This window comes from Calothrix sp. NIES-2100 (assembly GCF_963875285.1).
In the GTDB taxonomy this organism is placed as follows: domain Bacteria; phylum Cyanobacteriota; class Cyanobacteriia; order Cyanobacteriales; family Nostocaceae; genus Aulosira.
Genome location: NZ_CAWNLA010000001.1, coordinates 1,372,238 through 1,429,908, shown reverse-complemented (window position 1 = coordinate 1,429,908; position 57,671 = coordinate 1,372,238). Strand labels below are relative to the sequence as shown.

Below are 57,671 nucleotides of genomic sequence, written 5' to 3'. Positions count from 1 at the left end.
CAAAAAAATCAGTATTGGGACACAAACGTACTGCACCAATAATTTTGTTCTCTAATTGAGCAATAAATATCAAATCTTCTTCACTTATAGGCCCGCCTCCATAACCACATTCGCCATAAAAAACCTTAACGGCTTCAATATAATTTGGTTTTGCTTGGCTAATTTCTATCATTTTGTTAATGGAGATAAATAATTACCCGAAATATAGCAATCCGTTTAGGAGTTACAAACACATATCTTCCTTGTCCCCCTTGTCCTCCTTGTCTTCCTTCTGGGGTACTTCATGGCGTAACTTGAAAACTGAAGCAGCCGCAGACGCACACAGAATTAGCGCCGCAAACCGAAAGGTTCCTTGGAATCCTGTAACGATCGCTTCCGGAGGAGCCACGGATACATCTGCACCAGCAGCTACACTGGCGATTAAACCACCAAATACTGCACCGATCAGGGAAACGCCGACAGTATTACCGCAGGTACGCGATAAAGACAGCAAGCCAGAAGCAATCCCCAGGCGATCGCGAGATACTGCACCCATCGCAGTAGTATTATTGGGCGATTGAAATAAACCTAAGCCAATACCGTAAATAAAATAACGCAATATATACCCTATCTCAGTAATTCCCGCATCAAAAGTACTGATACCCAAACAACCCCCAATCATCAATCCCAGACCAATTGAACTAATTAATCTTGTACCAAAGCGGTCTGCAAGTATACCAGCGAGTGGGGCAACTAATCCGCTAAGTATTGGCGAAAAAGCTAATAGTAACCCGACTTTGGCTGTGGGATAGTTCTTGACTCGCTCTAAAAAGAAAGGAGTAATCAGTAAAGAACCACCAATTACAGTGAATGTTAGCCAACCACTGAGCAAACTGGTACTCAGCTGAAGATTGCGAAATAGATGCAGTTCTAGTAATGGCTGATCGAGGATGGCTTCTACTACCAGAAAAGTTACAAAACTGAGGGCGGCGATCGCGAGTAAGACGAAGCTGTTAATGCTGCTAAAGCCTTCGCTTTGCCCTATCGTCATACCTAAGCCAAAACTACCCAAAGTCCATAAAGCTAACAAGGCTCCTAATGGGTCAAATTTTTGTTTGCGATCGCTAGGTATAGACGGTGGTACTAACCGCGCCACAAGGAAACTAGCTATGATGCCCAAGGGCACATTGATCAGGAATATACTCTGCCAACCTGACAAGTTTAACAACAACCCACCAGCAGAGGGCCCAGAAGCAATCCCCAGTGACACTACACTACCAATGATCCCAACCGCCCGACCTCGTTCGGAAGCGGGGAAGACTTCTGTAACAATCGCTAAACCCAGTCCGGAGATAAATACCGAACCAAGTCCCTGAAGTGCGCGAAAACCAATCAACCACTCAATAGTAGGCGCGAAACTACACAACAGTGAACTTAAGGTAAATATAATCAGCCCTGCTTGATATAGGGGTTTTTTGCCCCACATATCTCCTAGACGAGTTGCACCTAAAACTAGACCAGAACTGACTAACTGATAACTCAAAACAGCCCACTGGGCCATAGGAAAGCTAGTGTGAAAGCTTTGCACCAAAGTGGGTAAAGCCACATTGATAATGCCCACATCTAGGGTAGACATAAACACCCCTAATCCCACACCTAACAAAACCCAAGATTTTTGAGAGGGGGATAAAGTCAGAGATTGTATTGGCAGTTGGGACAATATTTCGTCTCCTTATTTAGATTTTAGATTGATCGCGAGAGGTGGGGGATGAGGGGGATGAGGGAGAAATAACTAATTACCACTTACCCATTTTCCTATACAGGCTGTAAATGCTGGACACGAGGCATAATTTCTTCGGCAAAGCGGGTCATTTCCCTGACAAAAGGATTGAATTGCAGCATAAATGTATCGATACCTGCATCAGAAAAAGCGGCAATTCTTGTAGCAACTGTGTCGTAGCTGCCAACTAAGCCTGCGGCTGTCCCACCATTACCACCAACGGCGGGATTTTTAGCGAAGAGTCGAAACATGACTGCGTCTGGATCGACACCTTTAGCCACGCTTAATTTCAAATGTTCTTCTCTTTGCTGAAGTTCTGTGAGTCGCTGTAGTTCCTCTTGCGCTTCTGTGTCGGTAGGTCTTGCAATGACAAAGGCTGATAAACCAAAACGCACTGGTTGAGGTAGCGATCGCGGACGGTTCAATACTTGTTTAATTACCTGACGCACATCTTCGATTGGCTGACCGTTGATAAAGTAAATATCTGCTTGTTCAGCCGCTAAAATCTGGGCGGGATCGGATGCGCCACCAAGGTAAATCCGGGGATAGGGTTTGGCGATGGAAGTAGGACGTAAGCTCAAATCTGTGATTTTGAAATATTCTCCCTCGAAGTTAACCCTTTCCCCACTCCACAAAGCTCTGACAACCCGTAACCATTCCCCAGAATAGCGATAACGTTCATCATGGGGAGGAAAGGGAATATTAGTGCGTTCCATTTCTGGACGGAACCAAGCACTAATTAAGTTGATGGCGAAACGTCCCCGACTAATAGCGTCAATTCCTAAGGCCATTTTCGCGAGAACAGCAGGATGGAATAGTAAAGGCTTAATAGCGGCGATAATCTCAATTTTTTCTGTAGCCTCAGCCAACGCCGCAGAAGCAGTCCAAGTTTCTAACTGCTCTAACTCTAAACTGCGTGGATTGGCGATGTGCTGTGCCACCAAAGTTGTCACATACCCCAAACGTTCAGCTGCTAAAATTAGTGATCGCGATCGCTCATAACTCGCATCAATCGGTTCTTCTTGAGTATCTAAAGGGCCAAAGTTGCCACCAACAGGTGCCCAAATACCATAACGTGGTTTTGACATGGTGAACTCCAAATTAATTGGGGAATGAGGAGATGAGGAAGGGGAAGTACTGTGTTGGATGATTTTATAATACGGTAAATTTATCGATTTAGTGTATTATATTGAAAGTTGCGATCGCTTCCTTTGATCTCGTGCACTTGATAGCAACACCAAAGAAGTAAACAAGTGCCAACACCGCCCAGGTAAACCTCTGGAGAATTTATTAAATGAGTAACAAGCATATTGAAGTCAAACCAGTAGCTGGTTTTATCGGTGCTGAAATTGGTGGCGTAGACCTTTCCCGGACTCTATCCGATGAAGCCATAGCCGAAATTCGCCAAACACTGTTGAAGTGGAAAGTCATATTCTTTCGCAATCAGAACATCGACCATGCAGCACAAATTGCTTTTACATCTCGTTTTGGCGAAGTGACTTATGCACATCCCCACGAGGATGAACCAATCGAAGGTTTTGCTGAAATCCTGCCAATCGATCGCAGTCGCTACGAACGGAAGAATGGCCTCCGTCGTTCCAGCTACGAGAGCCGTTGGCACACTGATGTCACAGCAGTTGTTAACCCACCAGCAGGTTCTATTTTGCGCGCCGTTAACGTCCCTAGCTTTGGTGGTGACACACAGTGGACTAATTTAGTTGCTGCTTATGAGGGACTATCAGCACCCGTGAAGGCGCTAGCAGACACATTAAAAGCACAACATCACTTCAATGCACGCTTGCGTTTATCCAGCAATAGCAAACTTGCACAACGCATCGCCGCCAATCCCCAAGTTTCCATTCACCCAGTCGTGCGGGTGCATCCCGAGACAGGCGAACGTGCATTATTCGTGAACCCTGGCTTTACCTCCCACATTCTAGACGTATCGCCACAAGAAAGCGATTTACTACTAGAGTTGTTCTTTAATCAGATCACCAAACCTGCTTATACCACCCGCTTTCATTGGAACAACGGTGACATTGCCTTCTGGGATAACCGCGCCACTGCACATTTAGCACCCCAGGATCTAGATCATATAGAAGTTGAGCGCGTACTTTATCGCACCACCATTACTGGTGATATCCCCGTCGGCCCTGATGGCTTCCGATCGCAAATAGTAGAAGGTGAGCCTTTAACTAGCGAATTACCAACCGTATTGAAAAACAAAACCGAACAGCGAGAACCCGTGCTTTCGTAAGCCATATACTTTTGAACTAGGCTGTGAAATATATCAGCAGCCTAGTTGATCTGACAGCAAATAACAAATGACAAATGACAAATGACAAGTGACAAATGACAAATGACAAATGACCAATGACCAATGACAAAACTAATTTTACCTATAGAGCTAACTGCTGAAATTGAGCCAAATTTACCATCAGATACAAAATTTGTCCGGGTAGATAGTGATGGTAATTTTGATGGCGATCCCAGTGATGCTGAAGTTTATCTGAATGGGTTTAAATTGAAGCCTACAACTCTACACAAAGTCCTAGAAACTGCGCCTAAAATACGTTGGCAACAAACTCCTAGTGCGGGTGTAAATCATATTCTCACGCCCACTTTTCTGGAACACGATATTCTCTTGACTAATGGCGCAGGAGTTCATGCAATTCCCATTTCCGAATTTGTCTTGAGTTTGATTCTCCATCACGCCAAGCAGTTACGACAATTGCAAGCGGCTCACGATCAGCACCATTGGCGCAAAAGCTGGTTAGTACTGCCAGAGTTAGCAAATTCCACTGTGTTAATTCTCGGTACTGGAAATATAGGACAGGCGATCGCATCTCGTCTTAAACCTTTTGGAACGCGAGTTTGGGGTGGTCGTCGTCGTCCGGAAGCACTACCAAATTTTGATAAAATCGTCGGTCAAAATGAATGGCACGCCTTATTACCAGAAGTTGACTATCTAGTTGTCGCCACACCTCTGACACCAGAAACCAAAGCTTTAATTGATGAAAAAGTACTGCGATCGCTCCCCAGTCATGGTTATTTAATTAATGTTGGTCGTGGTGCGGTTGTGGATGAATCAGCATTAACTAAAGCCCTCACTGAAGGCTGGATTGGAGGTGCAGCATTAGACACAGTTTCTATTGAACCCCTACCACCAGAAAGCCCTCTGTGGTCGTTACCGAATCTCTTCATTACACCGCATACTTCCGCAATTTCCCCAGCATTAAAAGAGCGCATTGCCGCCTTATTTCTGGATAATTTAGAGCGTTTCCGAAATGGTCAACCTTTACGGAATATAGTCAATAAACAAGCAGGATACTAATACCAATTTCAAAAAAGAATGCACCAAATTATAGGGGTACAGCAATGCTGTACTCTCTAATTTACTTATAGACCTTTACTATTTAACCAATTGATAAATAAGTTAGCAATAGCTAAATTACCCTGTTCCAGCATGGGTAAATGACCGTGACCAGGAAATCCAACTTCCGGAAGCCAAATAAAATCACCCCGAAAGTATTTTGCTGTTTCTGCGTCTACTTCATAAGGATGGCGCTTGTCTTGGTCGCCTGTAATTACACAGATGGGTATATTAAATAGTATCTGCGGGTCGCCAATATAAAGCCCTTGTCCTTCAACATTTCTGCGTTCGTTACTCATCCGCGCACTCTCAGCGACCAAACTGCGAAAATAATCTTCAAATGTTTCTTTGGGAAAAGTATCTGAGTTGGTGAAGTACTTTTTAGTATCTTCACATGATTGGATACGTGGACGATCTTCAGGACAAGCCTCGTCAGAGTCTTTGGCGATCGCGGGTAATAAATCGGCTGGTGGTACTGGTGCAATGCCTATGATAGCTTTAACTAGTTGGGGATGAGTTTTTCCTATCTGCCAACCAATCACACCAGACATACTGTGAGTCAGAATGACAGATGGGCCAATCTGTTTCAAGAGTGCAACGGTAGCATTGATTATCCTCTGATATGGCATCACGGAAAAGTTTGGTACAAAACCCGACCGACCATGACCTGGTAAGTCAACAATATAGGTTTTCCAGCCTTGTTCTGCTAGATACAATCCCCAACCTGGTCGGCGATCGGGTGTTTGGACAAAGCAAGCACCTGTATGAAAGCCTCCATGTAAAAGCACAATAGGAACCGGATTTTGGTTATGTGTTGGGTCGTAATACTGAACGTACATTTGGTACGGAATATCGCCAATAAAAAATTCAGTTTTGCTGTATATATTTATTCTTCTTATATCCTTTTGATGAGGGTAGATATGATTTAACTGCCTACTTAAATCTTCTTCTTACAAAGAATGTTATACGGAGCTTACTTTCTCAAAAGAGTAATACCATTTCTCTAAATTCAGGCTACAGATAATTCTCCCCCTGCTCCCTACCCCCTGCCCCTCTGCTGCCTATAGTGTAGCCATATTTTGGAGAATTGATATAAGTTTTGCAGGTATATCTGATAGTGAAACTACTGAGCTTGACCAACTTTTGTGGCTTCAGGCACTTCAATTAATTGCCCAGTTTTCACATCATAAATATAACCATAAATAGGAATTTCTGGGGGAACTAACGGATGCAAACGAATCCTTTGCACATCTGCGTAAACACTTTGAGCTAGATCATCAATAGTCAACCAATTGATAAACTTACCTTCGTTTGCTCCTGGCCCAGACCCAATATTAGACCAACCATTTTCATCTAGTTGGGCTGTTTTGAGGCTACTAGCAAGTAAATTACCCATGATGTCATTCGTAAAGGTTTCCATCCCACAATTAGTATGATGAATAACAAACCATTCACGAGTCCCAAGTAGTTTGTAAGAAATCACTAAAGAGCGAATTGCATCATCGCTAGCACGTCCACCTGCATTGCGAATTACATGAGCATCTCCTTCAGCTAATCCAGCAAATTTAGCTGGGTCAAGTCTCGCATCCATGCAAGTGAGAATTGCAAACCGACGAGCTGGGGGTATGGTGAGATTACCCTTATCACCGAAATTTTGAGTGTAAGTAAGATTAGCCGCCAGAACTTCTTCTACAATTTGGCTCATTTTTAATTTGTATAAGTCAGCATTTGATTCGCAAAAAAAGCTTGATTACCATCTATTAACCCTAGTTTTGATAAAATCATTCATTAAACTACAGTAACTTGATAGGTATTAGCCATTTTATCAAGAGTAATTTGCCACAAATTCGTATAAAAAGCAAGTTAGAGGACTCGAAAAAATAAATTATTCTGCTGAACGTTGTTGACGGTTGACTGTTCAATGTACAAGGTCAACCGTCAACAATAGTGATGGAATATTTTTTTACTTCAGAAAAGCTTTACCATTTCTGGTCAGGAACCCAGTTGTAGTTTTTATCTTTGACATCAATTTTCTTGGGAATAACTTTGAGTTCGTAGAAGCTATCTGCCATATTTTGTAAGCCTGAGAGAACTTCATCAGTTACAGGTAATACTTTGCGATCGCCTCCACGCTCCTCTACGATTTCCATTGTGGCTAAATCAACTTTGTAGAGTTTGGAAAGTAATTTAGCTGAATCTTTGTAGTTACTTTTCGCCCAACTACCTGCTTTTTCCAATTCTTGCAAAATTATTTTCACAATATCTGGATGATCGCGGACAAAATCTGGCGCAGCATAATAAAATCCTGGGCTTTCTACAGCAGCTTTTTCGCCAAATACTGTAGTATTATCTGCCAAAAGACGAGTCCGCAGCTTACGTTCAGCTTCTGCAGTGTAAGGGTCCCAAATTACCCATGCGTCAAAATCACCACGTTCAAAGGCTGGTAAAGCTTCAGCTGGCGTGAGATAGACAGGTTGAATATCTGTGTATTTCAAACCGACTTTTTCTAAAGCACGCACGATCATATATTGCGAACTTGCACCTTTAGCAAAAGCGACTTTCTTACCTTTTAAATCAGCAAGAGTTTTCAGCGGTGAATTTTCTTTCACCAGGATGGCGGAACTTCTAGTACTACTGGTACTTGCAGCTACTCGCACAAAAGGTTTGTCAGCCGCTTGAGCAAAGACGCTTCCCGTACCACCACCACGACCAAAAACGATCGCCCCTACACCCATCCCTTCAAGTAAAGGTGCAGTCGAAGAAAATTCATTCCAGGTTACAGAAATACCTTGAGGTTGTAAGCGCTTCTCTAGGCTACCTTGGGCTTTGAGGATATTCAGCAGCGCCATCCCTTTTTGATGCCCCATTTTCAGCACTGTTAGCTTGCTGGCTTGGGGTTTTTCTGTAGGTGCATTAGCTGAATTAGTAGGAGCGCAAGATGCGATCGCAGCTTCTTTACGAATATCGTCAATCGGATCGCGTCCAGTTAGAGCAATGACTCTTTCACGAAAAGCGATCGCATGTGCGCCGTCATCACCAATTTGTCTACTCAAAATTAAATGCAAATCTGGGTCGGGAATCAATAAGATTGCCTTACTCGCAGCTTGCACAATAGACAGATCGTGACCACCAGTAGCAGCCCAATATTGATAGAAATGATCTTTTTCTGCTTCTGTAATTGGCGGACGGCTGGGATGTTCGCGAGTTAATGGTACGTGTGGCGCGTGCTGACTAAAGAGTTTTTCCAGGTTTTCTTTTTCAAACTCTACACTCCAGCTTCGAGTTAAAGTTACAGCCATAATAGGTTCCTTGAGATATTTTAGATTGCGTCCTAATCGTTAATGCTGACGAGTTTAGGTAACTGAGAAACTGGAATATCTAAGAAGTAAGACAATACCTCTTGTCGCCAAGTATCGTAAATTACACCTGTTCCCTCAACTTCAATACCCAGCGCGCGACGGCTAACTTTTTCATGCTCTTTTAAATAGGGATTGCGACGGCGTTGTACTTCTTCGTCTGCTTTTATAACCTGGGCGGCTAACTCAGCTTTTTCTGTTGGCGAAGCTTTATCAAATTTACGTAACCACCACTCTGCAACACCTGCACGGTGAAATGTTTCATCTGGGATAATTCTCGCTGTCGCAAAGCTGGAGGATTCTGGATCGTACAGCCGTGATAAACGGCGATTTAATGAACCAATGGCAACAATATGATGTTCATAATGCAGCTCAAAAGCTAAAAAGCCTAACCACCCATGTCGGGGTATATCTCCCATAAAATCCCAATGCTTTTGTACTTGCTTTTGGATATCGTCAATGGGATCTTGACCAAATAAAGCTTCTACACGGCGACGAGTATTTTCTGCATGTGCGCCATCATCACCTAATTGGCGACTTAAAAATAACTGCAATTCTGGATCGGGAATTTTATCGATAACGTTGGCGACAACTTGCACAATAAATAAATCATGGGCTGCACCACCAACACGGAAATGGTAGAAATTTTCTAGTTCTTCGGCTGTAGCGATCGCTTTTGGCTCTTGCAAGCGCTTTTTCGGAATATGGGGCGCGTGTTTATCAATTAACCTATCAATAGTTTCATTTTCAAATTCAATTGTCCAAGCTGGACGAGTGATAATAGCAGTCATATTTTGCTCCTGTGTGTGAGTTGTTCACTGATTTGGAACAGAGCCGAGTTAATCTGCCAATCTTGAATTTTTGTAACGCGAATTTATATGTCGTAATCTCGAGTCTGTTCTTTGTCTGTTTGTAAAATTTAATGATGTGTTGCACTATCTAAAATTTGTTGTCATCCACACATTTTTTGCAACTGTGGGATAGTCTTTGGCTCATAATTAGCTAGGGTTTAAGAAAAAAGTGAGCCTAGTTGCTGGAATTTGAAATCTTACTCCCTTCTCTAGGCTCAGGCGGCATAACTGTTCAGAACCTTGGCAATCAGCGTTTGAAAGTTAATGTTTAATTTCTCAAACCATAAACTACGGTAATTCGACCAATAAACCGTATTTTATAAATATGAGATTTGCATATATGGCGATAAAAAACAAGGGGTGAGATTTTCAAGCTTGCTTCTTGAGGTGAACTGTGGTAGGTTCATATTGCAGAAAATACAGTAGCTCGACTGATTTACCGTAGTTTAATAAAAAATGTTACTAACCTACTCCAAAGAGTTGCTGTGCTAGATAATTTCCTACCTAACTTTGGGTAAATAGTAATGAGCCGAAAGATTTTATTAATTCAGTGCGATCGCGTCTGTTAAAAAATTTCATCAAATAATTCTGCTAATAGTCTGACGGTGCAGTCATCCAAATCGTCACGCCTAATATATCAGGCTGTATTTACTAATGCTGCTTGGGCAATCTCTACAGGACAATGGGCAGGAGAAGGTGCAACCGCCTTTGCGAAAAGTCTGGGCACTCATGCTCATGAAAGAGTTGTGCATCCTGCTGGAAAAACGGGAATGCGATCGCATTCTCCCACATCTGAAACATTCGATAGTCAGGCGATCGTGCGTGGTGTCCAAGCCGAGGTGTTCCCCTTGGAGAAGAATTACTTGCGCTCTGAGCAGAAACTTCTAGATTCCCTCGCCAAATTAGAAACTTTGTGGCAGCAAGTACAAGGGAATCCCAAACAAGATACTGTGCGCGATGTAGAATTTTCTCGACGAGCAGCAGCTCTGACGGCTGTAGCACGATGGGGATATTTTAGCGCTTTACATCGCACAGAAACCCGCAGCGAACATATTCGCATAGATTATCCCGAAACCGATCCCAATCAGCGTTATTACCAAGCTACAGGCGGCTTAGATAAGCTTTGGGTAAGACGGGATTGGATTACAGATGAGACTACTAAACCACCAGTATTCACAACTCAAACTATAGCTTCAGTATCATGATCGAGCTTGTCAGCCATCAACTGTGCATTAATTGCAATGTCTGCGTTCAAGTATGCCCTACCAATGTCTTTGACGCAGTTCCCAACCAACCACCTGCGATCGCGCGCCAGGAAGACTGTCAAACTTGTTTCATGTGTGAGGCATACTGTCCAGCAGATGCGCTCTATGTTGCACCCCAGTCTCATACTAATATTGCAGTCAACGAGGATGATTTAATTGAAACTGGCATTATGGGTGAATATCGCCGCATCTTAGGTTGGGGATATGGCAGAAAAAACAATAGTGAATTAGATACTGCTCATAAACTGCGCCAACTACCGCGACCTTATCAAAGTTAGTTTATTGTTGACGGTTGACGGTTGACTGTTAACTGTTAACCGTCAACGATATGAAACGGAATAATTTATTTTGTCGTTTTTCATAAATGAAGCATCTTTGTGTCATTTTTGATTTAGATGGAACATTAGTTGATAGTGAGAGGCTTTGTAACCAAGCATTTATCGATTTGCTACCTTTTATCAATGAATCAATTGATAGTCTGATTTGTCGATATCGTGGCAGAAAGTTAGCTTTAATTTTAGCGGATATAGAAATAAGATATGGCGTAAAGTTAGCTATTGATTTTGAGGCAACATATCGTCAAAGGGTGAATGAATTATTTGAATTTTCCTTGCAACCAATAACAGGTGTTCCAGAGATGTTAAAAACATTAGAATATCCTGTTTGTGTTGCCTCAAGTGCGCCGATAGCAAAAATTCGCAAGGCTTTAAATGTAACTGATCTGTCGCATTATTTTGGCGTAGACGCGGAGCGGCTTGTCGTCAGACATCGCTTGTTTAGTTCTTATGAGATAGGCTCGTGGAAACCTGACCCAGGTTTATTCTTATATGCAGCTAAGAAGATGGGCTTCCCGCCCGAATCTTGTGTTGTTATAGAGGATAGCGATGTAGGAATTCAAGCCGCACATTCAGCAGGAATTTATGCTTTGAAATATTCAACAGAGGAAGAAGCAGAGGCACAGAACAATGTATTTTCTAATATGAAATTTCTTGCAAAACGGCTTGATAATATTTATGCGCTGAAATGCGATCGCTCATAAATAGCAAAGACTATGTCATAAGTTGATAACTTTTGGTGACAGGGCATATCGCTAAGCCTTTTTACAATCTGTAACATCACTTAAAGGCGCTGCTTTTAAGAGAAAGCTTTGCTGAAGTTACAATCTTTATCACAATAGTTGAGAAGTTGTCAACAATAACAACATAACTAGTATTAATGATCATTTTTTACGAATAAGAGCACAATACCAAGCTATATCAATGCTAGCAAACTAGGTTCTTGACTTATTTTTGCTTAAGAGGTAGGTTATCAATATTGTCCTAATTACGGTAAATCTATCGACATAAAGTATGATACGGCTTTAAAACAATATAAAGTTTTTTAAATTAGTGCAAATTCATGATAATTTTTGATGAATGAAAAATTGCTAATTTTTTGCATATTAATAGACTGATGAATATTTATCAGCAATATTGAGTCATTTTGATTTCTTCATGTTAGCAGTCAACACCACTGTGTTAAGTAAAAGTTTTTTAGCACTGTTATTGGTTACAGGAGTAGCGATTGCACTCATCATTTCTCCTGCCTTTGCCACTTCCCTAAATCCCTGTCCTTCAGAAATGGTAATGATTCCAGGCGGGACATTTACGATGGGATCGGATAATTCAGGTTATATAGAAGAACTCTCAGCACAAGAGGTAAGAGTTAGTTCCTTTTGTATCGATAAATATGAGATAACAAATTCACAATTTGCAGAGTTTGTCAAAGCGACGGGTTATGTCACAGTTGCAGAGCGTCCTTTATCAAAAGAACAGTTTCCCGACTTGCCAGATGAGCAGAGATTACCCGGTTCTTTAGTGTTTGCAATAGTACAACCAGGAGCAAAACAACTAAGTTGGTGGCATTGGCAGACTGGGGCGAATTGGCGACATCCCTTGGGAAAAGAAAGCGCTATCGCCCATCAAGATAAGTATCCAGTCGTTCATATAGCCTACGAAGACGCTGTAGCTTACGCCCAATGGGCAGGAAAATCACTACCCACTGAAGCCCAGTGGGAATATGCTGCTCGTGGTGGGTTAAATGGTGCCACTTATGCTTGGGGTGATCAATACTCGGAGAAAAAAGCCAACACCTGGCAAGGAATCTTTCCCTTTTTCAATACCAAAAAAGATGGTTACGCAAGTATTGCCCCCGTTGGTTCCTTTCTACCCAACGGTTATGGTCTTTATGACATGACCGGTAATGTCTGGGAATTAACATCCGATTGGTTTATGCCAGGACATAACCACAAAACCCACAGTGTTAATCCTACAGGCCCAGAACAAAGTTTTGACCCCAATAAACCCAGCGAACAAGCCCTACATGTAATTAAAGGTGGTTCTTATTTATGTGCGCCTAACTATTGCAGTCGCTTCCGTCCAGCAGCGAGAGAATCTCAAGCCCCGGATACGGGAACAACTCATATCGGATTTCGCTTAGTGAAGAACTTGACTACAGAAAGGATCAAGAATGAAGTTTGAATCCAAGCACTGGAATTTATTTTCAGAAATTGCCAAGGCGATCGCTTTATCATTGCTGATCGTTTTGTTAACGATCAATAGCCCCGCCCTAGCAGCTACATCTGAAGTATTGCCTCTGCCCTTACCAGAGTTTAAGGGTAAAATCGGCCTCACCTACAAAGATTCACAACCAGACTTTCCCCAAACCATCAGCGCCCCAAGCAACGCCCCCAACGTCTTGCTAGTAATTCTAGATGATGTGGGCTTTGGACAAGCCAGTACCTTTGGCGGCCCGGTGGACACACCCAACTTAACCCGCCTAGCCGAAACAGGATTACGCTACAACCAATTTCACACCACCGCCCTGTGTTCTCCTACCAGAGCAGCTTTGTTAACTGGACGCAATCACCATTCCGTGAATACAGGGGTAGTTGAAGAATTAGCTACAGGTTATCCTGGCTACACAACAGTTTTACCTAAGAGTGCTGCTACCGTTGCCGAAATCCTGCGACAAAATGGTTATAATACAGCGGCTTTCGGGAAATGGCATAACACCCCAGACTTTGAAACCAGCGCCGCCGGGCCTTTTGATCGCTGGCCTACAGGGTTAGGATTTGAGTATTTTTACGGCTTCCTTGGTGGTGATACTAACCAGTGGAGTCCGGCTTTAGTGGAAAATACTAAACGGATAGATAAACCCAACAAGCCAGATTATCACCTGACACCTGACTTAGTAGACCATGCGATCGCCTGGATTCGCAACCAACAATCCATTGCGCCAGAAAAACCGTTTTTCGCCTATCTCGCCACAGGCGCTACCCACGCACCCCACCACGCCCCCAAAGAGTGGATTGAGAAATATAAAGGTAAATTTGACCAAGGCTGGGATAAATTACGCGAAGAAACCTTTGCCCGACAAAAGCAACTAGGTGTAATTCCTGCTAATGCCCAACTCACCCCCCGCCCTCAAGAACTGCCAGCCTGGGATTCCCTCTCAGCAGAACAGCAAAAACTCTATGCTCACATGGCCGAGGTATTTGCTGGATTTTTAGGTCATACAGATTATGAAGTAGGTAGGTTAATTAATGCTGTTGACCAACTGGGAGAACTGGATAACACATTAGTCATATATGTTGTGGGAGATAACGGTGCTAGTGCCGAAGGCGGATTAACAGGTAGCGTCAACGAACTGCAAGTTTTCAATGGTGTACCCGAAAATCTGCAACAACTGCTAGCTGCATATAATGACTTAGGTAGCCCCAAAACATTCAACCATTTTCCTGCTGCTTGGGCATGGGCAGTTAGCAGCCCCTTCCAGTGGACAAAGCAAATCGCCTCTCACTTTGGCGGTACTCGCAACCCCTTGGTGATTTCCTGGGGCGCAAATATTAAAGACCAAGGTGGCATCCGTAGCCAATTTCATCATGTCATTGATATTACCCCTACTATCTTAGAAGTAGCGGGAATTACTGTCCCTAAAGAAGTAAATGGTGTCAAGCAACAACCAATTGAAGGTACTAGCCTTGCATATACCTTTGACAATCCTGATGCGCCTTCCCATCGGGAAACTCAATATTTCGAGATGCTAGGTAACCGAGCTATTTACCATGAAGGTTGGATAGCGGCGGCGCGTCATGGTCGCTTACCTTGGGAACGAACTGCAAAAGGCAACTTTGATACAGATAAGTGGGAACTGTACAACATTAGCGAAGATTTTAGCGAGGCGAATAATCTAGCCAAGGCAAACCCCAAAAAGCTAGAAAAACTGCAAAAATTGTTTTTAAAAGAAGCCCAGAAGCATAACGTATTACCACTAGACGATCGCCTTGCTGAAAGATTTGATGTTAAAATTCGTCCCAACCTCACCAGAGGACGCACAACATTCACCTACTATCCAGGTACAGTTGGCATTCCAGAAGGTAGCGCCCCAAATTTGAAAAATCGCTCCTTCACTATTACAGCCAATGTAGAAATTCCCGAAAATGGGGCAGAAGGTGTAATTCTAACCCAAGGCGGTCGCTTTGCTGGCTGGAGTTTTTTCCTTGAGGATGGCAAGCCTACATATATCTACAACTATGCCAATACCGCCCGCTACACTATCCAATCACCAGAAAAATTACCCGTCGGTAAATCAACAATCCGGTTCAACTTTGATTATGACGGTGGTGTAGGTGCAGGTGGAATCGGCAAATTATTCATCAATGACCAACTCTTAGCCGAAGGTCGAGTTGATAAAACCATCGCTTACCGTTTAGCCCTAGACGAAACCTTTGATGTAGGCAGAGATACAGGTACTCCCGTTGTTGACACCTACCAAGTACCCTTTGCTTTCACTGGTAACTTACAACAAGTCAGCCTGGACTTGAAGTAATCCAGATTTGATATGGGGCATGGAAATTAGGAAGCAAAGAAGAAATAACTATGCCCCATGCCCCATTCCCAATGCCCCATGCCCTATAAATCATGAATGAAATATTAGTAATAATCGACAAACTTGCACTCTTCACATTCATTGTGTTCACTATGTTAGGTGCAGGTTTAGGTCTCACCATCAAACAAATTTGGGAACCACTCCGCAGCCCTAGACTTGTCATATTGTCTTTGGTGACAAATTTTATATTGGTGCCAAGTTTTGTTTATATACTAGTACAAATAGTACCTCTGAGTGAAGCACTCAAAGATGGTTTACTCATCATGGCATTAGCATCAGGCCCGCCAGCTTTGCCTAAACTTGCTCAAATAGTTAAGGGTAATATAGCCTTTTCTGTGGGATTAATGATGTTGCTGATGTCTGGCACTATTTTTTATATGCCAATGGTACTTCCTTTAGTGGTGCAAGGATTGCAAATCAATTCTTGGGATATTGGCAAACCTTTGTTATTGATGATGATTAGCCCCTTAGTAATTGGACTATTTATCAAAGCAAAATTTGCGGTGATCGCTCCTGTTATTCAGCCTATTTTATTCAAATTATCTAGTACTGGATTATTGTTAGGGTTAGTAGTCAGATTAATAATTCACACCAACGATATTATCGGTTTATTACAAACAGGTGCAATATTTGTTTGTGCAGTATTTATTATCTTTTGCTTTAGCGTTGGTTATCTTTTAGGCGGGCCTGGTATTGATACTCAAAGAGTGTTAGGAGTAGGAACAGCCCAACGCAATTTTGCCGCAGCATTATTAGTAGGTACAAGTAATTTTGACGACCCCAACGTGGTGAGCATCATCATGGTGACAAGTTTATTAATGATGGTAACAGTTCTGATTGTCGGGCCAAAGTTTATAGAGTTAGACCTGCCTAAAGATGAAGATATCAAACAGTTAGAGATATCACGATAAATGTATTTTATTTAACAATCAAAAATCCAGAATATGTAAATAAAATAATATTACTTTTAAATTAATTTAATTAAAAAATTAATATAAATAATCTTATATATAGAAAAATCCTTGGAAAATGCTCCTAAAAACTAAAGGATAAATAATTATCAATCTTATGATAAAATCCTAAATTTGAGGCAAAAAAATGGGCAAAAATCGATTCGAGCTTGTGATTTTTGATTGTGATGGAGTTTTGGTTGATAGCGAACCAATTCTTAATCGTATTTTTGCAGAAACGCTCACTGAAGCTGGCTTTCCTATCACTTATACAGAAGTAACTCAAAAATTTATTGGCAAGTCCTTAAAAACCTGTTTAGAGATTATCGAGGCATCTTATAACAAACCATTGCCCAAAAACTTTATGGAACTTTGTAAAGAACGAGAAATGGCTCTCTTGCAGCAAGAATTACAGGCAGTTTCAGGAATTAAAGAAGTATTGGAGCAAATTACATTACCCAAATGTGTAGCATCAAATAGTAGCCACCGCCATATTCAAATGGTATTGAAATTAACGGGGCTTCTACATAAATTTGATGGCAAAATATATAGCGCTAATGATGTTTCACGCCCCAAACCTTTTCCCGATGTGTATCTCTATGCAGCCGAGCAAATGAATACCAATCCAGAATATTGTGCTGTAATTGAAGACTCTGTACCGGGCGTACAAGCAGCATCCGCAGATGGAATGACTGTTTTTGGCTATGCCCATCACAGCGATGTCTCAAGACAAGCCTCTGCGCGTCTACGCACTGCTTTAGCTGAGGCTGGAGCTAAAATAGTTTTTAATGATATGCGACAGCTTTGTCAATTATTATAGCTGGGGCATGGGGCATTTATCATTGGTGATTTGTCATTATTTATTTCTCCCTACATTCCCTCCTCTTCCCATACTCCCCATACTCCCTCATCTCCCTCATCCCCTTCCCTCTGCCCTATTTACACATTAAAAGAATCCTCGTGTGGGCAGTGGTTTGTTGTTGATTTCGTAGTCGCCAATGGCACGGGCTTTAAAATGACTTGGGTTGTGTGATGCCAAAGTGCGGGCGTTGCGCCAATGACGATCTAAATTAGAGCTTTTTTTGGTTGTGGAAGCCCCACCAACTTCAAATAATAAGGTGGCTGAACGTAGTGCCAAGTCATCGACAATCAATTTGGCTTTGGATGCACTTAAAGAAGCTGCTAGTGCTGCCTCTGTCTCAGCCTCTTCTCCCTGGGCTTTGGCAGCAGCAAGGCGATCGAGAGTATCGGCTGCGGCGAGAACGATCGCTTCGGCGGCAAAGGCATTAGCAGAAATTTGACCGACAGTTTGCTGCAATAGGGGGTCATCTGTTGCTTGCTCGGCTACCGCATGGTAGAAGGTTCTGGGGCGTTTGTGAATCAGCGCCTTTGCATCCCGCAACACACTGCGAATAATACCAGCGTTAATCGCAGTTAGGAATAATTGCGGCACAATGTTGTAAGGCAGGTTATCTTTGTCTATGTCTGTATCAAGAATTACTTCGTCTGCCTCAACGCGGACGTTAGTGAACGTAGTCGTTCCCGTACCTGTTAGCCTTTGCCCGAAGCCATCCCAGTCGTCTACAAGTTCAATTCCCTCACGGTTGGTAGGAATGAGTATGAACGCTGTAGTGTCATCTGGCGCTAACACACGCACGAAGATTAAGTCTGCATAAATGCTACCAGTGCTATAATACTTCGTACCATTCAGACGATAACTGTTGCCATCAGGTGTTAATTTTGTATTCACGACTTGACCACCACCAGAGCGTTTGGCTTCCAGTTCGGTTGTAGCAAGTCCAATAATTGCGCCATCAACGACGGCTTTTAACCATCGACGATTCCTTTCGCTGCGTTCAGAACGCAAAATTCTCTCTGTAACTGAGAAATGATTTCGCACGATGTGAGCGACGTTGGGATCGGCATCACCCAGGCGAATCACAACCTCGAACAGTTCGCGTGCAGTGCTACCAGCGCCACCTTCAGCAACGGGGATGCGCAATGCACCCAACCGGGAACGCCGGATCAGGTCGATGATATTAAAAGGAAGGATGCGATCACGATCGCGCTCAGTTGCTCCCAGAGCGATAAAATCCAACAGAGTTTGCAATTCGGGAGAGTTGACTGCGATAGGAGCAGCGAACTTAAAGGCGGAATCTAAAGCTTTTTCTTCAATTTGAGTCATTGTTTTTCTCTGTGATAATTTTTTTAATAGCTGCATCTAGCTAACAGATGCGGTTGTGGTTTGAAAGAAGCGATTAGCGGGGCGAGTAAGTCCCAGATTTTCCCGCAGTGTCTTACCTTCATACTCTTGGCGAAAAATCCCACGTCGTTGCAGTTCTGGCACAACCTTATCTACGAAATCATTCAGCCCCTCCGGTAGATAAGGGAACATGACATTGAATCCATCAGACCCTTCCTCGGTGAGCCATTGCTCCATTTCATCGGCGATCGTTTGCGGCGCGCTGCATCTAGGGCGAGGTCAGGCTGGACAAACAAGTCGGTGATATAGCGATCAACCGCAGCCCAATGTTCTTGGGTCATATAACAATCCTAAATTATTCGTAAAATTCTTCCTTGTTAATTTCCTTCGTATTCTCCTTTGGAGTATGTTTCAGTCTGTATCTTTAGTCTTTCAATAAGGGTAAGGTATGCCCCCACTGTCCAGTAAAGACAAATTCTTTCAACAGCTTGCGGACACGGGGAGCCAGTTCGCGATCGCGTAGTCCATCGGGGAGGCTTTCGGAATCGCCAGGATAGCCAACTGTCACCACAGTTGCAGGCTCATAGTCTTCTGGAATTTGGTATGTTTCCCTGGCTGTGTCTGCATTAAATCCCGCTATTTGATGGGCGAATAAACCAAGAGTTGTCGCCTGAAGGATCAGGTTTTCTAACGCCAGTCCCACATCATGAAATGCGTGTCTGTTTGTTTTCCCATCATCAGTACGGATTTTCGCAACCGCGAGTATCAGTACCGGAGCATTTTTCGCCCATCCTTGATTAAACTCTACCAAGGTACTAAGTAGACGATTGTATTCCGTTGGATCATCTTTGGTGGCAACAATAAAGCTCCAAGGCTGATGATTATAGGAAGAGGGTGCCCAACGAGCTGCTTCTAGCAATGAGAGTAGTTTATCCTGCTCAACTGAGCGATCGGCAAAAGCTCTCGGACTCCAACGACTCCGAATGAAGTCATGAACAGGGTATTGCGTTTGGGCAAGTTTCTGCGTCATTTTAATGAATTTCCTTGTTTATACTCTATTTGGATTGGCAGTAATAAACTTTCTCTACCTGCATCACTGATTAATAATTAATTGCGGTTTTTCGGGACTTGTAGCAGTTAAGAAAACTTTTTCTTAGACAACAAATTTTATACTACTATTAATCTATAGAATAACAGTACTTTTATCATGATACTGCATCAATGAGAGGATAATCAAGCATCAGCTACGAAAGATTGGCATAAATTGCTAAAACAAAATATTTATGTTGAGATGTTGATAACACACTCGGTTAACGTGAAGTAATGTAGAATGTAAATTTACATTCTGTATTAGAAACTAGAGGTTTTAGGCAGGGGCAAAATGGATCGAATTGCCCATGAACTACCCAGTTAGATTGACAACCTAATGTCCAAGGAGCGAATAAACCAAGTAGTCCGAAATAATGCTGTATGGTGCGATACCATTTGCCAAATCCACGGCAAACCGGGTAAATTCATGGACACAATATGGGTCAATCAACATGAAACCCCCCGCTTTTATCCCAACGCTGTAACTTTATCGAGAACTGAAGAATCTACTGAACAGATGGAGTGGATTCAATATCTTGCCAAGTCTGGGTTATCTGGGGAATGGGGAGTCAAGGATAGTTTCTGTAAGCTCGATTTAGCTCCATTGGGATTTCGGTTATTGTTTCAAGCAGAATGGATCTATAGATCGGCATCGCAGCCTCGACCAGATGTAAATATCGTTGGGGTGCGTTGGGTCAAACTCGATCGACAGTCCGATCTGGCTGATTGGGAAGCTGCGTGGAATGGTGATTCAGCAAAAAAGACGCGCCAAAAGCAACCGCCCATCTTCTTACCTTCTCTGCTGGCGAATGAGGATATTGCTGTCATCGCTGCATATCAAGAGTATCAGATTGTTGCTGGGGCAATTGCAAATCGTGCTGTAGATTCCGTGGGACTGACGAATATCTTTACACCTACCGCTAATGCAGAGAATTTTTTGTGTAGTTGCATTGCTAAGGTAATTGACATCTTTCCCGATCTACCGATTGTCGGCTATGAAACCGGACAGGAAGTTACCAAATTGCAGACTTTCAATTTTGAGCCACTAGGTTCTTTGAGAATCTGGGTAAGAGAGATTTAAGGCAAAGAAAAAACTTGACTGTGATTCTGCGATCGCACAAGTTAGCATCAACATTAATCAATTTGCTAGCCGTTCTGCTTCACCTGGTTCTCTTTATTCGTACATCGTCAAAGGTCTGGACTATTACTCCTTGTGGCTACCCCCATCCTGCGGATAGTAATTTCCTTTTTCGCTTTCCTCAAAATGCGTAACTGGAGATTTGTTACGATCACCTTGCTAGTACTCAGCAGCTTGATTTATAGCCTTGCAGGGTGTGCTTAAATATCTGACAACCATTTTATTGTAATTGTTTTAAATTTGTTTTAAAGAAGTAATGTGTGAGTAAAATTCGACTTTTACCAAAAGCCGATTAAATCTCTTTGCCCCCACAGTATCCATAAACCGCTGATTGCCATTGTTGTTAATACTAATTGGCGAAACTGTTGAGTGTTAATCTGGTTAAGAATATGCTTGCCTACAAAATTAGCTGGTATAGCGACTAAACCAATTACTAAACCAATACCAATTATCTGCGGTGATAATGCTCCAAAAGCAGCATATGTGACTATTTTAATTAAGTGAATATTGAATGTCTAACAAACATTAGTCAATGAGTTGTGGGCTAGGAACCTGTGCGTTATTTTTGGTTTATTGGCGTAGATGCCCAAAGTTCCACCAGTTTGATTAAAGCATTGCGCCCGTTTTCTAGCTGTTTCCATTACATACTTTTGAGACTGTAATTGTGATAGTTGGTATTGGCCAATTACAATATGCCGATGACGGAAAGTGGCATTTGCTTGAGAAAATAACAGTGTGAGGATGAATAAATCATCTAAGTTAGTAGCTACAAAAGCTGTGATTCCGGTAGGTATAGCTGTAATGTTATATAATTACGAATTATGTCCTTAAATTAAAATACTATTATTCAATATGACAAAAGCATGAAATCGTAGGTTCACAATATATTGTAAACCTACAAATTTTTCATTCAGCATTATTAATCTATGCAGGGTAAAAAACGAAAGTCCGTAATTCTATACTTTCTCTTGGAGGTGCATTTGCTGGGCTAGTTGGATCTTCAAATGCAGTGTGACCAGCAAAACGTGCGCGTCCATCTTCTGCGGAATCGAAACACTTGATGAATAGCGCTTCGTTTCTTTGCATTTGCGGAAAGTAGTACCATTTATGTTGTGGGTTGTAGGTAATGGCGTAAGTTTCACCAACGCGATCGCGGTACACTAAGTCACTAGCTACTAAGTCTGTTCGTGCAATACTTTGAGCATCACACACTGCTAATGGTGATTCTTGAATTGTCTCGCCAATTCCTCGCCAAACATTGATGATGGCAAACCGTTGTTGTAACAGACTATCAATATTATCTATACCCCGTGCTGCTAATTCTAGACGGGCGCGTGTATAGCCAGATTTAGCTGTGAAGTCGTTATGTACGCGCTTCACAGGTTCCTTAATGCCGTTGTTGATATCTTGCTTCATCAATTCGGCATTACGCAAGGTATGGTCGAATATTACTACCTGAGTTGCACCAGTTACCTCTTTTAATAACTGTTCTGCTTCTGGGTAATAAACCTGGCGAATTTCGTCTTCATCGTAAAAGTTACGGACGCTGGTATTATGCTCAGTAAAACCAAAACCGTCTCGATCTAGTGAAATATTGTTGGAGATAGAACGAGCATTGTAGATTGGCAACTTGTGTGATTGATATATGCCATTAGTGCGGGGAATACCTGATGGTGGTTCATAAGTATAGTTGACAAGTCTATCTGTCATCGGCATCAGGTATGTGAGGTTAGCCTCTACGTATGGCAAATCAAAAGAAGTTGGTCTATCTAGTACTTGGCTATTTAAGCTCATAAGTCATACCTTGTTTGATGATAAATTGAAAAATCTGCGTGTTTGCCTAGTCTGGTTCGATTATGGGGAAAAGGTGAGAGAAAAAAGCTTTGAAGTCATCTTTTTTTACACCTATGCCCCATGCCCAAAAATCACACTGTGACTAATTCCCGACTGACAACTGCTGACTCAGGTTTAACCCAAATCTTATCTAATCCACCACTGAGTATTCTGTATTGCTGATTGGGGTCTTGTTTGGGATAATCTTCCCGTTTATGCATTCCTCTGGTTTCTTGGCGTTGTAAACCACTGTTGTACATCCAACGGGCGGTAGCAACCATCGCCGCCGCTTCGCGCGATCGCACAATTTGGCTATCATCTGGAGTTTGACTGTTGCGAATCTCTTTCCACAGGTGATTGAGTCTGTCTAAGGATTCACTCAAACCAGTTGCACTGCGGAAGAGATTGCGATCGTAGGGGAAGACTTCGGCTTGAGTAGCGGCGATCGCATCTTCTGGCGATACGCGATGATTCCCTGCACCTTGCAATCCCGCTTCACCAACACTGCGAACACTCCGCAATGCTGCTTTCTCACCCAAACTCAAAGCATAGGTAGCCGCCGATTGTCCAGACCAATAACCTGAAGACATAGCCCAAGCTGCATTGTGGCTACCTCCACCTGTGAAGCCACCACAAATCAACTCCCTAGTCGCCGCATCTCCCGCCGCATAAAGTCCGCTAACGGAAGTAGCACAGGTGTAATCTGCAATCCTAATCCCACCTGTACCGCGCACAGTTCCCTCTAAACGTAGAGTTATCGGGAAACGTTGGGTAAAGGGGTCAATTCCAGCGCGATCGAAGACTACAAAGAAATTCGGCTGAGAAGACCGCATCCAAGCTTTAGTTTCCTCATCCATATTTTGGTCAAGGCGGGCATAAACTGGCTGAGTCAGCAAAGTTTTGGCGATCACTGAACGACCACGTTTAGAACCTGCGCCCTCAATTACCGTACCATCTTCATAGGTAAAAGATGCCCAGTCATAATAACGAGTCTTGGTAACTGAAGAAAACGCGGGAGAAATTGCATAAGCATTAGAAAATTCCATCCCAGAGAAGTCTGCACCAGCTTCAGCCGCCATTAACAAACCATCTCCAGTTAGCACATTACAACCCAGGGCTTTACTTAAGAAAGCACAGCCACCAGTAGCAATTACAACTGCCCCTGCTCGGACTGTCCAGCGTTCCCCAGATTGGCGATTGATGCCAGAAGCCCCAGCCACAGCGCCTTCTGCATCCACCAACAATTCTAAAGCTGGACTATGGTCTAAAATTTTGACACCTGCTTGCTTAATTTTTTTCCGCATAAACCGCATATAATCCGGCCCCTGTAAAGAGCGACGGATGACTGTACCATCAGCATCAACGCGGAAAGGATAACCCCAATCTGCAAGCGAATTAATGTTGTCATAGGTGCGATCCAACACACGAGTCATCCAATTGCGATCGCACAAAAATCCCCCCATCGCCTCCCGACTTGCCATAGCTGCTTCTCGCTGTTCTGCATCTGGTGGTACATACCACACACCATTACCTGATGCTGCGGCTGCGCCACTTGTACCGCAGTAACCCTTATCAGCCAAAATCACATTTGCGCCATTAATAGCTGCACTCCAAGCAGCCCAAGTTCCTGCTGGCCCACCTCCGATTACTAAGACATCTGCTATCAAATTAAGCTGAGAAATATTCTCTGAAGAATCTTGACGAATATAATTATTCACAAACTTTACTCCTTATATATGTATTCTTTTATGCGTGAGACAAAACCAAAATTAGGGAAAGGGATAAAGAGTCAGGATAAATTACCCTTTTCCCTTTATCCACATAAAGCGAGAGTAGCTTTTAGCAGAGATTTAAGGATTCGGAACCTGCCAATCTTTAATATCAAAATCTGACTTCAACAATTTTTGGTCTGCGAGAAACTGCTTTGTTGAATTCAAAAGTTTTAACCCTTCTGGTGTAAAAGGCTCATTAGGATAAAGATTGAGTGGATAAGATTCCTTCACCACGGCCAATGGTGCATCACCACTAGCTTTAGCTGCAAACTGATAAAATGCTTCGGGATTTCCCTTAATTTCTTGCAACGCTTGCTGGCGAGTTTGATTCCACTTTTGTGGTAAGTCTGGATGCTTGGCGAGAAACTCTTCGGTAACAATACTCACACCTGTTCCTACCAATCCTTCATGATCTTTGGCTTGATCAATTGAGGCAAATCCTTGAGAAATTACTGTAGGCCCGGTTCCCATCGCAAACGGATAGGCGGCTATATCTCCTCTTTCTAGTGCGGCTTTGGCATCAGCAGAGGGAATTTGTACCACTTTCACATTCTTGGCTATGCCTTCTTTTTCTAGCAAACCTAGTAAATACCGATGAGGATAAGTACCTTTAGCCACCCCTACTTTCTCACCCTTGAGTTGTGACACTGAAAGCGGGCCATTTTTCTTGGTGACTAACCAAGCATTCTGACCCACTCGTGTCTGATTGATCAATCGGGTTTTGAGTCCGGCGGATCTGCCAACTAAGGCGGGAGTATCGCCATACAAACCCATATCTAATTGACCACTCGAAAGGGCTTCATTAAGTGCTGGGCCGCCATTAAAAGGAATAAATTTCACTTCTGTTACACCCAAGCTTTTGAGCGCTGGAGTTAATGTCCCTTTTTCAATCGCCCAGCCTTCAGGCCCGATAGGTAGTTTACTTTCAGTGCTAATGAAACCGACTCTGAGAACTAGATTTTTTGCTGCTGGTGAATTTGCGTCAGTTGCAGTAGAAGCGTCGGTTTTTGGCTCTGAAGCACAACTTGTCAGGCTGAGTAACAGAACAACAGATGTAACTGAAGCTAAAAGGCGATCGCAAAAATTGCGCTCAAGTACATGGGAACTCATAAACAGTGATACTGTAAAAGTTGATTTTCAAGGACTATTGCTAACCTTTTCTGCCTTCTCTGTAGAAGCCTGGGTTCCCCAAGGTAAAATTCTGCCTTGGGCATCGGTAGCGAGATTGCTATTGTTCAGCATGGCTGGGTAATAGTAAGCTGACTTCTCATTTTTAGCGGCGGGTGTTCGTCCTTTTCCCCAACCTACTTTTTGCCGATAGCTACCAAGTAACCCAGATGCAATCAAAGTCTCTTCATCCACTGATACTGATTCCTCAGCGTTGGGATCGACATATAATGCGTCTGCTGGACAGTAGAGTTCGCACATATAGCAGGTTTGACAGTCACTTTGGCGGGCAATTCTTGGCGCACCACCTGGAACGATATCAAAAACGTTGGTAGGACAGGCGTTAACACAAAGATTACATTGGATGCAGCGAGATTCACTTACTAGTTCAATCACAGTGCTACTAACTCCCTGTTGACTACTTCTTGTTCAGGCTTTACCCAGACTGTATCTAAGCCACCACTAATCAGGCGATATTGTTGTTTGGGATCTTCCTGAAGATAATCTTGGTGCTTATGCATACCGCGAGTTTCTTTCCTTGCTAAAGCTGAGGTATACATCCAACGGGCTGTGGCTACCATTGCAGCGGCTTCTCGCGCTTGTAATGTTTGGGTTTCTGTTGGGGCGGCACTATCACGAACTTCTCGCCAGGCACTATGCAAGCGTTCCAAAGAATCGTTTAAACCACGTTCAGTCCGGAAGAGATTGCGATCGTAGGGTATGACTTCTGCTTGCACAGCACTAATCACTTCTTGCGGTTCAAATGTTTGAGCGTTGTTTGATACTCCAGCCTGTCCAAGGGAATGCACTTGTCTTTGATGTGCTGTGGTTCCTAATTGCTTTGCATAATCTGCTGCTGCTTCCCCTGCCCAATAGCCAGAAGACATTGCCCAAGCAGCATTGTAGCTACCACCACCTGTAAAGCCTCCACAAATTAATTCTCTGGTTGCCGCATCTCCCGCCGCATAAAGTCCTGGTACGGAGGTAGCGCAAGAATTATCTATAATCCGAATTCCGCCAGTACCTCTAACTGTGCCTTCTAGACGGAGGGTAACCGGGAAACGTTGGCTAAAGGGATCGATACCACTGCGATCAAAGGGTAAGAAGAAATTATGCTGAATGGTTCTCATCCAAGCTCGTACTTCCTCTGGGGTTTCGTGTAAGCTACAGTACACTGGTTGAGTTAGTAATGTCTTGGCTATTATAGAGCGTCCTCTTTGGGAACCAGCACCCTCAATCACTGTGCCGTCTTCGTAGGTGAAGGTTGCCCAACGATAAAAAGCGCCTTTTGTAACAGAGGCAAAGGCAGGAGTTAGAGCATAGGCGTTAGAAAATTCCATCCCTGAAAGTTGCGCCCCGGCTTCTGCTGCCATTAAATAACCGTCTCCCGTCAATACGTTACAGCCGAGGGCTTTACTCAAGAACGCACAACCACCAGTGGCAATTACCACCGCTCCAGCTCGCACTTGCCAGCGCCCACCAGCTTGGCGGCGAATTCCCCGCGCCCCAGCAACCGCGCCTTCTACATCCACAAGCAATTCCAAAGCAGGACTATGATCGAGAATTTGCACGCCAGCTTTCTTGATTTGCTTTCGCATCAAGCGCATATATTCTGCACCTTGTTGGAGCGATCGATAATAGGGTTGCCCTTGTTGATCGCAAGGAAAAGGATAACCCCAGTTTCCTAACTGATGAAGATTATCCTGACTCCGATCCAAAACTCGCCGCATCCAAGAACGCTCTGATAAAAATCCTCCTAGCGCTTCTCGGCTAGCCATCGCAGTTTCCCGTTGCTCTGGGTTTTGCACATACCAGACACTAGTACCACCCGCCGCAGTTGCTCCACTGGAACCACAGTAGCCTTTATCAACCAACACTACCCTAGCTCCATTAACCGCTGCATTGTGAGCAGCCCAAGCACCAGCCGGGCCACCACCAATTACTAAAACATCGGCTTCTAAATCTAGATTATTGGTAGATACCGCAAGAGACGCTAATTGATTTGCGCTCACGAGCTTCACCCCTTTATTTGCAACACTAACTTTCCACCAGCAACCAAACCACAGACATGACTCACAGAAGCCTTCTGTGCATTACCATGACGAGAATGTGAATAATTTCGCTGTGCAGTATTTGCTCCAAAATTTAGATAATACTGTTTGTTGACCAATTTAACGGTGTTTAATTTAGGAGTATTACATAGCTATATGTAAAATTCAAGTCCTTAGACAATAAAATATATGATTATGTAAATTTACGTAAAGCTAATATTTAGCTTTACTAAATAGATTCCGCGTTAGGACTGGTGCTGGATTTGACGTTCTTGTCGGTTTACTAGCTGCCTCTTTGCCGATTCCGAATTCAGGTTAAGTTACATATCTTTAATCTTGACTAAATACGAAGCTTTACTGGAGAATAAGTCGCGCTGATGTCTGTCAAATCCTTTTAGTGGAGTATGTCAAACTCAAGAAGATCTTGAATGAGATCAGTGGCAGGCTGTTCTCTCTATCGTACTAGGCTCGCGAGTAAGGCTATTTTGCTGATGAGGGGCTGTATATAGATGAAGCGATCGCATTTAGCAAAAATAAGCCGGACTTTTCAATGAGCAAGCAGGGAGAAGTACCAGTAGCACAGCTTTCCGGTAAGTACGGGATTGTTAAATCGATATAAAAGAAATGGAATTAATCTCATACAGTTACGAATTCCAGGCTAGTTTGGAAGAATTTTTGGAAATAACGCTTTCGTACAGAGGATATAAATTTGATCCAACTGGCTTACATTCTGATATAAGGAATATTGAAAATATATACCAAAGTCCAGGTGGAAATTTCTGGATTATGATTGAAAATGGCGCAGTAATTGGTAGTATTGCATTAAAAATATTAAATAAAATAGATAAAATAGGAGAGATTAAAAGGTACTTTTTTTTACCTTTATATCAGGGTAAAGGAATAGGTACATTATTAATGGAACATTTATTATTGAATGCAAAAAAAACGAATTACATATATTAAGATTGGATACGATGAAAAAATCTATTGCAGCAAGGAAAATTTTTGAAAAATATGGATTTCAAGAGATTGATAAATATAATGAAAATGAAATAGCAGAAATATTTATGGAACTCAAATTAAAAAAGTAAAAATTAAAACTAAAAAAAGAAGACCAACATCAGCCTAAGCCAGGATGAACAGCATGGTTAGGATCGCATTTATTGCTAAACTAATTGCTAGTCTCAATTATTTACGTGCTTGCATCTATTACATATTCTCATGAGTGACACAATATATATTTCAGATTTAGATGGGACATTACTCACAAATAATGCGGTGCTGTCAGATTATAGTAAACACAAATTGCAGGAACTACTACAAGATGGATTGATGTTTACAGTTGCTAGCGCTCGCAGTGTAGTTTTTATGGGTGTAGTTTTTCGTGGATTGAAACTACCTCTGCCAATTGTGGAATTTAATGGAGCGTTTATTTCTGATTTAGAATCTGGTCGTCATGAGATAATCAACAGCATTGAAACGGAAATCATCGAAGACATCTATCAACTCATTTGCAGCTTTAAATGTGTTCCTTTTATTTCTAGTTTTAATGGTTCAGAAGATTGTTGTTACTACCAACAAATTATCAATGAAGGAATGCAGTGGTATATTAACGATCGCCTGCTTCATCAAGATAAACGATTACGCGCGATCGCCAATTTAACCGATTCATTCCGCGACCAGATAGTTTGTATTACCATTATTAATCACATAGAGATTTTATCTGAATTAGAAATCGCAATCCACGAAAGATATGGAGATAGGATACAAACTTATCATTATGAAAATAGTTATAACCCAGGCTGGTATTGGCTAACGATTTATAGCCATAAAGCGACTAAAGCCCAAGCAATCCTCACCCTGCAAGCAGCCTATGGATTGAAAAGCAATAAATTGGTTGTTTTTGGCGATCATAACAACGATATCGAAATGTTTCAAATTGCCGATTGTGCCATCGCAGTTGCCAACGCTACTGTAGAATTACAGCGCCACGCCACCCATGTGATTGATTCTAATCAAGCCGATAGTGTGGTGCGCTATATCCACCAAGATTGGAATCAACGGAGCTTATTGAAATCAGTGTAGGCAAAACACTATATCAGACTTATATATGTTTTTGTTGCAAAATATTTAACTTGTCGTCATCAACACGGACACAACTAATAGTCCAACAGATATAATACTCACTTGTTGCCTTTTATAACTTTCCTCTTGCCAGTTGTAGAGTGGTTAAAGCCCACTCTACTTTCCAAATAACTGACTGCTTTAGTGTCTAAAAAATACTAAGGAAAATCAGACTATGGTTCTAGTTACAAACAAAAGCCAAACAATAAATTGCTGAATCTGAAGCCAGAAAAAACTTGACAAAATATCCAATTTACTTGTGAGTTCATTACATATTTGAGTCCAAGGTATATCTCATGAAAACACTTCCTACCTACGACCCAACATTATTTGAGGGTGCGGCTGAAAGCTATGCTCAATACAGAACCAAGTATCCACCAGAGGTATTTGCTAAACTAACCGAAATATTTCATCTTAATAGTCAAGGAAGACTCTTAGACTTAGGTTGCGGCCCGGGTTTAATCGCGATTCCTCTCAGCAATCAATTTCAGGAAGTAGTTGCTGTCGATCCCGATCCAGATATGATCGAAGAGGCTAAACGCCAAGCCCAAATCGCCGAGAGAAATAATATTACCTGGCTTGAGCAAGGCGCAGAACTAATTAATTATAGTTTGGGTGAATTTAAACTAGTCACCATTGGTAGAGCTTTTCACTGGATGCAACGTGAAATTGTGCTTGAGCGTATTTATGAATTGCTCTCTGATGATGGTGGATTCGTACTGCTCAATACTAATGAAAATCCTTGGGAAAGTTCACTTCCTTGGAAGCAAGCTGCAATCAGAATTGTCAAAAAATGGTTAGGCGAGCAACGACGAACTGGACAGAGAGGAAAGGGTATTCGCACTCCCGTAGATCCTCCTCATGAAGTTCTAATTGCTCAATCAGCTTTTGCTCGTCAAGAAGTATATGAAGTCGCTTTTGAGAAGAGTTGGACAGTTTCTAGCTATCTTGGTTATTTATACACCACAGCCTTTGCTCTCAAGATTTTCTTCGGTGACAATGTAGAGCTTTTTGAAGCAGATTTGAAACAAGCACTACTAGAAGTTGAGCCTTCGGGACATTTCACTGAAGAGATTACAACATCACTACGAGTTGTTTGGAAGCATTAAATTTTACTTTCCTAATTTATTAGGAACACATTATTTCTCTACAGTTCTCCCACAAACGGAAACAATCAAGGTAAAAAAAGATGAGCAACGCTAATTCTACTGCTACTACCGGAACTAATGGTTTTGCCCAAGCAGTGCAACCTATTTCTAACCAAGTTATCGCCACTGATAATCAAGGTTTAGTTGCAGGATTCGTGAATATTCCTGTCAAAGATGGTGAAATTCCTGCCTATAGAGCGCAACCAGACACAGGTGAAAATTTCCCGATTGTCCTGGTAATTCAGGAGATATTTGGTGTACACGAACACATTCAAGATATTGCCCGTCGCTTTGCTAAGTTGGGATATTTAGCGATGTCTACGACAAGTCGCTTCGCGCCTACGCTCCCGAATTATTCATCCGTCAGGGTGATGTGTCAAAATTAAGCAATATTGACGAAATTCGCCCAATAGTAGCAACAGTACCCGATGCTCAGGTGTTATCAGACCTTGATGATACTATAGCTTGGGCTGTTAAATCTGCAAACGGTAATGGCGATCGCGTCGGAATTACAGGTTTTTGCTGGGGTGGTCGGACTACTTGGTTATATGCTGCACATAACCCGCAAATTAAAGCAGGTGTAGCTTGGTATGGACGACTGCTAGGCGATACTACTGAACGTCAGCCTCAGCATCCCGTTGATGTCGCCTCTAAGCTAACAGTTCCAGTTCTGGGACTCTATGGCGGTCAGGATGCAGGTATTCCCCTGGATACAGTAGAAAAGCTGAAAGAACAACTCAAATCTAGCAGCAGTAAATCTGAAGTCATCGTTTACCCCGATGCACCCCACGCCTTCTTGGCTGATTATCGCCCCTCTTACCGCGAAACAGAAGCTAAAGACGGATGGGAGCGCCTTCAAGCTTGGTTTAAGCAGCATGGATTGTAATATCTAGCGAAATAGCTAATTTTTACATCTACAGATGAGTACAGAAGGGATTTTTGTGGCTCATCTGTATTTTTTGCTTACAGAAGAGTTTGTGAATGGGTAATCTGCATAAGTTTGTAGAGAGAGAGTATGGGGGAAACGGTTACAGGAGGGTGTCTTTGCGGCTATGTGCGGTACGAATATAACGGAGAACTAGAAGCAGCGAATTATTGCCACTGTCAAGATTGCAGAAAGACGACAGGTAGCGCTTTTAATGTAGGGGTTCGCATACAATCAGCTGCATTACGTATTGTAGCTGGTAAAGTTAAGAGTTATACAAAAGAGGGGAATAGTGGCAACAAAATTACTCGCGAATTTTGCCCAGAATGCGGTTCACCTCTGTTTACAAAAGCGCCAGCAAAACCGCAATTCGTCTGGCTGAAAGCTGGAAGTTTAGACAATCCGCAATTAGTGAAGCCAGTGCATCAAATTTGGACTGATTCCGCAGTATCTTGGGCTTATATCGCTCCAGAACTACCTAGTTTTTCCCAAAATCGCCAGATTGTATAATTTTGTGCGATCGCCTATTTTCTCATTTACAAATTTAGGCGATCGCATTATCGAATCAATTATCTACCCGCTAGTGCGAGATTAGCTTCAAATACACTCAAAGGATCAGCTAATAGCGCTTCAGAAACATTGATACTATTGGGCAACAAACCAAAACGATAGAATACATCAGCTGCATATTGTTGTTCAGCAATAAACTCCCCAGAAGGTGGAACAAGACCCCAAGGTCTATTTCTTAGAGATTGCTCCCAACCTTTAGCATCAATCCCATTATTAATTTCTTTGGATAGTAGTTCAGCCGCTTCGCTGAAATGGGTAGCAATCCAGCGATCTACTCTTTCTAGCGCCTTAATAAAGGCTGATAAAGCATCTGGATGTTGCTCGGCAAAACTGCGATGAGTAAAGTAAAGAGAGCGATTGCTAAATAACTCGGAACTATAAAGCAGTACTCTAACTTTGTGATTTTTCTGAACCTCTGCTAAATGTAAGTCTGATGTAATCCAAGCATCTATTTCGCCATTGAGGAAAGCTTTGAGAGAATCTGCTGAGTTAGGAATAGTTTTCACATCTTGATAAGTCAGTCCGACTTTATCAAGAGCGATCGCGAGAAAATGTTGTTGGTAAGACCCTTCACTCAAGCTTACATTTTTGCCTTTCAAATCGCTCACACTCTGAATCGGCGAATTTTCCAAGACCACAATTGCACCTTGGACTGGGCGAGGTTGAGACGTAGCTAAATATACCACTGGCACGCCCTTCGCCTGTGCCAAAATGGGTGGAGTTGTACCCGTCGCACCAATATCAATTTCTGCTGTCTTCAATAGACCCGTCCTAAAACTTGCAAGCCAATATCTACAAGGCTTTGAGACCAATCCTTGTAGATTCTCTTTAAACGTAACAATTAGGGTTTGATATCGTTACTGATAGTTTAGAGCCAAAAAATGAAGTTATGCATTCAAGGCGATCGCTAATCATTATTAATGATAATTACCTCGTCATAACTAAAGTACCAATTCGTAGCCTCACTCCTCCACAAACTGTTAAAATTATTTCTTTATAGATATTTGACTTTAGCCCAAATCTTTGTGAAGTTATTTTAAAAATTCTCACAAGCCTGATTAGATGTTCGATAAATATACGTTTACTTGACAGAATTTTATTTTCTGTTTTTTGTTGCTCGGTTAGTTGCTGTTTTCTTTTTTCTTATGAGGAGTCGTCATATTTTTACCACCTTGATATCCTTTGTCTCCCGCAAATTTTTGTTCAGAATCAAATTTTTTCTGTTGTTCCCTAAATAAATTGATGTCTGATGTTGGTCCAGGAAATCCTACTACTACATCAATAATATCTTTGCCATTTGGCAGACCTACTAATTGACTTTTTAAAGTATGTTGTTTTTTCTTTCCTGAATAAAACTTTTTTTGTTCTTCATTGTCAGATGGTCTGTTTATAGGCTGTTCTAGGCTATCTACTAAGAGTTGAAAATTCGTCAATAATTCTTGTACAATCAGGAAATCTCCTTCTTGACCCTCCATCTGTTCAAGTAAACTTGATGGCAGAATTACTCGGATGATCTTTCTCCAGTAATGGAAAGTAACATGAGCTTCACTTTTAGATACACCAAACAACATCCCTAGTATTTCAAAGGTGGGTATCTGTCTTAAATAAAACAGGCATAGACATATTTGCTCGGAAGTGGATAATATTTCTTGCCGTCCTCCCCCAGGATAATTAATCCTGATTTTTTCCTTTTCTTTTTCCTTCTGGATTTTTATATGTTCTTTTAAAGCTGATTCAAGCAACGCTTGAAACTGTTCGTGACTAATGCCCAAAATCTGTTTTGTTCTCGATGGGCATTTTTGGATATAATTGAAGACAATACACATTTTAAATCACAGTGGTAGACTTCTAATTTTACTTTCTACCACTTTTTTGTGCCTAGATTATATTTTGGATGGGTCTAATGATATAGATAAAAGGCGATCGCTAAAAAATTTCCTTTGAATATAGAAGCTTCAAAAGCTGTAGTCTACTAGAATATTAGCGTAATATACTGTAAATCGACTGATTAACCGTAGTTAATTACAATAATTATCTCACAGATGAAGAAAAAAAACAAGTAAGTAACGTACAACCAACCAAACTGCGAAAATAATTCATGACTTACGCATCTGGCATATTATATGTGTAGGGTGCGTTAAACTTCGTGACAACGCACCGGATTCTGGAATAGCACTTACTTAAGCAAAAGTTGCTGCTCAGATCCCCGACTTTTTGAAAAAGTCGGGGATCTAAATCTCGCTAAAGTGTTCTGGTTTTTGGTGCAGCGCTTGACGACAACTACGTGTATTTCACAAATCAAATATGAATCCTGTAGATATCAAAGTGTATTGGAATTAAAATTCATACCTCGATTATTTTCTGTTCGGGCGCTGTGCGCTGGTAATGATGCAAGTGTGCTTTCAATATCGCCACCAGCAGGACTAGTAATAAACACGATATCAGAGTGGCGACCAGCGAAATTGATACCAGCGTCCGAACCAGTAGCATTGACCAGGATAGGCCGTCCATAAAGTGGTCAGGGGCTAATATAGGCATCTTTAAACTGCCAGGAAGAATGACTTGTGTAAGAAAAATTCTCCGTTTCCGACCATAGCCGTTTTAGGACAGTGACAAATTCATCAGCGAGTTCATAACGGCGATCGTGCTCGATTTGACTCCAACCGAACAGTTCATGTTCATAAGCGCGGTGTCCAGTCACCACATTAATTCCCCAGCGACCTTGGGAAATGTGGTCAAGATTTGCACCAAATTTAGCCAGATGGAGAGGATGCCAAGGGCCGTAAAGAACGTGAATTGTGGCAATTAAAATAATGCGTGAGGTAATACTGGCAAGGGATGCAGTAGCAATAAATGCATCTAAACCAGCTTCTGTGCGTGTGGGGCCAAGTCCGCCCTTTGGTTGCCAATGAGAGTAACCAAACACCAAGTCAAAACCCAATTCTTCCGCCTTTTGGGTCAGCTTGGCATTGTAATCAAATGACCAATCGGTAGTGCGTGGTAGAGTTGACGAACTCCAGCCGCCATGATGAATTGGCAAGAATCCCCAGAGAACAAATGAAAGTAAAAGTTAAAATCGGAACAATCCACTTAGAAGGCACTTGTTTCAAATGTGGCAAGTACTCCAACCTCAAACTTTTAGGTGAAAAACTGCTTTGTCCAGTCTGCTACAAAAATTTAATTACCCTGAATTGGGGGCGATCGCTTGATTGTGTCCATGCTCCTACTCTGCCTGATTCAGCTTTTCTCTCAAAATAGCTTCGACTTCCACTTCAGGATTCTCTAGCTCCAAGGGATAGGGATAGCGATTAGCAGGATTCCGACGGCTCATTAAAACTTCCATTGCCGCTTGAAATGCTTCAATATTATTCAGATGTTACACCTGATTCACTCGCTGGTTTTCAACTTATCGACTAGTGCCTGAAATAGCATCTTGGCTTCCATCAAATCGCTTAACTCCACTTTTAATATCATTCCAGTTGCGTAATTTGAGGTTTGACCTATATAAAACTGGCTTGACAAAGCTTTTTTCATCAGTTCTTGTAATTTTTGCTGATCTTTTAACTCTATTCCATCTTCTCTATATTCCTTTTCGTAAAATCCAACTTCTACAAATTCCGTTTTTTGTCCCCGAGAATTGGTAGTTTGGTTTCCCTTCATTCTTATTCCCTTTTCGGTTTCGTTCACCTCCTCAATCAGAGGTTTCACCGGCTGAGCATGATGCGGATTTAGTTCGACAGGAACTTCATCTTCTGGCTGTAATAAAGATTCCTTTGGGAGTACATCTGGTTTCCAAGATCCCAATTCCCCACCGGATTGGAAGATAACCTTGTAAGCTCTGATCAAAGATAAAAGGTTTTGCTCGTTTAATTCTTTTGACAACTCACCTTTTATAAAATCTATTGTCTGCTTATATGATTTTGACAGACCTTCTGAACGCTCGACTACTTTGACTGTCCCTGTGCGCTTATTCGCTTCTCGGTAGCGCTCACCTTCGTTATTATCTTCCACAAAACCTGAAAGACCCTTCCGAATATGAAATTCGGGAACGGATATTTTCTTCTCGACGTGTCCCTCTAATGTGACTAGGCTAGAAGTATCCTCTGCTACAGCCGTTGCACCGTGATAGCTAGATCCCGAGCCAGCTCCTAAGTTATGCTCCATTACATCCCCAGTTCGAGGTTTTGGCGGCGCTTCATCTTTATCCAGATCGAACGATGCATTTTCCCGACTCGATTCTTCTTTTTTCTTTTCTTCAGCTAGTTGGCTTTCCCGTATTAGTTTCTGCAACATTAAAGCCCAAGCAGCACAATCGTTTTTGCCAACCACACCCATTGTGGGAGTTTTAATCACTCCTTTCTTTTCCTTCATTGACTGCTGTATCTCTTGTTCTAATTGCAATAATTTTTTCCATAATGATTTGGTCAATAACTGATGAGACAAAGAGTCAATTGTTTCTGCTCCTCGCCTCGAAAATTTCGCTACCAAGCTCCCAAACTTATTGGCTCCTGGGTTGACATCAAGTTCATTTTTCTGTATAAACCTGACATTAGGCCGCCACGTATTTAGTTTTTCGCTTGTATTCTTGTCAGTATCTTTTCCATGTTCATAAAGTCCTGATGGACTGGGAACAGGTGCTTCTTCTTTACCATACAGAATGGTTCTTTGATTCGGATTGATTCCATACCATTCGTTGTCCTGAGATTTTTCTAATTTATCCCAATCCACCGTCCGCTGGACTACCTCAGGGTTCTTGGTTTTAGTTCTCTGAATCTCTTTACCAAAAGCTTCTGGGTTCCCCATTCTTCTCCCTGCTGGCTGCATTTCATGACTCAACTTATGAGCAGTGAACTGATGTTTTGCACTCTCTATTCCCATCACATCTGCTTCTCTTTCCAACCCCCGATCATCATTAATCTGTACTCCCTTCATCTGCATTGTTGGTTTGACTCTTCCCTGCATCTGCTGGACAATGTGCCATGCTTCATGAGGTAAATGCTCCTCTTGTCCGGGTGCGAGATGAATCTCTGTGCCTTGAGTGTAAGCTAATGCCTGCAATTGGGCAGGTTGTGGCGAATTATAATGAACCCTGACATCATTGAAAGAATATCCGGATAGATTTTCTACCCCTGCTTTGAGAGCATCGGGTAATCCTGTTTGATTGGGGTGTGATTTCTCTGTTGATTGATGAGTGTCAAGAGCTAATTCGCTTTTCGCTTGGATCGCGCCTCCCTCTGCTGCTGATGAAGTTTCTGTCTCTCTTATTTGCTGTAACGACTCTTGTTTTTGCCCAATAGTCAACTTGGTTGGGATAGGTAGCACCTGATAACTTTGGGTATTTCTGGCTGCAAAAGCTGTGTTTACCCAACCCATCCTCCCATTTCTATCTGAAGCGATCGCCTGTTGCTGGGATTGGGGAGGAACACCAGATCTAAACGGCTGAAGAAGTCCTGATACTTGTTTTTCAGGAGAATGAACGGGAATCTTGCTAAAGTCGTGATCGAACCGCGATGCTTTTTCTCGTTTCTGCACGCACAAATCATCCATTTTGGTTGGTAACCCACCTGATCGTTCCTGTTCTACAGGCGCGATCGCACCGCTCTTTTCCTGAAACTGGAGTCCAAAAGCCTCATTCTCTATTTGCTTCTGGGTGGGAGATCCATAAGAATCCTCTGGCGCTAACACAGCAAAGGGGCGCAAAGCAAACTGAGAGCTTTTGATTTGGCTTGGGGTATTCGACCTTGAGGATTTGTGAATTCTTTGATACACCATAATTACGCCTGACTTAGCTAATTGGTTACCTGTATTGTCTGCTCTTACACCATCAACCTCTCAATGCCGCTTCACTATATTATTATACAATAAATTACCGTATATTTTCTTAATAGTTCAGGTGGAGAAAGGATTACAAGTGTTTTAATCATAAATATCAAGAAATGTTCCAGATATTGTCAATATGCAACCATAATACCGAAAAAAAATTCGGTAAATTTCTAAAATTTGAACTTTCGATAAGTTCAGTAAAAAATAGAAATGTCCCTTACATGATGTAGATGTCAAAACATTCTTTTTTGCAGCGATTCCTTCTCAAAAGACGCACTGGCGATCGCACTAACGCAATCCAGCACGAAAAAATCCAAACATCAACGACGAACTTAAAAGCGTCTGATTCAAACTTTATTTAAGAACGCCCTGTCTGGCGATCGCACCCAAGAAAACTAAAGCATGACCTTTGAGATGATGATCGATTAAGAAAATCATACCTTCGAGGAGCGCTTTACCTTTGCTGCCCGAAGTTTTTCCCAAGCCGCCTCAGTTCCAGGCTTGGGGGGCTGTGCTGCAATTCGCACTACTAGCTCACGATTTTGCTCTTCGTATTATTGGCGGAGTTCTTCGGCTTCTTTGAGGACTTGATGATACTCTGCTTCCACCTCTGCACGATTGGTCTTAGGGACTTGCAAATAAAAAAATATTCCAATCATTAACTTACCAAACCCGCAACTCGTAGGGGCGGGGTAACCCCGCCCCTACAATTTGGCATAATTTATTTTTTGGAGTTCCCTTAATATAAGCTAGAGCAGCGTTAATTTGTTCCTCGCTTAGATCAAATAGTCCTTGGATAAATTTAGGTGGATATTGCTCTGTTACATAGTCCATCACATCGGAGAGTGTGATGCGTGTGCCTGGGATTGTTAATCCACGCTCAGCACGAATAATTGAGGTTTGCCTATTCGCTGCTGAAGTCATAGCTGTCTCCCCGCAGTATATGGCTTTATTTATCTCAGAATTAGTATATATGCGCCAAGTTCTTGAAGTGTTGTTGCATGTGGAAGTTAGCGATCGCCTGCTTGTTTTTGCCTGACTTTTTGTATTTAAACCACATCTATTTTAAGAACCATAGTTTTAAAAGTAGTGGGAGCATCTTGCTCCCTACTGGTATTAGCGGGCTTTGGGTTCCGTACTACTCCAGGTTTCAAAATAAACGAGGTTTAAATTGTTAAATTTTCCAAAATTAACTTGAGAAAATTTGAACTTTCGACAAGTTCAGTAAAAAATGGAAATGTTCCCTTACATCTGGATGTAGGTGTCAAAACGTTCTTCAAAGCAGCACTCGCAATCGGGCGCGAAAAAATCCAAACATCAACGACGAACTCAAAAGCGTCTGATTCAAACTTTATTTAAGAACACCCATGATGCGATCGCTCTGATTGATGATGGCTTATGTATCGTAGATATGAATATTGCTGCTTGTGATTTACTAGGTCTACCGCGTCAGCAACTCAAAGGCCAAGCAATATCAACTTTCATCGCTGCGGAATTTGCTCGTCAACCAAACTCTCTTAATTTTCCACCCGGACAATCGTTGAGCGGAGAACTTTTAGTCTCATCTTCTACCCAGATTCGCCGAGAAGTAGAATATACTTTAACACCAAATGTCATTCCTCACTGTCATCTGCTGGTATTACGAGACATTAGTCAGCGACGGGAATCAATTCAGGCGGAATTACGACAGCAGCAGCAGCGGGTGGAATTGTTCTCGGAAGTGACGTTAAAAATTCGCCAGTCGTTACAACTTAAGGAAATTTTGCATACCACCGTTACAGAAGTGCAACGGATTCTCCAAGCCGATCGCGTACTAATTTATCATGTCTTGCCTGATGGGACTGGCAAAACTATCAGCGAATCGGTCTTACCAGATTATCCCACACTGATGGATCTGGAATTTCCCCAGGAAGTCTTTCCTGAAGAATATCAACAACTTTATGCTCAGGGAAGAGTCAGAGCGATCGCTGATGTCCATGATCCGGCGGCGGGTTTGGCAGATTGTTTAATCGAATTTGTCGATCAATTCCAAATCAAAGCCAAACTGATTGTACCAATTGTCCAAAATCTCAATGCCCACTCCCAAAATCAGCTGTGGGGTTTATTAATCGCCCACCAATGCAGTAGCGATCGCCATTGGGTAGATTTTGAACTGGAACTGATGCAACAATTGGCAGACCAAATCAGTATAGCCTTGTCTCAAGCCCAACTACTGGAACATTTAGAAGAAGTTGTGGCAGCCCGCACAGCTGAATTGCAGGAAGAAATCAATGTGCGGATGCAAGCAGAAGCGGCGTTGCGACAAAGTGAAGAACAATTACGATTGATTACCAATGCTTTGCCAGTATTAATTGCCTATGTGGATGAGCAACAACAATATCGCTTTAATAATCAAGCATATCGGGATTGGCTGGGGCAATCTCCCACAGAAATTTTTGGTTTCCATCTGCGTCAAGTTTGGGGAGAAGATTGCTATCACCGGATGAAAGTTTATGTAGAAACAGCTTTGTCCGGGCAAGCTGTCAACTATGAAAATGATATTGTTTTAAAAGATGGTAGTGGGCGAGCAGTTGATGTCACTTACATTCCCCATCTAGATGAGCAGAAAACCGTCAAGGGATTTTTTGCCTTGAGTAGCGATATTAGCGATCGCAAAGCCATCGAACGGATGAAAGACGAATTCATTTCTGTCATCAGCCACGAACTGCGAACTCCCCTGACATCCTTGCACAGCGCCCTGAAAATCCTTGCTACGGGGCGATTAGGCACTCTCTCCACCGAAGGGCAACAAATGCTCGGAATTGCCGATGAAAGTACTGAAAGATTGGTGCGTTTAGTTAATAACGTCCTCGATTTACAGCGCATAGAATCAGGCAAAGTTATCTTAGATTGTCAAGCCTGCAACGCTGCAAATTTGATGATCCAAGCAGCAGAAGCCATGCAAGCAATGGCACAGCAGCAAGAAATCACTTTAGTCAAACAACCACAGGATATTTTAGTTTGGGCAGATGGAGATTACATCTTACAAGCTTTAACAAATTTACTCAGTAATGCGATTAAGTTCTCATCACCAGGGGGGACGGTTTGGTTAAATGTGGAATTGGTAACTGAGGAGAATTTGCCAACTTCAAACACCCCTAAAGAAGTAGTATTTCGCGTGCGAGACGAAGGACAGGGAATTCCCGCCGATCAACTGGAAAAGATTTTTGAACGGTTTCAACAAGTAGATTCTTCCGACTCCCGCAAAAAAGGTGGTACTGGTTTAGGGCTGACTATCTGTCGCAAAATTATTGAACAACACAACGGCAGAATTTGGGCTGAGAGTACTCCAGGCTGTGGAAGTACTTTTGCTTTCACATTACCCCAGGCGTTGAAACACCATTAAATGCTGCTGCGGTAATATGTTTTTAGTTTCTAACCAAACTAAACCCACCGCTGCCATTTCTTTACGGACTTGCTTTTGTGTCATTTTGTGCAAGCGTTTAATCATAATCAAAGGATTTTCACCCCGGTATTCTACTAAAACTACTCTTCCTCCAGGTTTCAGTGCTTTGACAATTCCTTGCATCACTTCTTGCGGATAAGCAAATTCATGATAAGCATCTACCATCAAAGCTAAATCTACACTTGCTGGTGGTAGGTTGGGGTCAGTCAGGCTAGCTAAAATCGGTTCAACGTTGGTGATATTGTTCTGTTTTTTGAGAAGCTCAATAATATCCAGCATTTCTGGCTGAATATCCACAGCTAACACTTTTCCTGTGGTTAATTTCGGTGCGATGCGAAAACTCATATAGCCTGTACCAGCACCAATATCTGCTACTACATCACTGGGTTTGAGATTGAGGACATTGACTATCTTGCTTGGCTGTTCCTCCGCCTCGCGATTAGGCCTTTCTAGCCAGCCTGCGCCTAGATGTCCCATTACCTGGGCAATTTCTCTACCGATATAGTATTTTCCAATACCATCTCGGCTGTGGATAGTTCGCTGTTCGTAAATTGAAGATGTAGCTGGTGCAGCAGCTGCTGTCTGATTCAGACTAAGCAGCAAGTTCAGCATGATTACCAGGATAATTAGTAGAATATTAACCTTGATATGATTTTCCCTTCTGTCTCCTGCCATCTGCCATCTGCCTTTTACTTCAACCTGAAAAATTATACTGCCAGCGATCGCTTACAGAATAGAAAAATTTGGCTTAGTTGACTTCAACACCAACTATAGTGACTTTGGCTTTAGCAGATGTAGTATTATCGCCCAAAAATAGCAAATTAGGTATGGTGTAAGGATTTTTATTACCTAGTGGTGGAGTGAAGCCTATATATTGTCGCAGGTTACCTTGAAGAATGGGAGCGACCACTCCATTGACAAATAATTTATATTTACTATCTTTAACGGCTAGTTTATATGTTTTACCGGAAGCTTTGGTGTTATATGCCACATTTTCACCACGGCTAAAGCCGACATTCTGCGCCCAAATACTATTTTCCCAAAAACCTAATTCTATACCGTAGGGTTGCTGTTCAGTGGCTAATTTGTTGCTAACTGCGATCATGCTGAAGCCAGCGCGATTGTTGGAACTGTGGCTTTCAGAATTAATTTGCACTCGGAAAGTGATGGTATAACCTTTGCTGCGGTCTAGGGTAACCGGAGATTGGCGAAAATATCCGGCATAATTAGCATTAGTGCCGCTGGTATCAAGAATTGTGCCATTAATTGTGGCGATCGCTGATGGAACCGGAGAGATCTTACTTGCAAGATACAACCATCCTTGTTGAGCAGGTGTTTGGCTGTTTATTGATGAGCCGTTATACAATACAGCTGCACTAGCAGCGTTGGTTCCTATCAGCAACGCAAAGCTAGCAGTCACAGCAGCTAGAGATGTTTTCATAATTTTGGTCACCAAAAGTATTTTTATGGGATGACAGTAATGCTATTGAGGAAAACACGCTTCAAATTATACTAATAATTACCCTTGAATTCGGAAATCTTCGCTAATTGTAAGATATGCGATCGCGTTACATTTAAATTTCGTAACTATCTGCTTCTTTTATTATTTAAGTAACGTAAGTTGCTATTCATCCGGGAAAGGGGATTGGGGGACAAGGCAGACAACAGGAGAAGTCTGATCTGAGGCTTCCTTCTCTCTCCAGAGGAAACGCGCAAGGAACGTGGATACAAGCAAGAAATAATAAATGCCAAATGATGGAGAACCTATGCATGAAGCGGATTTTAATTATTGATGACGAAGAAACCATTCAAACCGTTGTCCAATTTGGCATCAAAATGACAGCGGGGTGGGAAGTTTTCACTGCTAGTTCTGGACAGGAAGGCATCCAAACTGCCCAAAGTGAACAACCTGATGTGATTTTGTTGGATGTAATGATGCCAGAGATGGATGGAATTGCTACCTTTAAAGAACTTCAGTCTCATTCACAAACCGAACAAATTCCAGTGATTTTTTTAACAGCCAAAGCCCAAACGGCGGAAAAGCGTCAGTTTCATGATTTGGGAGTCAGTGGTGTAATTACCAAGCCTTTTAACTCCCTGGATCTCCCAGAGCAAATTACAAGAATTCTCCATTGGTAACCGCAATGATCGCCAAAAAAGGATGAAGGATGACAAAAATTGGTATATGCCCTTTGTGTATGGAAAAGATGAGGCATTGCAGTCTTGGGTTGGAGCTAAGAGAAATTGCCGTGAATTTTTGGAGCAATTCCTGCCCATCCCCCAAAGGATAGAGTAACTTTAGATAACTCCAAAAAATAAATTATTCCCCTCAAAGCTGTCAACAGTCAACCGTCAACCGATAACAATAACTTGGAACTCCCTTATACTTCATACTTCATACTTCATACTTCATACTTCAGATGAAAATCTTGCTTGTGGAAGATGACGATCTATTAATTAAAGTCCTGACTAGAAATCTAGCAAGCCACCATTATGTTGTAGATACTGTCAAGGATGGGGAGATGGGCTGGACATACGGCTCCACCTTTGAGTATGACTTGATCGTCCTAGATATCATGCTGCCAAAGTTGGATGGTATCAGTTTATGCAAGCGTTTCCGCACACAGGGATACACCCAACCGATATTATTACTCACGGCTCAAGATACGATTACCGCCAAAGTCCAGGGATTGGATGCAGGCGCAGATGACTATGTGGTAAAACCTTTCGATCCCATAGAACTGATCGCCAGGATTCGGGCATTAGTGAGGCGCGGAAGTAATAATCCTTTTCCCTTGCTCACCTGGGGTGATTTACTCCTCAACCCTAGTACTTGTGAAGTCACCTATAATGGTCGTCCCCTGAACCTGACAACAATGGAATATGATTTGCTAGAACTACTGCTGCGCGACTGTCAGCATGTGTTTAGCACTGAAGAACTTTTAGACCGATTATGGTCTTCAGAAGATTTTCCCTCGGAGGCTACGGTACGTTCCCATATCCGACGGGTGCGGCACAAGCTGGTTGCTGCCGGTGCGCCCCAAGATTTCATTGCTACCATGCATGGACGGGGCTACTACCTAAAAGCACCGAATACGGAAGAAGGAACTGTACTATCTACAACATCTCAAGAGAATAATTCTCCTAATGCCTCTGGTAGGTTTAAAGATACCCAAAGCGATGCACCACTGCATCAGCCGCCAACCGAATCTCAACAACAATACCTTGCTTTCCTCAACGAGACTTGGACAACGACTAAACCAAAAAGTCTCGATCAGATGACGATTTTGTTACAAACTGTCAGAGACTTACAAACTAATCAACTCACACCTCAAAAACAAGCACAGGCGCAACAACTGGCTCACAAACTAGCAGGTACTTTGGGAGTCTTTGGGTTAACCAAAACAATGCACGTCGCCCGTCAATTGGAGTATTGGTTGGGTGGTCGAGAGCCATTGCAACCGAAACATGCACCCTTGATGAAAACACTGGTGACAGCTCTCCAGCAAGAAATAGATGATACCACACTCATCCAAATGTCCCAAGTTCCCAATGGGCAATCGCCTTTGTTGCTGCTTGTGAGTTTGGACACCGAGTTTAACAAATCCCTAGAGGCTGTAGCAGTAAGTCGGGGAATTCGCCTAGAGATTGCTCAAACCTTGATCGCAACTGAGCCTTATTGGGATGTTTTAGCTCAAGATCCTGATGTTATCATGTTACGCTTACCCCCAATTCCAGCCAATGCTGCTACCTCCGAGGAAAGTAAATATTGGGAGACATTGCAGACATTGACACAGCGTTACCCAGATTTGCCAATTGTCGTTATGGGCGATCGCGGTGACTTGAGCGATCGCCTGGAGGTGATGCGCCGGGGTGGTAAACTTTTTTTAACAGCACCAACTCCACCAGAGCAAGTGATTGATGCTGTAGTCAATCTATTACGAGATCCGCAAATTTCCCACAAGGTAATGATCCTTGATGACGATCAAGATTGGTTACGCACTCTCCCCACCTTACTGAAACCTTGGGGATTTAAAGTCACAACCCTTGCCGATCCGCAACAATTTTGGACAGTACTGCAAGCAGTCACTCCCGATGCCCTAGTCTTAGATGTAAATATGCCACATATCAACGGCTTTGAACTCTGCCAAATTCTCCGCAGTGACCCCCAGTGGCAGCGTTTGCCAGTATTATTCTTGAGTGTGCTGACAGACTCCGAAAGCACAAATCAAGCGTTTACCGTCGGTGCAGATGATTATCTGTGTAAGCCAGTTAAAGGAGTCGAACTAGCTAACCGGATTCTGCGGCGGTTACAACGAGTAAAAGCATGGGCAAGTTGATTTATCAATCTTATCCCCGGATTGCACACATTTTGCACAAAATATCAGGCAAGCTAGGTATTGATATTCTACGTTCTCATCCCCCAGTTTCGCCTCGCTTAACTTAGGGATAGGAGAGTGGGTAGTTGTTTGCAAAACCAACGCATGGGAAAATACTTTTGGTCGCTGACTCCCCTCAATGACGATCAGACCCGTTGAGAGACTAAGGCAGAGATCGGGGTAGAGAACTGTAAGCTAATACTTATTCACCTATTGTCATTCCTGATTATTATGCAAACATCGATAAGAAGCCGTCAGCATTCTCTAATCCACAGATTGGCGGATTCCATTGAAGAAATTTGGCATCAGCACCTGGATCTCTCCCCTTACTCTGTCCCAGAAGGTTTAGGCTACGTTGAGGGACACCTGGAAGGCGAACGGCTAATCATAGAAAATCATTGCTACCAGACTCCGCAATTTCGCAAACTGCATTTAGAATTAGCTCAGGTCGGCAATGGCTTAGATATTCTGCACTGTGTAATGTTCCCCAATCCTGAATATGCCATTCCCATCTTTGGTACAGATTTGGTTGGCGGGCGAGGAGGAGCAATTAGTGCAGCGATCGCGGATTTGTCTCCAGTCAGTAGCGATCGCACTCTCCCACCACGCTATTATCAAGAATTGTCTGTTTTATCTCGGCTAGAATTTTCCCAACCACGAACTTTACCAGCTTGGGGTGATATCTTTTCAGACTTTTGTCTGTTTGTGCGTCCCGAAAACCCTCAAGAAGAAGATCGGTTTCTCAATCGCGTCCGGGAATTTTTAACGATCCATTGTCAAATTGCTAGTACAGAAACACCTTTAACATCAAATTTGGATATTTCCAAGGTTTTGGCAGGACAACGCAATTACTGTACAAAGCAGCAACAGAATGATAAAACCCGGCGAGTTCTAGAGAAATCCTTTGGTACAGAATGGGCAGATCGCTACATGAACACCATGCTTTTTGACTATGTAGCTTGAAATTATACTTAGTAAAGTTTTGTAATACCAGGAAAGCGATGCCAGCGGCAAGGGGTTTACCCAACGCAATCCTGGTAATATTGCTTTGTGGAATTACAGCAGTTTTTACTTCTATGCTCATGATTGAGCTTCTTTGCGGCGTTCTTGAATCAGTTCGTCAGCAAGGCTGATCCCTGGAGCGATGTCTTTGTAGATTCCTTGCAAGTTTTGGATTTGAGTCTTTAAACTAGCTAAACGCAAGCTGCCATCTGGTTCCAGAGTGAGAATGAGTTTTTCCCCTGGTTGCAGGTTGAGATGGTGACGAATTGATTCAGGAATAACGAGATTTCCCTGCTCTCCCAGTTCAATGGTTTGTTGTTGTGGCGCTGGTGTAAAAGGCATTGCTGTCACCAATTAGCTGTTGTTTAGATCATAGCGATCGCTATCGACTTTTGTCTAAATTTACATTCCAAGATGCAACAAGCGTCGAGTTCAGAACCTCAACGATGAAAGTTTAATGAGAATATTCTACTTATCAAATAACTTTTTCCAGATACCCACTCCCAGTTTTGCAATCCCTTCCTTCAGTTTCCCTTGCTTGGAAAGCGCAATTCCCAGATTCTGGAGAGCGTATGCATCGTTTGGGTCGATTTGCAAGGCTGTTCGGTAGCTGGCGATCGCTTGTTCTAGCTTCCCTTGTTTGGAAAGCGCTAACCCCAAAAGATTGTGAGTCATTGCATTGTTTGGGTCGATTTGCAGGGCTGTTTGGTAGCTGGCGATCGCTTCTTCTAGCTTCCCTTGTTCGTACAGCAATAACCCCAGGTTATTGTGAGCGGGTGCATAGTTTGGGTCGATTTGCAGGGCTGTTTGGTAGCTAGCGATCGCTTCTTCTAGCTTCCCTTGTTCGTACAGCAATAACCCCAGGTTATTGTGAGTCATTGCATTGTTTGGGTCGATTTGCAGGGCTGTTTGGTAGCTAGCGATCGCTTCTTCTATCTTCCCTTGTTTGGAAAGCGCATTCCCCAGGTTATTGTGAGCGGGTGCATAGTTTGGGTCGATTTGCAGGGCTGTTTGGTAGCTGGCGATCGCTTGTTCTAGCTTTCCTTGATTGTACAGCGCTAACCCCAGGTTATTGTGAGCCTTTGCAGAGTTTGGGTCGATTTGCACGGCTGTTTGGTAGCTGGCGATCGCTTGTTCTAGCTTTCCTTGTTTTTCCAGCGCCGCCCCCAGGTTATTGTGAACGGTTGCATTGTTTGGGTCGATTTGCAGGGCTGTTTGGTAGCAAGCGATCGCTTGTTCTAGCTTTCCTTGGTTGTACAGCGCACTCCCCAGGTTATTGTGAGCGTATGCATAGTTTGGGTCGATTTGCAGGGCTGTTTGGTAGCTGGCGATCGCTTGTTCTAGCCTACCTAAACTGTCTAAAACAAACCCCAGTGCATTGTGAGCATACACAGAGTTAGGGTCAAGGCTGAGGGCTGCTTTGTATTTAAGGGCTGCTTCCTCGAACTTTTTACCTTCACGTAAACGATCTGCTTCGTTGATCAGGCTTGTGACTTGATATTCACGTTCTTCCAGTTCTTGTGTTGTTTGTTTGGGGGGTGAGGAATTCGAGCTAGCAACTAATCGCACCGCCTCTCGAATTCCCTTGACAACTTCTAAAAATGCTTCATCTCGGTCAGTCCAGCTTCTTATCGGTTTACGATTACTAGGCAGGGGTGACAATTTATCAATAGGAGGAGTTTCCCAATCTACATAACGCAGTAACACAGGGATTACACGAGCTTTCCCTGCCGCATTTTGTTCTAATGCTCGTGTAACTTCAACTGTCCAGTGATAATCAGAATCCATGAAATCAGGGCTGATTAGTAATAATATCAACCCAGCCTCGTTTAAATGCTCATCTATTTCGCCTTTGATTTCTTGCCCAGCGACGATTTTGCGATCGTGCCAACTTGTAATCACATTCTCCCGACGTAAAGCCGCTAAATGCTTTTCTAAATCTTGGCGCAGTTCATGATCTTTTTGGTGATAAGAAATAAAAACTTCAATAGACTTCATAGATGCCATAGTAATTGGCTAGCCGTTTAAAAATTAACTACAAAAGCTTTCGCTCGATTTCCTCAAGCTGCTGATCTAATTGCTTCAGTTCTGTTTCAGTTTCTTGAATTTGTTTTTCTAATCTAAACTTTGTCGCTGCATCTGTTTCAATCGAGTAAGCTTGGCGCAGCCGACTTAATTTTGTGCTTACCGAGTTATATTGTTGTTCTAGTGAATCCCGGTCTTGCTCTAATCGCCGACGCTGACGATCAGTTAATCCCCCACTAGTTGCAGCAGGGCTGGAAGTTGCAGGTACAGTAATTCCAACAGCCGTTGAGGAGGAGGATTTTGATTTGACCATATCTTCAGCTACTCTGCGAATCCCTTTAGTAACATCTAAAAAAGCCTCATCTTGGTCTTGCCATCTAGTTACAGGTTGGGCATTTTTAGGAAGTGCTTGCAGTTTACCAAAAGGCGCACCATTCCAGTCTGTCGGCTTCAGAATAATCGGAATTACCCGGGCTTCTTTTCTTTCATGTCGCTCCATTGCCCGTGTCATTTCTTTGTCATAGCAGTAATCTGAAGCTAGAAAGTTAGCACTTACAAGCAGCAATATGATATCTGCATCGTTAAGATTATCATCAATGGCATTTGCCCACTCACTACCAGCACTAATTTCGCGATCGTGCCAAGCTTCAATCACTCCTTGACGTTTCATCAAGCTCAGATGAGTTGCTAATTCATCGCGTAAGGCTTCGTCTTTGTGGGAGTAGGAAAAAAATACTTTAACTGCATTAGACATATTCTTGAATCTACTTCACAAAATAGCTGTGTAGGACTGTACAAAGGAATTTTCCCAAAATCAAAGCCCAAACAGAAAATATTTATTTATCTTACTGTAATCAAAGCGTCATTTGCTGCTCAGATAAATCCATCAAAATTGCTTGCAGATCTACAAACTTTACACCGACATCGCCAATTTTTATAGGCTGCGCACTACCGATAACCAGAGAATCAGGGTTTAAATGAAATACAGCGTTTTTCAGGCAAATAAAGCACATGGGTAAGAGCAGAAGAATGTTCACCTGTGTCAAATTGAGCAATAGCGGTGTTCCCATAGTTGAGCGAACTGGCGTTCAACAGTCAACAGCGCCGCACTGAGAGCTACACTCGAAGTGTCAACAGTCAACGACTTTAAAGGAATAATTTATTTTTTGGAGTTCCCTTAAGGGACTTCCAAATAAAAAAATATTCCAATCATTAACCTACCAAACCCGCAACTCGTAGGGGCGGGGTTACCCATTGGTGTCAACTTAACGTGAAACCCTTGCCTGGATATGATTTGATACAAAATCACGTACCACCAAGATCCGCGCTACCCCACCCCAGTTTTGCTGACGCAAAACGTCCCCTCCCCGTAAACGGGGAGGGGATTGAGGGGTGGGGTAAAATGCCTGTGGAATAAGCGTTTTGACTTAAGTTGACACCAATGGGGGTTACCCCGCCCCTACAATTTGGCATAATTTATTTTTTGGAGTTTCCTTAATCGAATTGTATCCAAACATTACTCAATGTAACGAAAATTTAAATCTAAAGACAAAATTAAAATAAAATAAATCCTTGATATCACAGGGTTTCAGCATTTACTTAATATTTCGTAACCAAATCTCTAAAGAGAGTAAGAAAATTGCACAAAATTTGCACAAATGGATTGCTTTAATCAGATTCAGGTTCAAAAAACCGCTGAACTCTTTACCCTGGATGGAGAAGGTTCAGTCTCTGAAAAATTGATGAGCAACTATTTCACAAACTGAGCTTATGAGTTTTAGAGAAATGGTTGTTATGGATATTCGCAGTATTGAATTGATTGATAGCTGTACCGTTAGTTAATCGTAAACGGCTAACACTTTAGGGCGGAATTTGCCCTGATTTTCAAGCAAGTTAAACTTGCGGGTTAATGTTTGCCTGTTTACTGATGATAGCGGAGCCATCTTTGGTTGAATAACTATGCCGATCCAAAATCAACATTCAGAATTTTGAACCGACTTTGAATCCACAGCATAGTAATTATTTAGGAGATGCTGGAATGCTTGACGCTTTTACCAAAGTAGTTTCCCAGGCTGATACTAGAGGCTCATACGTTAGCGATGCAGAAATCGATGCATTGAAAGATATGGTAGCTGCTGGTTCCAAGCGGATGGATGTTGTGAACCGCATTACCAGCAATGCATCTACAATCGTTGCTAATGCAGCCCGGACATTATTTGAAGAGCAACCCCAATTGATTGCTCCTGGTGGAAATGCTTACACCAACCGTCGCATGGCTGCTTGCTTGCGCGATATGGAAATCATTTTGCGCTATGTAACCTACGCTGTATTTGCAGGTGATGCTAGCGTTTTAGACGATCGCTGCTTGAACGGATTGCGTGAAACTTATTTGTCATTGGGCGTTCCTGGCGCTTCCGTAGCGACTGGTGTCAGCAAGATGAAAGAAGCGGCGATCGCGATCGCCAACGACCCCAGCGGTGTTACCCGTGGTGACTGTAGCTCCTTAATGGCTGAATTGAGCAGCTACTTTGATCGCGCTGCTGCCGCAGTAGGCTAGAACTTAGCCACTTAAATTATTTCTCATTTCTGACACACACCAATACATATTTGTTGAGAGAATAATCAGCATGAAAACACCTTTAACCGAAGCCGTCTCTACCGCAGATTCTCAAGGTCGCTTTCTCAGCTCCACAGAACTTCAAGTTGCATTTGGTCGCTTCCGTCAAGCATCTGCTAGCTTGGATGCAGCTAAAGCATTGAGCGGTAAAGCTTCTAGCCTAGCTTCTGGTGCTGCTAGTGCAGTGTACCAAAAGTTCCCCTACACCACCCAAATGCAAGGTAAGAACTTCGCTTCTGACCAACGTGGTAAAGACAAGTGTGCCCGTGACATTGGTTACTACATTCGCATCATCACCTACTGTCTAATTGCAGGCGGCACAGGTCCTCTGGATGACTATTTAATTGGTGGTTTAGCAGAAATCAACCGCACCTTTGATCTGTCTCCTAGCTGGTACGTTGAAGCTCTCAAGTACATCAAAGCTAATCATGGCTTAAGTGGCGATCCTGCTGTAGAAGCAAATTCCTACATTGACTATGCAATCAACGCCCTAAGCTAAGGGTTTACTTTTGCCCAGAACAACTAAAGGCTGTGAATGCTAGAAAACTAGTATGGACAGTTTTGTGGGGTTCTGGGCATGTTTTTTCTGATTGAAATTCAGGAGATCACTCATGACTAGTTCTCAGGCGGCCAGTCAGCTAGGATTTGAGCCATTTGCCAACACCCCTCCCACAGAATTGCGGGCAAATGGAGATGTAAAAGCAGTGATTCATGCTGCTTATCGTCAAGTGTTTGGCAATGATCACTTGATGCAAAGCGAACACCTCACAAGTGCAGAATCGCTATTGCAGCAAGGTAACATTAGTGTTCGAGATTTTGTGCGAGCGTTGGCACAATCTGAACTATATCGGCAAAAATTCTTTTACTCGACACCTCAAGTCCGCTTCATCGAATTGAACTATAAGCACTTACTTGGTCGAGCGCCTTACGATGAAGCAGAGATTGCCTACCATGTCGATCTCTATACCCAAAAAGGATACGAGGCAGAAATCAATTCTTATATTGATTCGGTGGAATATCAAGAAAACTTTGGAGAATCAATCGTTCCCTATTATCGCGGATTTGCAACTCAACCGGGACAAAAAACAGTAGGCTTCAGCCGGATGTTTCAGATCTATCGGGGGTATGCTAATAGCGATCGCGCTCAAGGGAAAAATAAATCTGCGTGGTTAACCCAGGATCTCGCTTTAAATTTAGCGACAAGCATTCAAACCCCTAACTTTGGCAAAGGACTGACTGGAACTGTCGCAGGCGATCGCGGACAGCTTTACCGAGTACGCTTCATGCAAGCAAACAGTGGACGCAATCCCCAGATCCGCCGTAGCATGAGTGAGTATTTGGTCAGTTATGACCAACTCTCGTCCACCCTGCAAAGACTAAATCAACGGGGGAGCCGGGTAGTAAATATTTCTCCTGCCTAAACCGAGCAATTTTGTCATATCAAATATATAAGGAGAGTTATTCGTGGCAATTACAAGCGCCGCATCTCGTTTGGGAACTTCGGCTTTTGACCAAACACGCCCGATTGAACTGCGTCCCAATTGGACAGCAGAAGATGCCAAGATTGTGATTGGGGCAGTTTATCGTCAGGTATTAGGCAACGATCACCTAATGCAATCAGAACGTCTTACCAGCCTGGAGTCTCTGCTAACCAATGGTCAACTGACTGTCCGGGATTTTGTGCGGGCGGTTGCTAAATCCGATTTATACAAAACCAAATTCCTTTACCCTAATTTTCACACGCGGGTAATTGAATTGAACTGCAAACATCTGCTGGGACGCGCTCCCTACGATGAGTCGGAAGTGATAGAGCATCTCGATCGCTACCAAAATCAAGGTTATGAAGCAGACATCGATTCTTATATCGACTCAGCTGAATATGATGCCTACTTTGGGGATGCGATCGTTCCCTACTACCGTGACTTAGTCACCACAGGAGTTGGTCAGAGAACAGTTGGTTTCACTCGCATGTTCCGCCTTTATCGTGGCTATGCTAATAGCGATCGCTCCCAGCTAGCAGGTAGTAGTTCTCGTTTAGCAGCTGACTTAGCGAAAAACAGCGCCTCTGCGATTATCGCTCCTTCCGGTGGTTCTCAAGGTTTCTCATACTTAGCTGCCAAGCAGGGGACTTCACCGAGCCGCACCTTTGGCAGATCCTCCACAGGCTCTACCTCCCGTCTCTACCGCATTGAAGTTACCAGTATCAGTTTGCCCAGATATCCAAAAGTTCGTCGTAGCAATAAAGAGTTCATCGTCCCCTACGAACAGCTGTCTAATACCCTTCAGCAAATTAATAAGCTGGGCGGTAAAGTAGCCAGCATCACCTTGGCACAATAGGAGATAGAACCATCATGTTGGGACAATCTGCATTGACCAGAGGGTCAAGTTCAAGCTCAGACAATCGCGTGTTTGTCTATGAAGTCGAAGGATTACGTCAGAACGACCAAACCGATAACAATCGCTATCAGATTCGCAATAGCAGCACCATTCTGATTCAAGTCCCTTACAACCGCATGAATGATGAGATGCGACGCATCGCCCGCTTAGGCGGAAAGATTGTTGGCATCCGTCCTGCGAGTGAAGTTTCTGAATCAGCATCAGAAAGCTGACAGCCATACTATGTGATATTTGAATTTGCGGGCGTGGAAAATTTCCATTTTCCACGCCCGTTTTGTTTATAGACATCAGGCATTTCTCTAAAATCTGACGACACCTCAATCTCTGCCGCCTGATTTTTTGTCTCCGTTTGCATAATAATTGGGATTACAAGCCGCGAAATAGCTGTATCCATAGGCGATGCCAACCTTCGCCAAAATTTTCCCAAAAATTTTTGAGCAAACCCCTTGACGAAACCAGAAAGGACTTGCTAACTTAAATAAGTGCCCAGGCGAGATAAAGCCGAAGCAACCGAACCGAGAAAAACAAATACTTTGAAAGCTTAAGAAAAAACCAATCCTCGTCAATAGGTTTTTTGAGAAATCTCAAAATTTAACCAAAAATTATAGCAGGATTTCCGAAAGCGAAAGCGAATTTCGGAAAGGCAAACTCAATTGAAACAAAATGGAGAGTTTGATCCTGGCTCAGGATGAACGCTGGCGGTATGCTTAACACATGCAAGTCGAACGGTCTCTTCGGAGATAGTGGCGGACGGGTGAGTAACGCGTGAGAATCTAGCTTCAGGTCGGGGACAACCACTGGAAACGGTGGCTAATACCGGATGTGCCGAGAGGTGAAAGGCTTGCTGCCTGAAGATGAGCTCGCGTCTGATTAGCTAGTAGGTGTGGTAAGAGCGCACCTAGGCGACGATCAGTAGCTGGTCTGAGAGGATGATCAGCCACACTGGGACTGAGACACGGCCCAGACTCCTACGGGAGGCAGCAGTGGGGAATTTTCCGCAATGGGCGAAAGCCTGACGGAGCAATACCGCGTGAGGGAGGAAGGCTCTTGGGTTGTAAACCTCTTTTCTCAGGGAAGAACACAATGACGGTACCTGAGGAATCAGCATCGGCTAACTCCGTGCCAGCAGCCGCGGTAATACGGAGGATGCAAGCGTTATCCGGAATGATTGGGCGTAAAGCGTCCGCAGGTGGCTATGTAAGTCTGCTGTTAAAGAGCAAGGCTCAACCTTGTAAAAGCAGTGGAAACTACATGGCTAGAGTGCGTTCGGGGCAGAGGGAATTCCTGGTGTAGCGGTGAAATGCGTAGAGATCAGGAAGAACACCGGTGGCGAAAGCGCTCTGCTAGGCCGCAACTGACACTGAGGGACGAAAGCTAGGGGAGCGAATGGGATTAGATACCCCAGTAGTCCTAGCCGTAAACGATGGATACTAGGCGTGGCTTGTATCGACCCGAGCCGTGCCGGAGCTAACGCGTTAAGTATCCCGCCTGGGGAGTACGCCGGCAACGGTGAAACTCAAAGGAATTGACGGGGGCCCGCACAAGCGGTGGAGTATGTGGTTTAATTCGATGCAACGCGAAGAACCTTACCAAGACTTGACATGTCGCGAATCCTCTTGAAAGGGAGGAGTGCCTTCGGGAGCGCGAACACAGGTGGTGCATGGCTGTCGTCAGCTCGTGTCGTGAGATGTTGGGTTAAGTCCCGCAACGAGCGCAACCCTCGTTTTTAGTTGCCAGCATTAAGTTGGGCACTCTAGAGAGACTGCCGGTGACAAACCGGAGGAAGGTGGGGATGACGTCAAGTCAGCATGCCCCTTACGTCTTGGGCTACACACGTACTACAATGCTACGGACAAAGGGCAGCAAGCTAGCGATAGCAAGCAAATCTCACAAACCGTAGCTCAGTTCAGATCGGAGCTTGCAACTCAGCTCCGTGAAGTCGGAATCGCTAGTAATTGCAGGTCAGCATACTGCAGTGAATTCGTTCCCGGGCCTTGTACACACCGCCCGTCACACCATGGAAGCTGGCAACGCCCGAAGTCATTACTCCAACCATTCGTGGGGGAGGATGCCTAAGGCAGTGCTGGTGACTGGGGTGAAGTCGTAACAAGGTAGCCGTACCGGAAGGTGTGGCTGGATCACCTCCTTTTAGGGAGACCTACCCAACTCAAATATTGAAAGCAAACAGCAAATAGATAATGAGATGGTCTACTCTAGGTCGTTCGAGATTGGTAAAAGCTTTCAAAGTATTGTAAGTTCGGTTTGTCTTAGTTAAAGACGATGTGAAAAATTGGGAATAGAGACTCAGCAACCAGGTGAAAACCAGACTGCTGGGTGAAAACCAGCCAGAACCTTGAAAACTGCATAGTAACGCGAAAAAAGCAGGCAGACACAGACATTAAAGAAGTGAATGTGTTTGCAGTGGTGAAGACCAAATGAATTGTGGTCAAGCTAATAAGGGCTGATGGTGGATACCTAGGCACACAGAGGCGAAGAAGGACGTGGTTACCGACGAAATGCTCCGGGGAGTTGGAAGCAGACATTGATCCGGAGATGTCCGAATGGGGCAACCCTAAATACTACCTGCTGAATATATAGGCAGGAAAGAGCCAACCCAGCGAATTGAAACATCTTAGTAGCTGGAGGAAGAGAAATCAAAAGAGATTCCCTGTGTAGTGGTGAGCGAAAGGGGAAAAGCCTAAACCAAAGGGTTTACCTTTTGGGGTTGTGGGAAAGCAATAACGAATCTAGCGGTTAGACGAAGCAGCTAAATACTGCACCAAAGAAGGTGAAAGTCCTGTAGTCGAAAACTTAAGGATAGTAGCTTCATCCCGAGTAGCATGGGGCACGAGGAATCCCATGTGAATCAGCGAGGACCATCTCGTAAGGCTAAATACTACTGTGTGACCGATAGTGAACAAGTACCGCGAGGGAAAGGTGAAAAGAACCCCGGAAGGGGAGTGAAATAGAACATGAAACCGTCAGCCTACAAGCAGTGGGAGTCCGATTAAACGGATGACCGCGTGCCTGTTGAAGAATGAGCCGGCGACTTATAGGCACTGGTAGGTTAAAGCGAGAATGCTGGAGCCAAAGGGAAACCGAGTCTGAAGAGGGCGAAAAATCAGTGTTTATAGACCCGAACCCTGGTGATCTAACCATGTCCAGGATGAAGCTTGGGTAACACCAAGTGGAGGTCCGAACCGACCGATGTTGAAAAATCGGCGGATGAGGTGTGGTTAGGGGTGAAATGCCAATCGAACCAGGAGCTAGCTGGTTCTCCCCGAAATGTGTTTAGGCGCAGCGGTAATGATTACATCTGGGGGGTAAAGCACTGTTTCGGTGCGGGCTGGGAGACCGGTACCAAATCGAGACAAACTCAGAATACCCAGAGCACACATTGCCAGTGAGACAGTGGGGGATAAGCTTCATTGTCAAGAGGGAAACAGCCCAGACCACCAGCTAAGGTCCCCAAATCATCGC

At 43.1% G+C, this 57,671-nt stretch carries 51 protein-coding genes, 2 rRNA genes and 4 pseudogenes (2 of these 57 running past the window's edge); 27 read left to right on the top strand and 30 right to left on the bottom strand.

Annotated elements, in window-relative coordinates; translation table 11 throughout:
- The 3 genes from AACU32_RS05975 to AACU32_RS05965 all read right to left on the bottom strand — a co-directional run.
- Positions 1-172: the 5' portion of a GNAT family N-acetyltransferase gene (locus AACU32_RS05975; protein WP_096598738.1), read on the bottom strand. Its footprint begins 110 nt before the window's first position; only the first 172 of its 282 coding nucleotides appear in the window; its start codon is at positions 170-172; its stop codon lies off the left edge, out of view.
- A gap of 51 nt (positions 173-223) precedes the next feature.
- Entirely contained in the window at positions 224-1,699 is a 1,476-nt protein-coding gene (locus AACU32_RS05970) for an MFS transporter (protein ID WP_339377558.1), read from the bottom strand.
- A 95-nt stretch (positions 1,700-1,794) separates the two neighbouring features.
- Positions 1,795-2,847 (bottom strand): LLM class flavin-dependent oxidoreductase, encoded by a 1,053-nt coding sequence (locus AACU32_RS05965; protein WP_096598736.1) that lies wholly within the window; start codon positions 2,845-2,847, stop codon positions 1,795-1,797.
- A 206-nt stretch (positions 2,848-3,053) separates the two neighbouring features.
- Between AACU32_RS05965 and AACU32_RS05960 the strand changes: the two genes are divergently transcribed.
- Positions 3,054-4,016, top strand: coding sequence for a TauD/TfdA dioxygenase family protein (locus tag AACU32_RS05960; RefSeq protein WP_096598734.1), 963 nt, complete (start codon positions 3,054-3,056; stop codon positions 4,014-4,016).
- A 123-nt stretch (positions 4,017-4,139) separates the two neighbouring features.
- On the top strand, positions 4,140-5,093 hold the full coding sequence (locus AACU32_RS05955) for a D-2-hydroxyacid dehydrogenase (RefSeq protein ID WP_096598732.1): 954 nt from the start codon (positions 4,140-4,142) through the stop codon (positions 5,091-5,093).
- Positions 5,094-5,158: 65 nt separating this feature from the next.
- On the opposite strand, the gene AACU32_RS05950 is transcribed toward AACU32_RS05955, so the two are convergent.
- The 4 genes from AACU32_RS05950 to AACU32_RS05935 form a co-directional block, all read right to left on the bottom strand.
- Positions 5,159-5,971 carry an alpha/beta fold hydrolase gene (locus tag AACU32_RS05950; protein WP_096598730.1) on the bottom strand — a complete coding sequence of 271 codons (813 nt, stop codon included), beginning with the start codon at positions 5,969-5,971 and terminating at the stop codon, positions 5,159-5,161.
- Between the two features lie 284 nt (positions 5,972-6,255).
- Positions 6,256-6,837: a beta-class carbonic anhydrase gene (locus AACU32_RS05945; protein ID WP_096598728.1), complete on the bottom strand. Its 582-nt coding sequence runs from the start codon at positions 6,835-6,837 to the stop codon at positions 6,256-6,258.
- 274 nt (positions 6,838-7,111) lie between these two features.
- Complete coding sequence (locus tag AACU32_RS05940) at positions 7,112-8,431, bottom strand: aliphatic sulfonate ABC transporter substrate-binding protein (protein ID WP_096598726.1); 1,320 nt, start codon at positions 8,429-8,431, stop codon at positions 7,112-7,114.
- Positions 8,432-8,463: 32 nt separating this feature from the next.
- A complete protein-coding gene (locus AACU32_RS05935) occupies positions 8,464-9,279 on the bottom strand; it encodes a hypothetical protein (RefSeq protein WP_096598724.1) in 816 nt (271 codons plus the stop codon).
- A gap of 665 nt (positions 9,280-9,944) precedes the next feature.
- On the opposite strand from AACU32_RS05935, the gene AACU32_RS05930 reads away from it, so the two are divergent.
- The 7 genes from AACU32_RS05930 (at position 9,945) to AACU32_RS05900 (ending at position 17,303) form a co-directional block, all read left to right on the top strand.
- A complete protein-coding gene (locus AACU32_RS05930; RefSeq protein WP_339377557.1) occupies positions 9,945-10,544 on the top strand; it encodes an FAD-binding protein in 600 nt (199 codons plus the stop codon).
- Entirely contained in the window at positions 10,541-10,882 is a 342-nt protein-coding gene (locus AACU32_RS05925; protein ID WP_096598722.1) for a 4Fe-4S binding protein, read from the top strand. The genes AACU32_RS05930 and AACU32_RS05925 overlap by 4 nt, the downstream gene beginning before the upstream one ends.
- An 86-nt stretch (positions 10,883-10,968) precedes the next feature.
- Positions 10,969-11,643, top strand: a complete 675-nt coding sequence (locus tag AACU32_RS05920; RefSeq protein ID WP_096598720.1) for an HAD-IA family hydrolase — start codon at positions 10,969-10,971, stop codon at positions 11,641-11,643.
- Between the two features lie 454 nt (positions 11,644-12,097).
- The gene (locus tag AACU32_RS05915) at positions 12,098-13,123 is read left to right on the top strand and encodes a formylglycine-generating enzyme family protein (protein WP_339377556.1); all 1,026 of its coding nucleotides are present in this window, start codon (positions 12,098-12,100) and stop codon (positions 13,121-13,123) included.
- On the top strand, positions 13,113-15,473 hold the full coding sequence (locus tag AACU32_RS05910) for an arylsulfatase (protein ID WP_096598718.1): 2,361 nt from the start codon (positions 13,113-13,115) through the stop codon (positions 15,471-15,473). Before AACU32_RS05915 ends, AACU32_RS05910 begins: the two co-directional genes overlap by 11 nt.
- Positions 15,474-15,565: 92 nt before the next feature.
- Positions 15,566-16,444 (top strand): bile acid:sodium symporter family protein, encoded by an 879-nt coding sequence (locus tag AACU32_RS05905; RefSeq protein ID WP_096598716.1) that lies wholly within the window; start codon positions 15,566-15,568, stop codon positions 16,442-16,444.
- Positions 16,445-16,631: 187 nt separating this feature from the next.
- Positions 16,632-17,303 carry an HAD family hydrolase gene (locus tag AACU32_RS05900; protein WP_096598714.1) on the top strand — a complete coding sequence of 224 codons (672 nt, stop codon included), beginning with the start codon at positions 16,632-16,634 and terminating at the stop codon, positions 17,301-17,303.
- 126 nt (positions 17,304-17,429) lie between these two features.
- Here AACU32_RS05900 and AACU32_RS05895 read toward each other — a convergent pair whose 3' ends face one another.
- The 3 genes and pseudogenes from AACU32_RS05895 to AACU32_RS05885 form a co-directional block, all read right to left on the bottom strand.
- Positions 17,430-18,668 carry an acyl-CoA dehydrogenase family protein gene (locus AACU32_RS05895; RefSeq protein ID WP_096607876.1) on the bottom strand — a complete coding sequence of 413 codons (1,239 nt, stop codon included), beginning with the start codon at positions 18,666-18,668 and terminating at the stop codon, positions 17,430-17,432.
- A gap of 36 nt (positions 18,669-18,704) precedes the next feature.
- Positions 18,705-18,944 (bottom strand): annotated as a pseudogene (locus tag AACU32_RS05890) (LLM class flavin-dependent oxidoreductase); the annotation flags it as partial.
- Positions 18,945-19,110: 166 nt separating this feature from the next.
- Positions 19,111-19,716, bottom strand: a complete 606-nt coding sequence (locus AACU32_RS05885; protein ID WP_096598712.1) for a nitroreductase family protein — start codon at positions 19,714-19,716, stop codon at positions 19,111-19,113.
- A 486-nt stretch (positions 19,717-20,202) separates the two neighbouring features.
- Here AACU32_RS05885 and AACU32_RS05880 point away from each other — a divergent pair, with 486 nt between their 5' ends.
- Positions 20,203-20,856 carry a hypothetical protein gene (locus tag AACU32_RS05880; RefSeq protein ID WP_339377553.1) on the top strand — a complete coding sequence of 218 codons (654 nt, stop codon included), beginning with the start codon at positions 20,203-20,205 and terminating at the stop codon, positions 20,854-20,856.
- 132 nt (positions 20,857-20,988) lie between these two features.
- A complete protein-coding gene (locus AACU32_RS05875; protein ID WP_096598708.1) occupies positions 20,989-21,117 on the top strand; it encodes a DUF1634 domain-containing protein in 129 nt (42 codons plus the stop codon).
- Positions 21,118-21,587: 470 nt separating this feature from the next.
- Here AACU32_RS05875 and AACU32_RS05870 read toward each other — a convergent pair.
- The 6 genes and pseudogenes from AACU32_RS05870 to AACU32_RS05845 form a co-directional block, all read right to left on the bottom strand.
- Positions 21,588-21,716, bottom strand: a pseudogene (locus tag AACU32_RS05870) (cadmium resistance transporter); the annotation flags it as partial.
- A 121-nt stretch (positions 21,717-21,837) separates the two neighbouring features.
- Entirely contained in the window at positions 21,838-22,707 is an 870-nt protein-coding gene (locus AACU32_RS05865; protein ID WP_096598706.1) for a CmcJ/NvfI family oxidoreductase, read from the bottom strand.
- A 131-nt stretch (positions 22,708-22,838) separates the two neighbouring features.
- The gene (locus AACU32_RS05860) at positions 22,839-24,464 is read right to left on the bottom strand and encodes an FAD-dependent oxidoreductase (protein ID WP_096598704.1); all 1,626 of its coding nucleotides are present in this window, start codon (positions 24,462-24,464) and stop codon (positions 22,839-22,841) included.
- 132 nt (positions 24,465-24,596) lie between these two features.
- Positions 24,597-25,628 (bottom strand): ABC transporter substrate-binding protein, encoded by a 1,032-nt coding sequence (locus AACU32_RS05855; protein WP_096598702.1) that lies wholly within the window; start codon positions 25,626-25,628, stop codon positions 24,597-24,599.
- A gap of 27 nt (positions 25,629-25,655) precedes the next feature.
- On the bottom strand, positions 25,656-26,081 hold the full coding sequence (locus tag AACU32_RS05850; protein WP_096598700.1) for a 4Fe-4S dicluster domain-containing protein: 426 nt from the start codon (positions 26,079-26,081) through the stop codon (positions 25,656-25,658).
- Entirely contained in the window at positions 26,078-27,697 is a 1,620-nt protein-coding gene (locus tag AACU32_RS05845; protein ID WP_096598698.1) for an FAD-dependent oxidoreductase, read from the bottom strand. The genes AACU32_RS05850 and AACU32_RS05845 overlap by 4 nt, the downstream gene beginning before the upstream one ends.
- A 663-nt stretch (positions 27,698-28,360) precedes the next feature.
- Between AACU32_RS05845 and AACU32_RS05840 the strand changes: the two genes are divergently transcribed.
- From AACU32_RS05840 to AACU32_RS05820, 5 genes and pseudogenes are all read left to right on the top strand, one after another.
- Positions 28,361-28,699 (top strand): GNAT family N-acetyltransferase, encoded by a 339-nt coding sequence (locus AACU32_RS05840; RefSeq protein ID WP_096598696.1) that lies wholly within the window; start codon positions 28,361-28,363, stop codon positions 28,697-28,699.
- Between the two features lie 258 nt (positions 28,700-28,957).
- Complete coding sequence (locus AACU32_RS05835; RefSeq protein WP_096598694.1) at positions 28,958-29,821, top strand: HAD family hydrolase; 864 nt, start codon at positions 28,958-28,960, stop codon at positions 29,819-29,821.
- 335 nt (positions 29,822-30,156) lie between these two features.
- Positions 30,157-30,969, top strand: coding sequence for a class I SAM-dependent methyltransferase (locus AACU32_RS05830; protein ID WP_096598692.1), 813 nt, complete (start codon positions 30,157-30,159; stop codon positions 30,967-30,969).
- An 80-nt stretch (positions 30,970-31,049) separates the two neighbouring features.
- Positions 31,050-31,894 (top strand): annotated as a pseudogene (locus tag AACU32_RS05825) (dienelactone hydrolase family protein).
- Positions 31,895-32,023: 129 nt separating this feature from the next.
- Entirely contained in the window at positions 32,024-32,443 is a 420-nt protein-coding gene (locus AACU32_RS05820) for a GFA family protein (protein ID WP_096598690.1), read from the top strand.
- Positions 32,444-32,502: 59 nt separating this feature from the next.
- Here the strand turns inward: AACU32_RS05820 and AACU32_RS05815 are convergent, their stop codons facing one another.
- The 7 genes and pseudogenes from AACU32_RS05815 to AACU32_RS05790 form a co-directional block, all read right to left on the bottom strand.
- Entirely contained in the window at positions 32,503-33,264 is a 762-nt protein-coding gene (locus AACU32_RS05815) for an ABC transporter substrate-binding protein (protein WP_339377552.1), read from the bottom strand.
- A gap of 166 nt (positions 33,265-33,430) precedes the next feature.
- Positions 33,431-34,329 (bottom strand): annotated as a pseudogene (locus tag AACU32_RS05810) (transposase).
- Between the two features lie 692 nt (positions 34,330-35,021).
- Positions 35,022-35,543: an LLM class flavin-dependent oxidoreductase gene (locus tag AACU32_RS05805; RefSeq protein WP_339377551.1), complete on the bottom strand. Its 522-nt coding sequence runs from the start codon at positions 35,541-35,543 to the stop codon at positions 35,022-35,024.
- Between the two features lie 183 nt (positions 35,544-35,726).
- On the bottom strand, positions 35,727-35,867 hold the full coding sequence (locus AACU32_RS40635) for a DUF6887 family protein (protein ID WP_445223216.1): 141 nt from the start codon (positions 35,865-35,867) through the stop codon (positions 35,727-35,729).
- A gap of 23 nt (positions 35,868-35,890) precedes the next feature.
- On the bottom strand, positions 35,891-38,275 hold the full coding sequence (locus AACU32_RS05800; protein WP_339377550.1) for an eCIS core domain-containing protein: 2,385 nt from the start codon (positions 38,273-38,275) through the stop codon (positions 35,891-35,893).
- A 405-nt stretch (positions 38,276-38,680) separates the two neighbouring features.
- A complete protein-coding gene (locus AACU32_RS05795) occupies positions 38,681-38,809 on the bottom strand; it encodes a hypothetical protein (protein ID WP_339377549.1) in 129 nt (42 codons plus the stop codon).
- 180 nt (positions 38,810-38,989) lie between these two features.
- Positions 38,990-39,250 (bottom strand): DUF433 domain-containing protein, encoded by a 261-nt coding sequence (locus AACU32_RS05790; RefSeq protein WP_096598686.1) that lies wholly within the window; start codon positions 39,248-39,250, stop codon positions 38,990-38,992.
- A 337-nt stretch (positions 39,251-39,587) separates the two neighbouring features.
- On the opposite strand from AACU32_RS05790, the gene AACU32_RS05785 reads away from it, so the two are divergent.
- Positions 39,588-41,711, top strand: coding sequence for an ATP-binding protein (locus AACU32_RS05785; protein ID WP_096598684.1), 2,124 nt, complete (start codon positions 39,588-39,590; stop codon positions 41,709-41,711).
- On the opposite strand, the gene AACU32_RS05780 is transcribed toward AACU32_RS05785, so the two are convergent.
- Both AACU32_RS05780 and AACU32_RS05775 read right to left on the bottom strand, forming a co-directional pair.
- The gene (locus AACU32_RS05780; RefSeq protein ID WP_339377548.1) at positions 41,685-42,383 is read right to left on the bottom strand and encodes a class I SAM-dependent methyltransferase; all 699 of its coding nucleotides are present in this window, start codon (positions 42,381-42,383) and stop codon (positions 41,685-41,687) included. The two genes, AACU32_RS05785 and AACU32_RS05780, sit on opposite strands and share 27 nt — an antisense overlap.
- 136 nt (positions 42,384-42,519) lie before the next feature.
- The gene (locus AACU32_RS05775) at positions 42,520-43,212 is read right to left on the bottom strand and encodes a choice-of-anchor Y domain-containing protein (protein ID WP_096598680.1); all 693 of its coding nucleotides are present in this window, start codon (positions 43,210-43,212) and stop codon (positions 42,520-42,522) included.
- Positions 43,213-43,523: 311 nt separating this feature from the next.
- On the opposite strand from AACU32_RS05775, the gene AACU32_RS05770 reads away from it, so the two are divergent.
- From AACU32_RS05770 to AACU32_RS05760, 3 genes are all read left to right on the top strand, one after another.
- Positions 43,524-43,910 carry a response regulator gene (locus tag AACU32_RS05770; RefSeq protein ID WP_339377547.1) on the top strand — a complete coding sequence of 129 codons (387 nt, stop codon included), beginning with the start codon at positions 43,524-43,526 and terminating at the stop codon, positions 43,908-43,910.
- A 281-nt stretch (positions 43,911-44,191) separates the two neighbouring features.
- On the top strand, positions 44,192-46,111 hold the full coding sequence (locus AACU32_RS05765; protein WP_096598676.1) for a response regulator: 1,920 nt from the start codon (positions 44,192-44,194) through the stop codon (positions 46,109-46,111).
- A gap of 270 nt (positions 46,112-46,381) precedes the next feature.
- A complete protein-coding gene (locus tag AACU32_RS05760; RefSeq protein ID WP_096598674.1) occupies positions 46,382-47,113 on the top strand; it encodes a phycocyanobilin:ferredoxin oxidoreductase in 732 nt (243 codons plus the stop codon).
- Positions 47,114-47,230: 117 nt separating this feature from the next.
- Here the strand turns inward: AACU32_RS05760 and AACU32_RS05755 are convergent, their stop codons facing one another.
- The 4 genes from AACU32_RS05755 to AACU32_RS05740 all read right to left on the bottom strand — a co-directional run bounded on the left by AACU32_RS05755 (position 47,231) and on the right by AACU32_RS05740 (position 50,247).
- A complete protein-coding gene (locus tag AACU32_RS05755; protein WP_096598672.1) occupies positions 47,231-47,494 on the bottom strand; it encodes an AbrB/MazE/SpoVT family DNA-binding domain-containing protein in 264 nt (87 codons plus the stop codon).
- 126 nt (positions 47,495-47,620) lie between these two features.
- The gene (locus AACU32_RS05750) at positions 47,621-49,150 is read right to left on the bottom strand and encodes a tetratricopeptide repeat protein (RefSeq protein ID WP_339377545.1); all 1,530 of its coding nucleotides are present in this window, start codon (positions 49,148-49,150) and stop codon (positions 47,621-47,623) included.
- A 37-nt stretch (positions 49,151-49,187) separates the two neighbouring features.
- Positions 49,188-49,931 carry a TIR domain-containing protein gene (locus tag AACU32_RS05745; protein ID WP_096598668.1) on the bottom strand — a complete coding sequence of 248 codons (744 nt, stop codon included), beginning with the start codon at positions 49,929-49,931 and terminating at the stop codon, positions 49,188-49,190.
- Positions 49,932-50,031: 100 nt separating this feature from the next.
- Positions 50,032-50,247 (bottom strand): hypothetical protein, encoded by a 216-nt coding sequence (locus AACU32_RS05740; protein ID WP_096598666.1) that lies wholly within the window; start codon positions 50,245-50,247, stop codon positions 50,032-50,034.
- Between the two features lie 968 nt (positions 50,248-51,215).
- On the opposite strand from AACU32_RS05740, the gene AACU32_RS05735 reads away from it, so the two are divergent.
- From AACU32_RS05735 to AACU32_RS05715, 5 genes are all read left to right on the top strand, one after another.
- Positions 51,216-51,734, top strand: coding sequence for a phycocyanin subunit beta (locus AACU32_RS05735; protein WP_096607874.1), 519 nt, complete (start codon positions 51,216-51,218; stop codon positions 51,732-51,734).
- A gap of 70 nt (positions 51,735-51,804) precedes the next feature.
- Positions 51,805-52,293: a phycocyanin subunit alpha gene (cpcA, locus tag AACU32_RS05730; protein WP_096598664.1), complete on the top strand. Its 489-nt coding sequence runs from the start codon at positions 51,805-51,807 to the stop codon at positions 52,291-52,293.
- Between the two features lie 112 nt (positions 52,294-52,405).
- Positions 52,406-53,215, top strand: a complete 810-nt coding sequence (locus tag AACU32_RS05725; protein ID WP_096598662.1) for a phycobilisome linker polypeptide — start codon at positions 52,406-52,408, stop codon at positions 53,213-53,215.
- A 43-nt stretch (positions 53,216-53,258) separates the two neighbouring features.
- The gene (locus AACU32_RS05720; RefSeq protein ID WP_096598660.1) at positions 53,259-54,131 is read left to right on the top strand and encodes a phycobilisome linker polypeptide; all 873 of its coding nucleotides are present in this window, start codon (positions 53,259-53,261) and stop codon (positions 54,129-54,131) included.
- Between the two features lie 14 nt (positions 54,132-54,145).
- The gene (locus tag AACU32_RS05715; protein ID WP_096598658.1) at positions 54,146-54,403 is read left to right on the top strand and encodes a phycobilisome linker polypeptide; all 258 of its coding nucleotides are present in this window, start codon (positions 54,146-54,148) and stop codon (positions 54,401-54,403) included.
- A gap of 8 nt (positions 54,404-54,411) precedes the next feature.
- On the opposite strand, the gene AACU32_RS05710 is transcribed toward AACU32_RS05715, so the two are convergent.
- Positions 54,412-54,585, bottom strand: a complete 174-nt coding sequence (locus AACU32_RS05710) for a hypothetical protein (protein ID WP_339377543.1) — start codon at positions 54,583-54,585, stop codon at positions 54,412-54,414.
- 266 nt (positions 54,586-54,851) lie between these two features.
- Here AACU32_RS05710 and AACU32_RS05705 point away from each other — a divergent pair.
- Together AACU32_RS05705 and AACU32_RS05700 are read left to right on the top strand one after the other, a co-directional pair.
- Positions 54,852-56,340: ribosomal RNA gene (locus tag AACU32_RS05705) — 16S ribosomal RNA — on the top strand.
- 295 nt (positions 56,341-56,635) lie between these two features.
- Positions 56,636-57,671 (top strand): 23S ribosomal RNA (locus AACU32_RS05700) (it continues 1,793 nt past the right edge of the window).
- The 16S and 23S rRNA genes sit together here, the layout of an rRNA operon.

What these genes read in the sequence shown, in the direction of transcription:
- AACU32_RS05965 (WP_096598736.1), bottom strand. Translation starts at nt 2,847, where the DNA reads ATGTCAAAACCACGTTATGGTATTTGGGCACCTGTTGGTGGCAACTTT.
- AACU32_RS05960 (WP_096598734.1), top strand. Translation starts at nt 3,054, where the DNA reads ATGAGTAACAAGCATATTGAAGTCAAACCAGTAGCTGGTTTTATCGGT.
- AACU32_RS05955 (WP_096598732.1), top strand. Translation starts at nt 4,140, where the DNA reads ATGACAAAACTAATTTTACCTATAGAGCTAACTGCTGAAATTGAGCCA.
- AACU32_RS05950 (WP_096598730.1), bottom strand. Translation starts at nt 5,971, where the DNA reads ATGTACGTTCAGTATTACGACCCAACACATAACCAAAATCCGGTTCCT.
- AACU32_RS05945 (WP_096598728.1), bottom strand. Translation starts at nt 6,837, where the DNA reads ATGAGCCAAATTGTAGAAGAAGTTCTGGCGGCTAATCTTACTTACACT.
- AACU32_RS05940 (WP_096598726.1), bottom strand. Translation starts at nt 8,431, where the DNA reads ATGGCTGTAACTTTAACTCGAAGCTGGAGTGTAGAGTTTGAAAAAGAA.
- AACU32_RS05935 (WP_096598724.1), bottom strand. Translation starts at nt 9,279, where the DNA reads ATGACTGCTATTATCACTCGTCCAGCTTGGACAATTGAATTTGAAAAT.
- AACU32_RS05925 (WP_096598722.1), top strand. Translation starts at nt 10,541, where the DNA reads ATGATCGAGCTTGTCAGCCATCAACTGTGCATTAATTGCAATGTCTGC.
- AACU32_RS05920 (WP_096598720.1), top strand. Translation starts at nt 10,969, where the DNA reads ATGAAGCATCTTTGTGTCATTTTTGATTTAGATGGAACATTAGTTGAT.
- AACU32_RS05915 (WP_339377556.1), top strand. Translation starts at nt 12,098, where the DNA reads ATGTTAGCAGTCAACACCACTGTGTTAAGTAAAAGTTTTTTAGCACTG.
- AACU32_RS05910 (WP_096598718.1), top strand. Translation starts at nt 13,113, where the DNA reads ATGAAGTTTGAATCCAAGCACTGGAATTTATTTTCAGAAATTGCCAAG.
- AACU32_RS05905 (WP_096598716.1), top strand. Translation starts at nt 15,566, where the DNA reads ATGAATGAAATATTAGTAATAATCGACAAACTTGCACTCTTCACATTC.
- AACU32_RS05900 (WP_096598714.1), top strand. Translation starts at nt 16,632, where the DNA reads ATGGGCAAAAATCGATTCGAGCTTGTGATTTTTGATTGTGATGGAGTT.
- AACU32_RS05895 (WP_096607876.1), bottom strand. Translation starts at nt 18,668, where the DNA reads ATGACTCAAATTGAAGAAAAAGCTTTAGATTCCGCCTTTAAGTTCGCT.
- AACU32_RS05885 (WP_096598712.1), bottom strand. Translation starts at nt 19,716, where the DNA reads ATGACGCAGAAACTTGCCCAAACGCAATACCCTGTTCATGACTTCATT.
- AACU32_RS05880 (WP_339377553.1), top strand. Translation starts at nt 20,203, where the DNA reads ATGGACACAATATGGGTCAATCAACATGAAACCCCCCGCTTTTATCCC.
- AACU32_RS05865 (WP_096598706.1), bottom strand. Translation starts at nt 22,707, where the DNA reads ATGAGCTTAAATAGCCAAGTACTAGATAGACCAACTTCTTTTGATTTG.
- AACU32_RS05855 (WP_096598702.1), bottom strand. Translation starts at nt 25,628, where the DNA reads ATGAGTTCCCATGTACTTGAGCGCAATTTTTGCGATCGCCTTTTAGCT.
- AACU32_RS05840 (WP_096598696.1), top strand. Translation starts at nt 28,361, where the DNA reads ATGGAATTAATCTCATACAGTTACGAATTCCAGGCTAGTTTGGAAGAA.
- AACU32_RS05835 (WP_096598694.1), top strand. Translation starts at nt 28,958, where the DNA reads ATGAGTGACACAATATATATTTCAGATTTAGATGGGACATTACTCACA.
- AACU32_RS05830 (WP_096598692.1), top strand. Translation starts at nt 30,157, where the DNA reads ATGAAAACACTTCCTACCTACGACCCAACATTATTTGAGGGTGCGGCT.
- AACU32_RS05820 (WP_096598690.1), top strand. Translation starts at nt 32,024, where the DNA reads ATGGGGGAAACGGTTACAGGAGGGTGTCTTTGCGGCTATGTGCGGTAC.
- AACU32_RS05800 (WP_339377550.1), bottom strand. Translation starts at nt 38,275, where the DNA reads ATGGTGTATCAAAGAATTCACAAATCCTCAAGGTCGAATACCCCAAGC.
- AACU32_RS05790 (WP_096598686.1), bottom strand. Translation starts at nt 39,250, where the DNA reads ATGACTTCAGCAGCGAATAGGCAAACCTCAATTATTCGTGCTGAGCGT.
- AACU32_RS05780 (WP_339377548.1), bottom strand. Translation starts at nt 42,383, where the DNA reads ATGCTGAACTTGCTGCTTAGTCTGAATCAGACAGCAGCTGCTGCACCA.
- AACU32_RS05775 (WP_096598680.1), bottom strand. Translation starts at nt 43,212, where the DNA reads ATGAAAACATCTCTAGCTGCTGTGACTGCTAGCTTTGCGTTGCTGATA.
- AACU32_RS05770 (WP_339377547.1), top strand. Translation starts at nt 43,524, where the DNA reads ATGATGGAGAACCTATGCATGAAGCGGATTTTAATTATTGATGACGAA.
- AACU32_RS05765 (WP_096598676.1), top strand. Translation starts at nt 44,192, where the DNA reads ATGAAAATCTTGCTTGTGGAAGATGACGATCTATTAATTAAAGTCCTG.
- AACU32_RS05760 (WP_096598674.1), top strand. Translation starts at nt 46,382, where the DNA reads ATGCAAACATCGATAAGAAGCCGTCAGCATTCTCTAATCCACAGATTG.
- AACU32_RS05755 (WP_096598672.1), bottom strand. Translation starts at nt 47,494, where the DNA reads ATGCCTTTTACACCAGCGCCACAACAACAAACCATTGAACTGGGAGAG.
- AACU32_RS05750 (WP_339377545.1), bottom strand. Translation starts at nt 49,150, where the DNA reads ATGAAGTCTATTGAAGTTTTTATTTCTTATCACCAAAAAGATCATGAA.
- AACU32_RS05745 (WP_096598668.1), bottom strand. Translation starts at nt 49,931, where the DNA reads ATGTCTAATGCAGTTAAAGTATTTTTTTCCTACTCCCACAAAGACGAA.
- AACU32_RS05740 (WP_096598666.1), bottom strand. Translation starts at nt 50,247, where the DNA reads ATGGGAACACCGCTATTGCTCAATTTGACACAGGTGAACATTCTTCTG.
- AACU32_RS05735 (WP_096607874.1), top strand. Translation starts at nt 51,216, where the DNA reads ATGCTTGACGCTTTTACCAAAGTAGTTTCCCAGGCTGATACTAGAGGC.
- cpcA (WP_096598664.1), top strand. Translation starts at nt 51,805, where the DNA reads ATGAAAACACCTTTAACCGAAGCCGTCTCTACCGCAGATTCTCAAGGT.
- AACU32_RS05725 (WP_096598662.1), top strand. Translation starts at nt 52,406, where the DNA reads ATGACTAGTTCTCAGGCGGCCAGTCAGCTAGGATTTGAGCCATTTGCC.
- AACU32_RS05715 (WP_096598658.1), top strand. Translation starts at nt 54,146, where the DNA reads ATGTTGGGACAATCTGCATTGACCAGAGGGTCAAGTTCAAGCTCAGAC.
- AACU32_RS05710 (WP_339377543.1), bottom strand. Translation starts at nt 54,585, where the DNA reads ATGGATACAGCTATTTCGCGGCTTGTAATCCCAATTATTATGCAAACG.